Origin of the sequence: Frondihabitans sp. 4ASC-45 (assembly GCF_049472575.1) — a bacterium.
Lineage (GTDB): Bacteria > Actinomycetota > Actinomycetes > Actinomycetales > Microbacteriaceae > Frondihabitans.
The window spans coordinates 230,687-286,625 of record NZ_JBCEBN010000004.1; the positions used below are offsets into that span (position 1 = coordinate 230,687).

Sequence of the window (55,939 nt, forward strand, 5' to 3'; positions counted from 1 at the left end):
CGTTGCTGAATCCCTCGTAGTAGCGCTCGACCTCTTCGGCGCTGAGAGGCACCGGCACGACGTTGATGCCGTCGTTCTCGAAAGGCTCGAACTCGAGGTCGGGCTTGCCGGCCCAGCCGATCCAGGCGCCGTCGTTGACGCGCATGACGGGCTCCAGCGCGGTGACGAGCCCGCCCGGGGAGTGCTCCCACTTCACGTCGCCGTTCTCGTCGATGGTGTGGTCGACGGGAAGGCGGTTCGAGACGACGACGAAACCGTAGGTCTCGCCGGTGGTCGGCTCAGTGGCGGGGTGTTCGGCCTGGTCAGACATGGTGAAGAGGTGCTCCGCTCGATCTCTCGGGGGCTTCGCCCCGGGCGCTCAAAGGCTATCAGCGGGTCGAACCGGTCGGTTCAGCGTCGTTGCGAAGCTGGGCTCGGCGTCGTCGCGGCGCCAATTTGAGAGTGAATGGGGTGGGCCGCCTCACCCGTGACTGCCGCACGGAGGTGCGGCGCGCGGATCGCTCCGAAATTCGCGCAGGATCCGACGGGACGAGCCCCACAGGACGCCGCACGGGCGGGCGCGCAGGATCCGACGGGCCGAGCCCCGCAGGCTACGAGAGCAGGTCGAGGGTCGCGTCGGCGGCTCGGGCCAGCGCCACCCCGTAGCTCCGGCCGTGCCCGGCCGCGTGCACCGCGAGCGGGTGCAGCTGGTGCAGCGGCACCCGCTCCTGCCAGCCCGCACGAAGCGGCGCGGCATCGTCGTACGCCGCGAGGAGGTCGTCGAGGAACGGGCACCCGAAGAGCGCGAGCATCGCCAGATCGGTCTCACGGTGGCCGCCGTGCGCCGCAGGATCGATGAGGACGACGCCGCCGCCGGCCGAGAAGAGCACGTTGCCGGCCCAGAGGTCGCCGTGGAGCCTTGCGGGCGCCTCGCCGTCATCGAACGCTCCGTTTGAGATCGCGTCGCAGGTGTCTCGGATCCTGCGCTCTTCGGTCTCGGTGATGGTTCCGGCTTTGACGGCGATCTCGACGTAGGGCAGGACGCGCTGCTGCGCGTAGAAGACGCCCCAGGTCGGCTTCGGGTCGGTTCGCATCGGGCGGCTGCCGATGAAGGTGGGGCCACTCCAGCCGGTGGGTGGTGCGCCGAAGGCGGCGGCTCCGGCGGCGTGCGTGACGGCGAGTGCGGTGCCGAAGGCGCGCGCCGCGTCGACAGTGGGCCGCGACTCGTGAATCTCTTCGAGGGCGATGCGCCCGGGTGCGACCTCGTCGACGCCCACGACGCGCGCTCCCCCGTCGGCGGTGGCTTCGGCGAGCCACTCGAGCCCCGCCGCCTCGACCTCGAAGAAGCCGTCGGGTGCGTCGGGCCGGGTCTTGACAAAGCTCATCGCTTCAGTCTGCCCCGCGTCAGTGCCCGAACGCCGCCCGGATGGCGGTGAAGACGCAGAGGCCGGGGAGATGCCCGACCCGAGGAGTGCGTCCTGCACATCGTTAATTTGAGAGCGATCGGCGGCGGCGTCCTCACCCGTTACTGCCGTGCAGGGGTGCGTCGACAGGATCGCTCTCAAATTCGCACCGCAGCGCCGGGCTACGATCGCGGAATGCACCGCACCCGCGCCTACCGCGCCGGCGAACTCGTCGGCGAAGACTTCGCCATCGACGACGTCAGCGACTACCTCGAATCCGACGACTGCATGATCTGGGTCGACTTCGTGAATCCGACGAAGGCCGACATCGACAAGGTCGGCGACGAGATGAACCTGCACGAGCTCGCGATCGAGGACGCCCTCGAGCCCAGCCAGCGACCGAAGCTCGACCGGTACGAGAATTTCCTGTTCGCGGTGATGTACAACGTCGCCTTCGATCAGGACTCGGGCACCATGGCGACGCACGAGGTCAAGGCGTTCATCACCAAGCGGGCGATGGTCACGATCCACGACGAGGGATTCGACGCAACGCAGCTGATGAAGACCTGGGACGACAACAAGGATCTCTCGTCGAAAGGCGTGGCCTTTCTCGTCTGGGGGCTCCTCGACCGCATCGTCGACAACCAGTACGACACGGCCGATGCCCTCGACGACGCGATCGACGGGCTCGAGGAGAACCTCTTCGACATCAAGCAGCAGACGATGGAGATCCAGCGCCGGTCGTTCGCCCTGCGCAAGAGCCTCGTGACGCTGCGCCGCGTCGTGAACCCGATGCGCGAGATCCTGAACACCCTGCTGCGGCGCGACGACACCAAGTTCGCCCCCGACATGGGCCCGTACTTCCAAGACGTCTACGACCACGTGCTGCGGGTGATCGAACAGACCGACAGCCTGCGTGACCTCGTGTCGACGATCCTCGACACGAACCTGAGCATCCAGAGCAATCGCATGAACCTGGTGATGAAGAAGGTGACGAGCTGGGCCGCGATCATCGCGGTGCCCACGGCCATCACGGGGTACTTCGGCCAGAACGTGCCGTTCCCCGGTTTCGGGCACGAGGGCGGCGTGATCTTTTCCAGCATCGCTATCGTCGCGGTCTCGCTGACGCTGTATGCCTCGTTCAAGCGGCGAGACTGGCTGTAACAAGCCACGTAGCGTTCACTGATACGCCACATGCACGATCTACCGTGGCGGCATGATCCGCGTCGGCATGAGCACCTCCTGCGCTTTCCCTCTCGGCCTGGCCGAAGCCTTCTCGTTGTCGCGCGAGGTCGGGTTCGACGGCGTCGAGATCATGGTCACGAACGATCCGGCGACGCACCGCGCGTCTCGGATCCTTGAGCTCTCTCGCGAGACGGGGCAACCGGTCCTCTCGATCCATGCACCCGTGCTGCTGCTCACGCACTTCGTCTGGGGCCGCGACCAGCGAGTCAAGCTCGAGCGGTCAGCCGAACTCGCCCGCGAAGTGGGTGCCTCGACGGTCGTCGTGCACCCGCCGTTCCGCTGGCAGCAGGGCTACGCCGAGGAATTCCTCGACGTCGTACGAGCGGTTGCCTGCCGCTACGAAGTCACCGTCGCCGTCGAGAACATGTTCCCGTGGAAGATCGCGGGTCGGTCGATGAAGATGTACGCGCCCGGCTGGGATCCGAGCCTGATGGACTGCGACGCCGCCACCCTCGACTTCTCGCACGCCTCGCTGTCGGGCCGAGACTCGCTCGAGCTGGCCCGGGCCCTCGACGGGCGTCTCCGCCATGTGCACCTCTGCGATGGCTCGCGCGTCTCGGACGACGGCGGCATTTTCGACGAGCACCTCGTACCCGGCCGCGGCAAAGAGCCGGTCGCCGCCGTGCTCCGCGAGTTGGCGGCACGGGACTGGTCGGGATCCATCATCGCCGAGGTGAACACCAAGAAGGCAGGATCCGACACGGTCCGGCTTGCACTGCTCCGCGAGACGCTGGCATTCGCTCGCGTAGCCCTGCAGGAAGGCCGCGCGGCTGCCGCCCCGCGCGTCGAGCTCGCGCGCTAGTCGCGCCTTCTTTTCGCGCACTGGCAAGTGCACGAAAACGGCCCCCGAACCTTGGTTCGGGGGCCGTTTCTGCACTCTCGGCGACTCAGCGCCGTCGTGCCATTCGGGCTACTTGACCGTCACCGACAGCGTGGAGCTGGTGCTGGAGGCGATCTTGGGCGTCGCCGAGAAGACGACGTGCAGCTTGTGCGTGCCCTTCTTCAGCGAGACCGTTGCCGACCCGGTGCCGGACGCGATCGTGACCTTCTTGATCGACGTCGTGCCGTCCTTGATCGTCGCGGTGCCGCCGACCGTGAGGCCGGACGCCTTGACCGAGACGGTGACCTTCTTGGCCGAGTACTTCAGGGTCGTGGTCGAGGGAGCTTTGGTGACCGTAACCGCCGTCCTCTTCGACGCCGAGTCGGATCCTGAGTATTCCGAGTCGTTCGCGAACGACGCCGTGATGGCGTGGCTGCCGATCGCGAAGGTCTTCGGGAGCGTGAGGGTGGCCTTGCCGTTTGTCGCGGTCGCCGTGCCGAGCTTCGTGGTGCCCTCGAAGAAGGTGACCTCGCCGCCCTGCGTGCCGATTCCGCCCGAGATGGTCGCGGTGACAGTCACCGGCGAAGCCGAGCCGTAGGCCTGCGACGACTTCGAGACGCTCACCGTGGTGGTGGTCGTCGGAAGCGCTCCGAGAAGCGTGAAGCTATCGACGAGCGAGCCGATTGCAGCCGGGTCGGCGGTGGCCGTCGGCTGGAGCGTGACGCCGCAGTTCGAGACCTTGCCGTTGACGACGGCCGAGTTCGGAGCGGAGCAGTCACCGGCGCGGACGGTGTCGACCTTGAGCTTCGAATCGGTGACCGACACCTTCGTGTAGGTGCGGACGTGCTCCTGGTTCTCGACCGAGTTGGCCCAGTGGCGCTTGCCGGTGGGGTCGAGCGGGTCGGCTCCGTAGCCACCCTGGGTGGCGTCGGGCGTGGTGAGGTCGTAGTACTTCGAGCCGGAGGCCGAGTTGGCAGTCACGTAGATGACTCCGCCGGGGCCGGCGAAGACCTCGGGGGCTGCGGGCTGCTCGGCCTTGTTCGCCTTCTTGCCGTTCTTGATGGCGTAGCTGCGCGAGTAGCTGTGGTCGTGGCCCTGGAGCACGACGTCGACGCCGAGATCCGAGAAGGCCTTCGTGAAGTCGAAGCGACGCTGCTGGTTGTCGGTGTCGTTCGCGTGGTCGGCCGGCGAGTAGATCGAGTGGTGGTAGACGAGCGCGGTCCACTTCGCGTCGTCGCCATAGCGGTTGATGACGTCGCGGACGTAGCTCACGTGCTGAGCGTCGGAGCCGCCCGAGTACGCGTTCGAGTTGATGTCGATGAACAGGACGCCCTTGTACATGTACCAGTAGTCGCCGCCCGAGGTCGTCGTCGTCGCGCCGCCCGGGTAGAAGTCCGGCACCTTGAGCGAGTTCGGCACCTTGTTGTGCTGCTCGTACGACTTGCCGCCCACGTCGTGGTTGCCGATCGTCGAAGCCCAGGGGTACTGCTTCAGGATGGACGAGCTGTCGGCGAAGGCGCCCCACTCGTACTCGTTGTTGGCGTGCTCGATCTGGTCGCCGCCCGAGACGAGGAGCTCGGCGTTCGGCGTGTTCGTGGTGGCGTAGTTGAGCGTCGCAGCCCAGCCGGCGCCGTCGTCGTCGGTGAAGCCCGAGGAGCCGATCTGCGGGTCGCCGAAGAACAGGAAGTCGAAGTCACCCGAGAAGCTCTTCGTCGTGAACGTGTACGACGTCGACCAGGCGCTGCCGTCCGCCGCGCCGACGCGGTAGGTGTAGCTGGTGTTCGGCTGCAGGTCGGAGATCGTCGCGTGCGCGTTGATGTAGCCCGACTCCGCGGTGATGCCGGGGATCGACTTCGTGTTCGAGTCGGTGGTGCTCGTGTCGACAGCCGTGTTCAGCGCCTTGCTGGCGGCGATGGTCTGCGCGGCGGGAGTGAAGGCGCCGCCGGTCATCTCGCTGGTCTTCTGAATCACGAGCGACTGGTCGACGTTCGTCGGGAAGTACCAGGAGGCGATGCGCTGGCTCTCAGTTGCGCCGACGCCGAGCAGAATGTGGATCGGCGCGCCAGTGGCCGAGATGTTGCTGGTGGGGGTGTTCGTGGCGGCTTCCGCCTGGCTGGTGCCGACGAAGGAGGCGCCGGCGAGCAGCGCTGCCCCGAGGAACACCCCGCCGACACGGAGTGAGGTCGATCTGCGCCGGCTGGCGGCGACTGTGGTGAAGCTCATGCGTATGGTCCGTTTCTCGTGATCAGAGGAGGTCATGCACGAAAGACTTTGCCGAAGCCGCACAAACGATAAGTAAACGCTGAATGGCCTTCTTGCACGGAACGCAGGATCCGGCCCGGCCGACCTCAGCCCGCCGCCACTCTCTCGATGAACCAGATCATCCCCATCACGAACACCCCCGCCGTGACGATGCCGGTCACGACGAGCGACGCCCGGTGTGCCCGCTTGCGGAGCACCGACAGGGGCGGGAAGACGAGGACGATGATCGCCAGCTGGACCGCCTCGATTCCGACGTTGAAGATCAGCAGCGAGATCAGCAGCTGACCCGAGAACGCCTCGTGGATGCCCAGGGCTCCCGCGAAGCCGAGCCCGTGGATGAGGCCGAATCCGAAGACCACCGCGAGTCGGGACCAGCCGGCACGATCGAGGGCGAAGTGCCCTGCCGACGCGGGCACGACGAGCTCGTCGGCGCCGGAACGACGACGCCAGAGCCGCCACAGATACCACCCGGCGACCGCGGCGATCGACAGGGCGATGAGCGGCTCCACGACGATCGACGGCGGACTGACGACGCCGAGAGCGGCGAGGATGAACGTGATGGAGTGCGCGACGGTGAACGCCGACGCGGCCAGGACGACCTCCCGGAGCCGACGCGATCCGGCGATCAGCGCGACGAGGAACAGCAGGTGGTCGATGCCGCCGAGGAGGTGCTCGGCCCCGAGGCGGAAGAACTCACCGAACCGCTGGAACGAGGTCTGCTCGGTCGAGAACGACTTCTGCTGAGCGTCGAGGGTCGCGGATCCTTGTTTCCCGTCGACGGCGTAGACCACGATCGTCTTGGTGCCGGTCACGAACGTCTCGCTGTCGGGAAAGAGCGTCGACGTGACCGTGTGCCCGCTCTGAGTCTTCGACGGGGCGGGGCAGCTGTAGTCGACGACGAGGTTCGCGTAGGGCACCTCGTCCTGGAGGTCGACGGTGACGTTCTTCTGCAGTTCGGCGGTGCACTGCTCGCCGCCGGCCGCCCTCACGCTGAACCGCTTCGACACGTAATCGGCCAGGGCGTCGTGGTTCTGCTCCGCCGCCTCGACCATGCCGGGATAGTCGCCGTCGTCCCAGGCCTTCTGGCCCACGCGATAGAAGGCGTCGTCTTTCTCGCTGGTGCCCACCGACACCAGCATCAGGTCGTACTCGAGGGCGAGCTTCGCCTGCACGCGCTCCGGCTCGGTCGACGAGACATGCGCGTACACGACGGACGAGAATCCGTGGGCCGAGGCAGCCGATGCGCCGACGAACACGGACGCCGCGAGGAGGGCGAGAAGGAGCAGGGCACTGCTGAGACGGGTCACTGGCAAGACGATTGCGCGTGCGGGTGGACGGGAGGGGAACAGTCGGTGACCGGCCCGCAGACAGATCGACGCTCGGCCCTTTCGCGCCCGATCGCCGTGATTGCATTGTGGCGATCACGCACCATCACACGTCGGGAGATCTCGTGAAGAGCCGCGCATTCCTCACCCTGGGGCCGCTCGCCGTCACCGCGGCGCTCCTCCTCAGCGGGTGCGGCAGCGCACTGTCGCCCACCGGGATCGACTCGAACGGGACCGATTCGGCGCCGACCGTCACGAGCTCCGCCTCGGCGCTCGGTGCCGGCTTCTATGACCCCGACAAGCCGCCCGCGCCGGAAGGAACGCTCCGCCCCGAGCCCGGCTCCTGGGACGCCGTGCACCCGCCGGCCGGATACCGGGTCGTCCTCCTGTCGAGCGGAGACGACGCCGCCACACGAACGCTGGTCCGCTCCGTGAAGTCGTGGGCCTCCTCGGCTGATGTGAGGGTGACGCCCGTCGTCGCCTCGTCCGCCGACGACCGGCTCGCTGCCGTCACGAGAGCGGTCGAGAAGAAGGCCGACCTGGTGATCAGCGTCGGCAACGCCATGGTCGATCCGCTCGCCGCCCTCTCGCCGAGTGCCCTGCACCAGCAGTTCCTCGTGCTCGGCGCCGAGATCGCCGAGCCGACCTCGAACGTCACCGCGGCCGACTGGACCGGCGCCGGGTTCCGCGGCGAGGGTCTCGGCACCCCGAGCCACTACGACGCCTCGACGTTCACCGACGAGCGAGCGGGCCGTGCCCTGCGCGCGGGTATCGCCGCCGTGCTGAGCGACCTCAACGGCACTGTCGTGTGGGTGCGCTAGCGGATCCTTCTCTGACGTGACCCGGCGGCGGAACGACGCTGACTAGAGGGCGACCAGCGCCAGGATCGACAGCGGCAGCATCACGACGGTGAGCACGAGGCCAGCGAGGATGAACCTCTTCCACGGCACCTCGACGTCGAGGGCCGACAGACGGCCGTGCCACAGCAGCGTCGCGAGCGAAGCCCACGGCGTCACGATGCAGCCGAGGTTGACGCCGATCAGAATCGCGACGAGCCGCAGCTCGGAGCCGCCGACCGGCTCGAGCGCCAGATAGGCGGGAAGGTTGTTGACGGCGTTAGCCGACAGGGCGGCGCCCCCCGCCAGACGGAGCAGCGACCCGAAGTCGTCGCCGGTGCCCACGAGGTCGCCGAGCAGCCGGGCGAGCCCGAGCGCCTGAGCGGCCGCCACGACGAGAAAGAGACCGGACGCGAACAAGAGCGTTCCCCACGGCACCAGCGTGAGCTTCAACGCGGCCCGACGCCGGATCGCGAACGCCACGACGAGCACGAGCGCGGCACCCGCCGCCGGGATCCAGACCTCGATCCCCGAGACCAGAGCCGGAACGAGCAGCACGACGACCACGGCCGCGACGACGAACAGCGGGCGGTCCGACGCGGGTTCGGAGGACACGGCCGGAAAGCGGCCCGACAACTCGCGACGGTAGCGGATGGCGATCGCGACGACGGGGACGAGGATCCCGACCGCCGCCGCAGGGCCGACCAATGCCGCGTACGAGAGTGGTGGGGGGTTGCCGAGCGCATGCACGGCCAGCAGGTTGGTCAGGTTCGACACCGGCAGCAGCAGCGATCCGCAGTTCGCGATCCAGATGGCTGTGAAGGCGAACGGGAGCGGCGACGCTCCCACTCGGCGGGCGACGAGCACGACGACCGGTGTCAGCAGCACCGCGGTCGTGTCGAGCGACAGAAAGACGGTGCAGAGCACGGAGAGCACGACGACCAGCAGCCAGAGCACCCACACTCGGCCCAGCGAGAAACGGGCCGCGGCGCTGGCGAGCCAGGAGAACAGGCCCGCTTCGGCGGCGAGGTCGGCGACGATCGTCAGACCGATCACGAAGCCGAGGACGGGGGCGACACGGTCGAGGAGTTCGACGAGGGCGGAGGGCGACAGGATTCCCGTGAGCGCGGCGACGATGCCGACCACAGCGAGACCCGCGCCGATGAGGGCTGTCTTCATGAGAATTGAAACCCTAGTGGGTTGCGGTGTCGTGGGCGGACAGCGGCGATCGGGCAGGACGGGGCTGCGTCCGGGTACGCTCGGAAGTCCTCGACTTTAGGAGTACTGCGTGCGCAAGTTTCTTTTCAACGGAGCCATCATCAGCGCGGCATTCAGCGGCTTCAGCGCGCTGAAGGCCACGAAGAGCGGTCCGCGTGACTGGCGCCTCGTGCTGCTCTGGGTCGCCTGGGCCGCATCGACCGCGATCGCGGTCGGCAACGTCGTCGACGCGGCCAACGACGCCGACTGATCCAAGCGAGCGAACCGACGCGGTTCGGCCGAATCGACGTGGCGCGCCAGGTCGGTTCGGCCGGACCGCGTCGTTATGCGGCTAGACCTCGTCGCGATCGATCACGGGAATGGACGTCGTGAAGAGCGCGGCCCGGTCGGCGTCGGCGTTCTCGCCGGTGAAGAGGGCCGACTCCCCCGCGGTCGACTTCGGCTTCGCGCCGCGCGGCGCGACCTCCTGCTCGACCATCTGCACGCGGGTGCGCGGCATCGACTGCGGACTGTGCTCGTGCATCCACGAGATCAGCTCCTCGCGCACCAGGCATCGCAGGTCGAACAGCGACGCCGAATCGACCGCCGACACGAGAATGCGCACGTGCACGAAACCGCCCACGGCGTCCGTCACCTGCAGCACCTTGACACGCTGATCCCACAGCTCGGTGGAGTCGAGGATCCGGTCGAGCTCCTGTCGCATCGATCCCGGCGTCACTCTCCAGTCGAGGTCGAAATCGACCGAGCCGAGCAACTCCGAGTTGCGTCTCGTCCAGCTCTGGAACGGGGTCGTCGTGAAGTACGTCGAGGGCAGCACCATGCGGCGGTCGTCCCAGATGTGCACGACCACGTAGGTGAGGGTGATCTCTTCGATGCGGCCCCACTCGGTCTCGACGACCACGACGTCGTCGACCCGGAGCGCATCACTGAAGGCGAGCTGGATTCCGGCGAAGACGTTCGCGAGCGTCGACTGCGCGGCCAGACCAGCGATCACCGAGACGAGACCGGCGCTCGCCAGGACGCTGGCGCCGACGGCCTCGACGCCCGGGAATCCGAGCAGGATCGCGCCACCCGCGATGATCACGATCAACGCGACCGTCAGACGCCGGATGATCAGCACCTGCGTGCGCAGGCGCCGGGCCACCCGGTTGTCAGGCTGATCGAGGCGATAGCGCGCCAGCCCGAGGTCTTCGAAGAAGATGGCCAAGGATCCGATGAGCCAAGCGACGACGACGATCAACAGGCACCGGAACACTTGGGCCACGATCTCGTGCCCCGGGTAATTCGGTGCCACGTCGTCCATCGACAACGAGAAGGCGATCCACACGAGAGCCACCAGCAGGGTCACTCGGAACGGCCGACGCACCCGTGCGACGAGGCGCGACGCCCACTCCTCCTTCTTGGCGACGAGTTTGAACACGAGGGAGACGATCGCCGACACCACGAAGGCGATTACGACGGCCGCGGCCACGGACAGGACGGGCTGTAACCAGGTCATCGACCCAGCCTACGGAGTACTAGATCGAGCGAGGGCGCAGCCGCAGAGCCTCGAGCGCCAGGCCGCGAGTCGCGTAGGTTCCGACGAGCTGAGCGGATGCCAGATGTACCCCGCGGAGGGCGGCGAAGCCGTTCCACTGGGAGCGAACGTAACCGAGCACCTGGCCGGGCACGGAGACCTGCGCGAGGTCGTCGGAGAGAGCGCGAGTGCTGATGGAGACGGGGCGGCGCGGCCGGTCGAGGGGAGCTAGTGACACGCTCATCAACCTAGTGACGGCGTCTTCGAGAACGCCCGTTTTCTCCAAGACGTTTGCCGGGTTGTCACCCGGTACCCGCTGAGAACCACCCCGCGGATCCTGAAATGCCGACTGGCGGTGAGCCTGGAATACTTGTACCGTGCCGCAATGACGACCCCCACCACGGGGGGCACTGGCTCCCCGAAAAAGGCAGCCGGCCCCGACAGCACGGCGAATGACGAGTTCGTCGCCCAAGACTTCTCGCACGAGCAGGAGGGCTTTCATCAAGGCCTGAAGCCGCGCCAGTTGCAGATGATCGCCATCGGCGGCGCGATCGGCACCGGGCTGTTCCTCGGCGCCGGCGGGCGCCTCGCGACGGCGGGCCCGGCCCTCGCGATCGTGTTCGCCATCTGCGGCGTGTTCGCGTTCTTCATCCTGCGCGCGCTCGGCGAGTTGGTGCTGCATCGCCCGTCATCGGGCTCGTTCATCTCGTACGCCCGCGAGTTCTTCGGTGAGAAGTTCGCCTACGCGGCCGGCTGGATGTACTTCTTGAACTGGGCGATGACCGCCATCGTCGACACCACCGCTGTAGCCCTCTACCTGCAGTACTGGAGTGCCTTCACGTCGGCGCCCCAGTGGCTTCTCGCGCTCATCGCGCTGGCCGTGGTGCTCAGCCTGAATCTCGTGGCCGTCAAGGTCTTCGGCGAGATGGAGTTCTGGTTCGCGCTCATCAAGGTGACGGCCCTCGTGATCTTCTTGATCATCGGCGTCGTCTGGCTCGCCGCAGCGTTCCCTGTCACGCAAGACGGCAACAGCATCGACACCGGTCTCGCCGTGCTCCGCGACAACGGAGGCATCCTCCCGAAGGGTCTGCTCCCGGCCGTCCTGATCATCCAGGGCGTCGTGTTCGCCTACGCGGCGATCGAGCTCGTCGGCACGGCTTCCGGCGAGACGCAGAATCCCGAGAAGGTCGTGCCTCGGGCGATCAACACGGTCATCATCCGCATCGCCGTCTTCTACGTCGGCTCGCTCGTGCTGCTCTCGCTCCTCCTCCCCTACACGTCGTACAAGGCGGGCGAGAGCCCGTTCGTCACCTTCTTCGGCAGCCTCGGCAACCCCCAGGTGGGTGAGATCGCCGGCTCGATCATGAACTTCGTCGTGCTGACCGCGGCCCTGTCGAGCCTCAACGCCGGTCTGTACTCGACCGGTCGCGTGCTGCACTCGATGGGCATGAACGGCTCCGCACCGAAGTTCACGACGGTCATGTCGAAGGGCGGGGTGCCCTACGGCGGAATTCTGCTCACCGCGGCCATCACGCTCCTCGGCGTCGGCCTCAACGCGATCGTGCCCGACCAGGCGTTCGAGATCGTGCTGAACGTCTCGGCCCTCGGCATCGTGACGGCGTGGGCGACGATCATCCTGTGTCAGATGAAGTTCCGCCAGTTCGTCAAGGAGGGCAAGGCGAAAGCGCCCACCTTCCGGATGCCCGGTGCGCCCTACACCTCGTGGATCACCCTGGCGTTCCTCGTCGCAGTGCTGGTGCTGATGGCCATCGACTGGCCGATTGGCACCATCACGGTCGCCTCGCTCGTCATCATCATTCCGCTGCTGATCCTCGGCTGGTTCTTGCAGCGCGACCGGATCCTGCAGATCGCCGCGATCCGCGAGGGCGTCACCGGCCCCTTCCCCATCACCGGACGCGACCCGGGCCAGCAGGCGAAGCGCGACGGCGAGTAGTTCTCTGACCCGCGTCTCCGAATTTGAAGGAGAAACGCCGCTCGGCCGACGACTTCATGCCGATCGGCGGGCCGTCGCCTCGCGTTTTTCCTTCAAATTCGGACGGGGTGGGGCGGCGGGTCAGGTGCGGGCCGCGCGGCGCCCCGACCAGAAGCGCCCGACGGCGGGTGCCAGCAAGAGAAGCAGCAGTGCATAGAGCCCGATGACTGGAAAAACCACGGCGATCAGCATCGACAGCACGAGCAGGCAGGTGAAGACCACGGCCGTCGACACCTGCAACCGGGCGATCGTCTCCGGATTGCCGAGCCCCGGCGTATGCACGAGCAGCCAGTCGAGAACGGCCGCGGCACCGCTCGTCACGATCATGGTGCCGATATACAGCGCCGAGACCGACGGCTCCCCCGACGAATTCGACAGGATGTTCGCCGCGAACGGCAGAAAGACGATCGAGGCGAGCCAGACGAGGTTCACCGTGACAATGCGGTGATCGTAGGCGATCGCGAACTCGAAGACTCGATGGTGCGCCGACCAGAATCGACCGATCACGGCGAAGGTGATCGCGAAACTGGTCAGGGCGGACAGGTGATCATGGAAGAAGGATCCGAGGCTCTCGCTCTTCACCTCGCCCGCCAGATCGACGAGCGGCAAAATGAGCAGCGTGATCGCGATCGCCACGGTGGCGTCGGAGAAATTCACGAGTCGATCGAGGCCGCGTTCGGTTCGCACTTCCATGGTCGAACCCTAGCCCTGGTCGCGGGGCACCCGGTCCTCCTTCAAATTCGAAGGAGAAACAGCGCCCGGCCGACGACTTCATGCCGATCGGGGGCCGCTGCCTCGCGTTTTTCCTTCAAATTCGGGCGGGACGGGCGGGGCGGGCGGGTCAGGCGTCGCGGGGCACCCCGGCAATGATCGAGGCGTAGTCGCCGGCCTTCCACTTCTCGTAGTCCCAGCAGCGCACGAACTTCTCCCCCGCGGCGACTCCGCGCCGGTACAGCACGTCCTTGTCGGCAGCCGACAGATCGAATTGGATCGAGGAGTACCCGGTCGTGTCGACGAAGACGGTACGGGAGGCGAACGAAGGATCCGCGACATAGACGCGATCATGCGCACCGATCAGGGTCCGTGCGACCGACACCGCGAACGCGAAGATCGAACGCGCCTCCCCGGGTTTCTCGGCGCCTGCCGCCTCGCGGGCGGACAGCTTGATGCCGAGGGTCGGCCAGCGCGCGGATCGCCCGTCGTGCCGGTCGAAGATCGCGATCGGGTAGTTGGAGAGGAGCCCTCCGTCGACGACGAGGGCGCGGCCGAGCCGCTTCGGCCGGAAGAAGAAGGGAATCGACGCGGACGCGGTGACGGCATCGGCGACGAGCATCGTGTCGGGGTCGACGCCGAGCTGGTCGCGGACGTCCCACGGCACGCGCAGCATGCGGCCGGCCGAGACGTTGGAGGTGACGACGACGAGCCGGTAGCGGCGATCGGCAGGGAGGGCGCTGTCGGGATCCTCGTCTCTCAGATCGGCCCATGTCGTCACACCCTTCGCCGCGAGCTTCTCCGCGATCCACGTGTGGAGAAATGCGGTCCGGTACAGCCCGCGACGGAACACCAGGCCGAAAGCGGCACCGACGGTGGCGGCTCCGGGAACGACACGCCAGGGCAGCGGCAGATCGCGGAAGCGGCGGAAGTCGAGCTCGTCCATGACGGTCTTGAGCTCCCCGACCGAGTACCCGGCGGCCAAGAGCGCGGCCACGATGGCTCCGGCACTGGAACCGGCGTAGCGCTGGAACACGTAGGGGTCGTCGCCGGACTGGAGGGCCGCGACCGCGCCGACCAGACCGGATCCTTTGACTCCCCCACCTTCGAGGACGAGATCGGCCATGGGCATGGGCTGACGATCGTCGACAGCTAAAGATCTGTCAACTGCTGGTCGAGTGAGAGCCATTTCGACGGGGTCTTCCTGCGAATCGCATGCATGCTGGTGCACTCGGTGCATCGATGCACCTAGTGTGAACGGGTGCCCGACGCTCGCCCCTCATCCGCTGCCCCGGTGACCACCGCACCCGATCGCCGAGCGGCCCTCAAGGCACGACACCGTGCGGCCATTCTCGAGGCTGCCCGGTCGCTCGTCGCGGAACGCTCCGGGCCCTTCTTCAGCGCCGACGAACTGGCCGAACGGGCTGACATCGCCCGGCGCACCGTGTTCAACCACTTCGCGTCGATCGACGAGATCCTCCTGACGCTGTGCGCCGAGATCCTCGACGTGATCATCGACGACTTCGTGTCGGCCGTGGCGACCCGGCCGGTCGGAGCCGACACTCTCCTCGCCCTGTTCGACGAGATCACGGCCAGCCTCGAGTCGACCGACCTGCCGGCGACGATCGCCAGCATCGGCAGCCTGCTCGGCGCGCCCGACGTCGACGATCCGCGCGGCGACACGCTCAGCGACGAGGCGTTCACCCGAGTGGCCGAGAGGCTGCTGGTCGAGGCCTCCCGCCGCCACCCCGGGGTCGACGACCTCGACGTCGAGATCCTGGTCCACTCGCTGATGAGCGGCGTCCTGGTCATCGCGAAACGCTGGGTGCTGCTCTGCGGCGTCCGGCTCGACGACGACTCGCGAAGCCAGTGGCGACACCTGTTGAACCGCCTCACGAGCACACTCCGGTCCGGCTACTCTTCGGGCTCCTGACCTATTCGTCCGTCGTCAGACGGCTCCCCGGGGTTCACCGGCGCACCCCACCTCCTCCACCGCACAGAACTGAAAGGCTCGGGCTCCACAATGGCCGGTCTCCTCTACCGTCTCGGGCGCTTCTCGGCGCGCCGACACTGGGTCGTCATCGTCGCCTGGATCGTGATCATCGGTCTCGCCGGTGTCGGGTTCTCGCTCTTCAAGGGCACGATCTCGTCGTCGATCAGCATTCCCGGCACGGCCACCGAGAAGGTGACGAACCAGCTCGCCGACGAGTTCCCGAAGGCGTCGGGCGGGTCGGGCAGCGTCGTCTTCGAGACCGACGACGGCAAGGCGTTCACGTCGACCGAGAAGTCGGACATCTCGGCGTGGCTGAAAGACGTCGGCGACATGTCGGGAGTCAAGGCGACCACCGATCCGTTCACGACGCAGGCGCAGCTCGACGACGGCAGGCAGAAGATCGTCGATGGTCGTGCGCAGATCGCCGACGCTAAGACGACCCTCGCCGACTCGCAGGATCAGCTCGACGCCGGCACGACCCAGCTCGCGGGCGCCCAGAAGCAGCTCGACTCCGCGATCGCTCAGGCCAAGGCCGCGGGTCAGTACGCGGCCGCGAAGGCCCAGCTCGACCAGCAGCAGTCGGTGCTCGACTCGCAGACCGCGACCCTCGAGGCCAACCAGAAGAAGATCGATGAGGGCACCGCCAAGCTCGAGGCCCAGAGCACCACGCTCGAACTGAACTCGAAGGTGCTCGACCTCTCGTCGAACATCCGCTTCGTCTCGAAAGACGACACCACCGCCGTCGGCTCCGTCCAGTTCACCACCGGAACCTACGAGGTCGACCCCGACCTCAAGACCGCGATCGTCGAGAAGTCCGACAAGGGCATCGACGGCGTGCACGTGTACGTCTCGAGCGACATTGCCGCGGGCGTGCCGAGCATCGTGGGGCCGGGCGAGGTGGTCGGCGTGATCGTGGCGGCGATCGTGCTGCTGATCATGCTGTCGACCATCATCGGCGCCATCCTGCCACTCCTCAGCGCGGTCGTCGGACTGGGCGCATCCGTGCTCGGCGCCATGGCGTTCTCGGGCGTGGTCGAGTTCAACTCGGTCACGACGGTGCTCGGCATCATGCTGGGTCTCGCCGTCGGCATCGACTACTCCCTCTTCATCCTCAACCGGCACCGCAAGCAGCTCAAGCAGGGCATGGAGCTGCACGAGTCGATCGGCCTCGCCAACGGCACCTCGGGTAACGCCGTCGTCTTCGCCGGCTCGACCGTGATCGTGGCGCTCCTCGCGCTCAATGTCACCGGCATTCCGTTCCTCGGCCTGATGGGCACGGTGGGCGCTGCGGCGGTTCTCGTGGCAATCCTCGTGGCGATCACGTTCACGCCGGCGATGCTCTCTCTGGTGGGCATCCGGATCCTGCGCAAGAAAGAGCGCGCGGCCATCGGCAACACCGGCTCGACCCGGATGCCGAACTCGCCGATGAAGACCTGGCGCGCCGTCGTCACCCTCATCGTCGGGGTCGTCGTGCTCGGCGTCGTCGCCCTGCCCGCCATGCAGATGCGGCTCGGCCTGCCCGACGGTTCGTCGGAGGCCACCGATTCCAGCCAGTACAAGGCCTACAAGGCCCTCGAGAAGGAGTTCGGCGCCGGGCAGAACAGCCCGCTGGTCGTCGTGGCGAATCTGCCGGAGAAGGCGACCGGCGACGACCTCCTGAAGCAGGAGATCACGGTCGGCGATGCCATCTCGGCCAAGAGCGACGTGTCGGCAGTCGTGCCGATCGGCGCCTCGAACGACGGCACGCTCGTGGCGTTCCAGGTCGTGCCGAAGGGCGGCCCGTCGAGCGAATCGACCGAGACCCTCGTGCACGCTCTGCGCGACATGTCGCCCGTCACGTCCGACTCCGGTGACATCACCCTCGGTGTCGCGGGCAACGCCAGCGCCAACATCGACGTCTCGGAGAAGCTCGCCACTGCGCTGCCGATCTACCTCGTGCTCGTGGTCGGACTCTCGCTGCTGATCCTGATCCTCGTGTTCCGCTCGATCCTGGTGCCGCTGACCGCGACCGCCGGCTTCGTGCTCTCGCTGCTCGCGACCTTCGGCGCCCTCACCGCGGTCTACCAGTTCGGCTGGGCCAGCGCAGTGTTCGGCGTGCACGACCCCGCCCCGATCCTGAGCTTCCTGCCCGTGATCGAGGTCGGTGTGCTGTTCGGTCTCGCGATGGACTACCAGCTGTTCCTGGTGTCGGGCATGCGCGAGGCGTATGCCCACGGTGCCCCCGCCAAGATCGCCGTTCAGCGCGGCCTCTACGCCGGTCGCGCCGTCGTGACAGCCGCGGCAATCATCATGATCTCGGTGTTCTCCGGCTTCATCTTCTCGGAGTCGTCGACGATCCGCCCGATCGGCTTCGGTCTCGCCTTCGGTGTGCTCCTCGACGCCTTCGTCGTGCGCATGCTGCTGATCCCGGCGGCGATGCACCTGCTCGGCAAGTCGGCCTGGTGGTTCCCGAAGTGGCTCGACCGCATCGTGCCCGACGTCGATGTGGAGGGCGCGAAGCTCGAGCGCTCGCACCCCGATGCCGAGACGGCCGGCGAGGGATCCTCGGCCGCTCCGGGCTCGCGTGCTCACGCTCACGCCGCGCCGGCACCCGTCGACGCGCCGAGCTCGGCGCCGCACGAGCCGCACCCGAACCACCGCGCCTAGCTAGGCCTAGCCGGGCCCTGCTTGCAAATTCGAAGGAAAAGCACCCCGCCGGAACCGGAAACATCAGGATCCGGCGGGGTGCTGCACGCGTTTCTCCTTCAAATTCGAAGGCGGCAGCGACGACGCGGGGCGCGAGCTATTCGAAGTGACGCGTCGCGAGCGGCACGGTGCTGCCCGTCACGGTAATCGACACGGCCCGGATCGACGCCGCGGGAATAGCGGTCGCCGCCGTCAGACCCGTCGCCTTTCCGCCGATCGCCTGCCACGAGGCCACGACGGTCTGGGCGCCGCTGTCGTCGGTCACGAGGAGGTCGTACGACCCCGATCCGCCCTTCCACGCCGTGGCATACGAGCACTCCCAGTCGAGACGTGAGCCCCACTTCGTCGAGGCGAGGGCGATTTCGGCGGTGACTTGGCTTCCGCCCGCGGGCGTCATGGCGGCAGAGGGTTCCGAGGATCCTGATGCCCCCGCCGTGAGGCCTCCCAGCGTGTAGCCGCCGACGACCAGCGCGACGACCGCCGCGGCCGCGACGAGGCTCGCTCCGACACGGCGGCGACGTCGACGGGCCGAGACGCGAGCGGCGAGTGCCTGCACCGTGCAGGTGCCGGCGGCGACGTCGTGGGTCGGCTCGTCGTCGAGCAGCGCCACCGCCTCGTCGACCGAGATCGATCGGAGCAGGCCGGGCAGGCGGGCGAGATCGGCGACGTCGTCGCGCGCCGCGGGGTGCTCGTCGAGGTACGCCTCGTATTCGAGGCTCTCGGCGGGGGTCAGCGCTCCGAGCACGTAGGCGGCGTCCCAGCGCCTCGGATGATCTCCGGGAACCGAGTCGGGGTGATTCGTCATTGGGTCACTCCTCGTTCTTGCAGTGCCAGCCGGAGGGCCCGCAGGCCGTAGTGCAGGCGCGATTTGATCGTTCCCTCGGGAACGCCGGCCTGCGCGGCCAGCTCGGCAATCGGCAGCCCTAGGTGATAGGCGCCGATCACGACGGCCCGATGCTCGCGGCTGAGCGATTTGAGGGCGTCTTGCAGCAACCACTTCGACAGGCTGGCGTCGGTTTCGTCCGGGCTGGCGCGCTCGGGCACGAGCTCCGACTGGATCTCGTGCCGACTCCTGGCGCTGCGCGCTTCGTCGACCGAGAGGTTGCGCGCGACGGTGAACAGCCACCGTCGCGCGGCCAGGTCGTCCGATTCGAGCAGCGAGTGGTTCTTCCAGAGCCGCAGCAGCGACTCCTGCACGATGTCTTCGGCGAGAGCGGGATCGCTGGTGAGCCGGGCGACGTACCGGTGGAGCGCGGGCGCATGCGCGTCGTGGACCGCCTGGAGCAGCGCTCCGCGGTCGCCGCGCGGCGTTCGTTTCTCGGGCATGGTCGCCTCCTGTGTCTCAGTATCCGGTGAAGGCGTCGGTCACGACGCGTTTCACACCCGAGGAGCGCAGGATCCGGCGCACACCGCTCACGAGCCGCGGCGATCCCGCCACGTAGGCGCGCCTCGACCCGGCGTCCGGCACGGTGCTCTGCAGCAGATCGGCGGTGAGGGGCCCGCTCCCGCCGTAGGTCCACCCGGCGGGAAGTGCCGACGGGCTCTCCGGTGCGAGGAGGACGCCGCGGAGCCGACCGCCGAGGGGCAGCTCGTCGAGGTAGGCGGCCTCGTCGGGCGTCGACACCGAGTAGATCACCACGGCGTCGGTGGAGGCAGACCGGGCCTGCACGTCGCGTAGATGACTGACGAACGGGGTGATGCCGATGCCTCCGGCGACGAGCAGGAGCGGAACCGACTCGTCGCGCGGCAGGAGGAAGTCGCCGCCCACGAGGGTTCCGGTGACTCGCTCGCCGGGCTCGAGGGCGAGCAGCCGGGTCTTGAAGCTGCTCGAACGATCAGCGGTCTTGATGCCGAAGCGGACGACGTCGCGCTCGGAGGGCGGCGACACGATGCTGAAGGTGCGTCGCTGACCCCGGGTGTCGGCACCGGAGTGCGGCAGGCCGAGCTCCAGGTACTGGCCGGCCTGGAAACGGATCGGCTTCCTGGGGCGGAATGACAGCTCCCAGCTCGACGGCGACAGTCGACGCCGCTCGACGAACTCCAGCCGCACACCGCGGCGCTGCCCGACGGCGAACGCCAGGATGTTCCCGATGACGAGGGCGAGCTCGTAGGTGCCGTAGAGCGGACCGAAGTGGAACGGAACGGCGAAGAGCACGCCGACGACCACGGCCAGCGCGAGCTGCTGCCAGCGACGGGGCGGCAGGGTCAGGGGCTCGGTCAGCATGAATCCGGCGAAGAACACGATCGGCGACGAGAGCACGGCAGCCGAGAGGGCCGCCGACAACGAACTGCCGAAGGACAATCCGGCGAGGGTCACGCCGACCGTTGCGACCACGACGAAGACGGCTCCGAGCGGCAGCTTGCGGGTGCGGTGGAGAATGACGAGGGCGGCCACGAGAACGACCGGGAGCAGAGCCGGAGCACCGACCCACCACCCGGGGAAGGCCGCTGGCAGCGCGACGCTGATCACAACGGCGGCGAAAGCGGCCGGGTTGACCACGTGGCGTCCGCGAACGGCCAGCAAGTACTTCGACGCCGAGGCGATCACGCCGGCGAGGGCGACCGCTCCCACGCTGAGGGTGGTCAGCGACGGCTGGAAGAGCAGCAGCAGTATGAGCGCCGTGACGAGCGACGACTCGGTGTGCGATCGGACGCGGAAGACCAGCGCGAACAGCCGATTGCTGACGAGCGTCGCGACGACGACCGCCGCGCCGTTCGCCAAAATCGCGAGGGGCTCGTAGGCGATGAGCCCGGCGACGCTCGTCACGAGGGCAGCCGCGACCACGACCAGCAGTGCGAGGAGCACGAGCCGGTACATGGTGACGCGGGCGGTGACGGAGTCGAGCCAGGTCGAGAGGCTCCTGGGCGATCGGCCGAGCGACGCCCGGGCCGCGGAGGGCGAGGTGGCGGTCATGCGAAGAGCACCGCCTCGAACACGGGAGAGGCCTCGACGACCGGGCCGCGGAGGATCCTGAGCCCCTCGAACCGATCACCGACCCCCGCGGCTCGCAGCTCGTCGACTCCGCCGAAGAAGAGCGCCGTCGCCAGGCCGTCGGCCTCGAGCGCCGTCGGCGCCAGCGCCCAGGTGGCGAGAACGTCACGGGTGGGTTCGCCGGTGCGCGCGTCGAGGATGTGGTGGAGACCGTCACCCCAGGTGCGGCGGTTCGGCGCCGAAGCGGCCAGTGCGGCGTTGTCGAGTTCGATGACGCCGATGGCGAGCGACGGGTCGTCGGGGTGCTCCAGGGCGACCCGGGCCGGCGTGGCACCACGGTGCAGCAGGTCTCCCCCGGCATCGACGACGTACTCGTCGACCCCGAAAGACCGAAGGATCCCGGCCACCAGATCGACGAGGTAGCCCTTGCCTGCCGCCCCGATGTCGAGCATCACGGGCTCGCGGGTGGTGAGCACGCGGCCGTCCCAGGTCGCCGCGTCGCTCCAGGCGGGAACGCCCACCGGGTCGGCCGACGCGACCAGCGAGTAGGCGGCGTCGTAGCCGAGACCCTCGAGGCGGCGCCCCACCAGGGGGTTGACGCTGCCGTCGGTCGCGCGGTCGAGCCGGGCGTAGAGGTCGAGCAAGGGCGCAGCATCGGCCGGAAGGACGTACTGCCCCGGAGTGCGGGCGATCGCGCTCACCAGCGAGTCGGCACGGAAACGCGACCAGTCGCGGTCGAACCGCTCGATGCGCTCGGCGACCGCGCGGCGCACGTCGGCGGGAAGCGCGCGGTCGGTCGTGATGTGCCACACGGTGCCGATCGCCTCGAAGCGATGCTGGCCGGACGCGTCGAGAACGGCCGGTGCGTCGAGCTCTGCGAGCACGGCCGGTGCCTCCAGCACGTCCGGTGCCTCCAGCACGTCCGGTGCCTCGAGCGCGGCCGGTGCCTCCAGCACGTCAGGCCTTGGCATCGGTCTTGATCTTGCCGAGGGCGTCGGCGAAACCCTGGCTGGTGAGCGACGAGCCCGCCACGTTGGTGACGTTGAGGTCGTCGATCTTCTTGCCGACGACGGCGTCGCCGATGCCGCCGATGAACTTGTTCTGGTACTGCGTCGCCGTGGGATCGGCCTTGACGGTCTTCACGGTGACAGCCTTGACCGCGTCGCTCGCGATCACGAGGTTCACACTGATGACCTCTTTGCCACCGGGCGACGAGTAGGTGCCCTGCTCGGTGTACGAACCGTCCTTGTAGGCGCCGGATGTGGTGGCCGTGCCGCTCGTAGCGCCAGAACCGGCCGCGGGCGTGGTGGTGGTGGTGGCGGCCGGGGCGGATCCTGCGGTTCCTGATCCGGCGTCGGCGGTGCCGGTGCTGGCGCATCCGGCGAGCACGCCGATCGCCGAGAGGCCGGTCATGGTCAGAAGTGCTGCTCGGGTACGGGGGGCCATCGGGGTCTCTTCTCGTCTGGGGCGGAACTGCTGTCACCCGTACGACGAGGTAGAGCACCGGAAGGTTCACACGAGGCGGAATTTGTTTTTGATTCCGATTCCGATTCCGATTCTGAATTCGAAGGAGAAACCTGCGGCCGGCAACGTGGGCATCAGGATCCGGCGGGGTGCGGCGCGAGTTTCTCCTTCGAATTTGCAGAGGGCACCGCCGTGTTACGCGGTGAGTCAGCGCGATTGGGCCTCGCCGGGAGCAGCGGGCAGGGTTGAGGCCTCGGATCAGCACGAGACCATTCCCCGCTCACACCGGGCTCCGCCGCCCCGCCCCGCATCGAAAGAGGCCCCCATGTCTGCACCCCAGCTCCCCGCCCGCGAGCGAAACCGCCGACCGCTCGTGATCGGCATCATCGCGGCGATCGTTGTGATCGTCGTCGTGATCGTGCTCATCGTCGTGAACCGCTCGAACGCCGACGACAGTGCCTCGGGCGCCACACCGAAGACCGTCTCGATCGGTGTCGCCGATGCCTCCGAGCCGTACTGGAAGACCTACTCGACCCTCGCCAAAGACAAGTACAACGTCACGATCAAGCTGGTGAACTTCTCCGACTACAGCCAGCCCAACCCGGCACTCAGCCAGGGGCAGACCGACCTCAACGAGTTCCAGCACATCCAGTACCTGGCCAACTACAACGTGACCACCGGGAGCGACCTGCAGCCGATCGGCGCCACAGCCGTCTACCCGCTGCCGCTGTACTCGACGAAGTACTCCACGCCGTCCGAGCTCCCCGAAGGCGCCAAGGTCGCGATCCCGAACGACGCCGTGAACGAGGCGCGTGGCCTCCTGGTACTCCAGGCCGCCGACCTGATCACGTTGAAAGACGGAGGCAACGCCTTCTCGACCGTGACCGACATCGAGACGAAGAAGGTCGACGTCACGGCCCTCGACGCTTCGCAGACCGCCAACGCCCTCAAGAGCAACTCCGTCGCCGCCGCCATCGTCAACCAGAACTTCGCCACTCAGGCCGGGTTCCAGAAAGACGAGGCGATCTTCAAGGACGACCCGTCGTCGACGAGCGCAGCTCCCTACGTCAACGTCTTCGTCGCCCAGAACAAAGACAAGAACAACTCCCTCTACCTCGACCTCGCGAAGCTCTACCACACGGCCAGCGTCGAGAAGGGGGTCCAGGAGGCCAACAACGACACCGCGGTGTTCCGCGACACCTCCGCCGCCGACCTGCAGAAGGAGCTCGCCACAGTCGAGTCCGACGCGAAAGCAGCAGCGAAGTAGTGACGTCTGCGCTTTCGACTCCGCTCGTCCGGCTCGAGGGTGTCAGCAAGGTCTACGACACCCCGGCCGGGCGGCGCACTGCGGTCGATGACGTCTCGCTCACGGTCAACGAGGGCGAGATCGTCGGCGTGATCGGCTACTCCGGCGCCGGCAAGTCGACGCTGGTGCGGTTGATCAACGCGCTCGAGCTCCCCACGAGCGGGCGGGTGTTCGTTGGCGACAGCGAGCTGACCGCCCTGCCCGAGCGGTCGCTCCGCGCGGTGCGCCAGGGCATCGGCATGATCTTCCAGCAGTTCAACCTGTTCCGCTCTCGCACGGTCGCCGGCAACGTGGCATACCCGCTGCGCGTGGCGGGCCTCGGCAAGGCGGAGCGCGATGCCCGCACCGCCGAGCTCCTCGACTTCGTCGGGCTGCTCGACCGTGCCCACAGCTACCCCGAACAGCTCTCGGGCGGCCAGAAGCAACGCGTCGGCATCGCACGGGCTCTCGCCACCAACCCCCGACTGCTCCTCGCCGACGAGGCGACCAGCGCCCTCGACCCCGAGACCACCGCCGACGTGCTTGCGCTGCTGAAGAGGGTCAATCGCGATCTCGGCGTGACGATCATCGTCATCACCCACGAGATGGACGCGATCCGCGCCATCGCCGACCGCGTCGCCGTGATGGACTCAGGCCGCATCGTCGAGAGCGGACCGGTCTACGACGTGTTCTCGAAGCCGACGACGCCGGCGGCCGCCCGCTTCGTCCGGTCGGTGCTGCAGGACCGCCCCTCACCCGAGACGCTGACGCGCCTTCGGCAGAACCACGACGGCAGGATCGCGACGGTGCAGGTCGCCGAGATCCCCGGATTCATCGGGGTGGTCACCTCCGCGTTCACGGGCCAGGACGTCGCCGCCGACCTCATCTTCGGTGGCATCAGCGAATTGCAGCAACGTCCGGTCGGCGCCCTGACCTATGAGCTCAGCGGTGACGACGCCCGGATCGACGCGGCCCTCGCCGACCTCACCGCGCGCGGCATCGACTGGATCGAGGAGAACTGATGGACTTCTTCCTCAGCAACACCGACGTCTTCATCACGGCGATCGGCCAGACCCTGTTCATGGTGGTCGTGTCGATCGTGGTTGCCGGGATCCTCGGTCTCGCCCTCGGTATCGGCCTCTACGTATTCCGCCCCGGAAACCTCCTGTCGAACCGCGCGGTCTTCACCGTGCTCAACGTCGTCGTGAACATCGTGCGGCCGATCCCCTTCGTGATCTTCATCGCCGCGATCCAGCCGCTCACGACCCAGGTCGTCGGCACCACGATCGGGCCGAACGCCGCCGCCTTCGCACTGTCGCTTGCCGCCGCCTTCGCCGTGTCGCGGATCGTCGAGCAGAGCCTCGTCGGCATCGACCCCGGCGTGATCGAGGCCGCCCGCGCGGTCGGCGCCGGGCCGGTGCGGATCATCTTCACCGTGCTGATCCCGGAGGGGCTCGGGCCGCTGATCCTCGGCTACACGTTCATCTTCGTGGGCATCGTCGACATGAGCGCGCAGGCCGGGATCCTCGGCGGCGGCGGGCTCGGCGACTTCGCCGTGGCCTACGGTTCGCAGCGCTACAACTGGCCGGTCGTGTACATCACGGTGGCGGTGATCGTCGTGATCGTGCAGCTCGGGCAGTTCGCCGGGAACGCGCTGGCACGGAAGGCGCTGCGCCGCTGACTTCGGGCTGCTTCCCTTCGGGCTGCTTCCCCTCGGGCTGCTCCCGAATTTGAAGGAGATCCGTGCTGCAGACCCCGGCGAATCCTGATGTTTGTGTTCCCGGGCTCGGGTTTCTCCTTCGAATTTGCACGCGCGGGCGGCGGCCAGCTCTCGGGCGGCACCCAGGCGAGCGACTACCGTCGACCGCCGAGCCACTCGAAAGGACACCCACGTGACCACCATCGCCATCATCGGAGCCGGCCCGGGGCTCGGAGCAGCGGTCGCCCGCCGCTTCGGCCGCGAAGGCTTCTCCATCGCCCTCATCTCGCGCAACCAGAACCGTCTCGACGACCTCGCCGCCACGCTGACGTCGGAGGGACTCACCGCGCAGGGATTCGCTGCCAACGTGCGCGACACCGCATCCCTTCAGGCGGCGCTCGTCAATGCCACCGAGCAGCTCGGGCCGATCGAGGTGCTCCAGTACAGCCCGCTTCCGGCCAAGGAGTACATGCGCCCCACACTCGAGACGGTCGCCGACGATCTGGTCGGGCCGATCGAGTTCTCGGTCTACGGGCCGGTGACGGCGGCTCGGCAGGTGTTGCCTGGCATGCGTGCGCTCAAGGGTGGCACGATGATCTTCGTGAACGGCGCCAGCGCAGTGCGTCCGCGCGACGCCGTCACCGGCACATCGGTCGCGTTCGCCGCCGAGAGCGCCTACGTCGAGCTGTTGCATGAGGCTGTCGCTCCCGAGAACATCCACGTCGCTCAGCTGATCATCCCCCGCGGGATCGGTGGCGGCGAGCCCTCGCACGAGCCGGCCACGATCGCCGACACGATCTGGGGGCTGCACTCCGAGCGCGGGGAGTTCCGCACCTACGTCGCTCCCCTCGACTGACGCTTCGGGCGGGGCGCTGCCGAATTCGAAGGAGAAACCTTGGGGCGACCCCCGCCGATCGGCATGAAGTGGCAGGCCGAGGCGCGTTTTTCCTTCAAATTTGCACGGGCCGGGCGATAAGAGGGCACCGCCGCTCAGTGCCGATGCGGCAGCTCCCACGCGGGCAGCGGATCGTCGAACCGCGCCCAGAGCATCGGGCCGCCGAGCAGCTCGTCCGGCGTGAGCAGACAGCGTCCGAGTTCGTCGGTCAGCGCAGCGGCGTCCAGGTCGCGCCCGTAGAAGACGAGTTCCTGGCCGAGCGGCGCGTCCGAATCCCAACTGTCGATCGAAGTCGGATCGAGCGAAAACACGTCACCGGCCGAAGCCCAGGATCCGACGGCGAACGGCCTTGAGGCCATTAGCGCAAGTCCGCGCGAGCGCAGGATCGATCGGGGTCGCTGCCCGAATTCCGCGGCGACCGCCTCGGCCAACCGCCCGGGGTGGAACGGCAGGGGCTCGCGAAAGACGACCGCGTCGATGCCGGTTGAGGCCCGCCCGAGCAGGTTGCCGTCGGAGAGCTCGCGTTGCCAGCCGAGGTTCTGCGCCAGTAGCGCTGCCGCCCCCGGCACGACGGTCGCGGCTGGACGCCGAGCCTGGGTCGCGCGTTCAACCGGGACGATGCGGGCCACGACGTTGAGTCGCCGCAGCAGGCCGAGCGTCTCGTTGAGGAGCGACGGCGAGACACCGCCCGTATCGGTGACCACCAGCAGGGTCGCGTATTCGATCTGCGCTGCCAGGCGCTCGGCGGTGTCGTAATCGGGGCGTGCCGGATCCTCGTCCCTCTCCGCGAAAAGCCAGGCGCGAACGTCGAGGAGCGAGACCACCGTGACGATGTCGCGCACGAGCACCGGAGCCTCGTCCGGTTCGCGCGCGTCGCAGACGGCTCCGACGACGAGGCCGACCTCGAGGGGATCCGCCCGCGACGGGAGGTGGACGACGATGTCACCGCAGAGCCCGTGGTCGACCTGGCTGAGCAGGTCGTCGATCAGGTCAGCGGCAAAAGCCGCGCTGTCGGCGGGGATGTCGGCGACAGGGCTTTCGTCGGGGAGGTCCGACCCGATCTCGGCGACACTGTCGGCGACGTCGACGCTCGCCCCGGTGAATGCCCGAGCAAGGTCGCCCGCCGCCCGAGGTCGCAAAGAGCTCAGGAGAGTGAGATGAAGAGGGCGAACTGTGCGCATAAAAGCCACCTTAGGTGATAATGGTTATCAATTAGCCATTTCACCGAAGGGAACACCATGAAGGTCCGCAACTCGCTCGCCTCGCTCAAAAAGCTGCCCGGAGCGCAGGTCGTCCGCCGTCGCGGACGGACGTTCGTCATCAACAAGCTGAACCCGCGCGGCAAAGGACGTCAGGGCTAGGAGCAGACTCGGTGTGGGGCGGCATCACGGCCGCCCGAGGAGCACACCGGGAGGCACCGTGTCCGAATACAGCTATCAGGGCCCAGCAGACATCGACCGCGCGATCGGATTCTTCGTCGCACTCGACGACGCCCAGCGCAATGCCCTCGAGGTACTGCAGATCGACCAGGTGCTCGAGGAGCTCCAGGGCGAATACACGAAGGCAACAGCTGACTCGTCGTACCGGCCGAGCGACGACTTTCTCGCCCGGCTCAGCGGCTACCTCGAGCGAGCCGACGACTGGGACACCTCGGTCGCCTAGGGCTTAACCACGTCGATCCAAGGAATTCCCGTTCGATCCATCGCCTGCGATGAGGGGAACGGGAATCCTTGGATCAATTCGCGTTGGGCGGGTCTACTTCGCCAGGAACGCCAACACGTGCTCGTTCCACTCGTCTTTGTGGCTCACGGTGACGCCGTGGGGAGCGCCCTCGATAACGACGAGCTCGCTGTTCGCGACAGCCTCGTGAGTGCGCTTGCCGCTCACCTCGAACGGGACGATGGCGTCGGAGTCGCCGTGGATGACGAGCGTCGGCACGTCGATCTTGGTGAGGTCGTCTCGGAAGTCGGTCGTGGCGAACGCGACGGTGCAGTCGAGGGTGCCCTTCGGCGAGGCCAGCTCGGCGATCGCCAGGTTGTAGGCGACCTGCTCGTCGCTCACGAGCGGCTTGTTGATGAGCGACGGCTTGCCGGCCGTGAAGAACATCTTGACGAACTCGTTGAGGAACTTGGGTCGGTCGCCCACGATGCCGTCATGGAACCACGCGGCGAGATCGTCGTCGACGCCACCCTCGGGGTTGTCGCTCGCCTTGTAGAGGTACGGCGGCACGGCGCTCGCGAAGACGAGCTTGGCGATGCGCTCGGTGCCGTAGAGGCTGACGAAGCGGGCCAGTTCACCGCCGCCCATCGAGAAGCCGATGAGGGTGACGTCCTGCAGGTCGAGCTCGTCGAGCACAGCCTTGAGGTCGGCGGCAAAGGTGTCGTAGTCGTAGCCGTTCCATGGCTGCGACGACTGGCCGAATCCGCGGCGGTCGTAGGTGATGACGCGGTGGCCGGCCTCGACGAGGGCGGGAACCTGCCCCTCCCACGAGCGACCGCTCAGCGGCCAGCCGTGGATGAGGACGACGGGCTTGCCCTGGCCGTAGTCCTCGTAGTGGAGTTCGACGGCGGAGCCGGAAGACTGGGGAACGGTGACGAAAGGCATGGAATGCTCCTTCTCATGTCGGGAATGGTGCTTCTGACGGTACGCCGCGCGGGATCCTGCCCTCGGATGCGATGCGCAGGGTTGTCCCCCGGCCCGGCTTGAAGGTGCGCCTTCCGGAGCGGAGCGGCTCCGAGCCGGGGGGCCGACCGGGGCCAAGCCGAGCACAGCAGAACACCCCGCCCGCGCCCTACCCCCAGCCGCCGAGATACGCCTCGACGTCGACCGCGGCAGGGTCGAGCGCCGTGACGCCGGGCAGCACGACCGACGCCCGCTCGAACAGGTCGTCTCGCCCCCAGCGAGACGCCCGGGCAGCGGCCCGCGTCGACCGCACGACGCAGAGCGGCTCGCCGTCGTCGGCATCCACGACCTCCAGCGATCCGAGCGACTCGGCGCCGAGCCGGACGACGGCCTCGGCGAGCGCGGAGCCCCTGACCCGGAGGGGGCGGAGGACGTCGACGAGGATCCTGCACTTCGCACTCGACGCATCGCCCCCGGGCAACCCCGCCAGCGGCAACGCCTCGGCCAGCGAGTCGAGCGTGACGAACCACGCGGCATCCCACCCGGTGACCTCCTCAGGCGCAGTGACGCCATCGGGCACGGAGACGAGCACATCGGCGAACCGTCCGCGCAGCCCGCGAGGCCCCGACCCCGGCACCGGGATCAGCTCGGCGAGCCGCACTGACTCCTCGTTCTTGCGCGCGAGCGCCGCCTCGGGGCGCCCCGACCACTCGGGTCCGTCGTGCCAGGCGATCGCCGTCGGCACGTGGGCGAGAACGGCGCCGGCGAGCCAGGCGCGGTAGGCCCACTCCCAGTCCTCTCCCCCATAGCGGTCGAATGATTCGTCGAAGCCGCCGCTGGCGTCGAACAGCTCGGCGCTGCAGGCGACGACCGCGCCGATCACGAACCGGTACGAGCGGTCGTCGGCGTCGAGCAGGTTGCGGCTGCGGGCGTAGGCGTCGTCGAGCCAGCGCGGGGCGGGCAGCGCGGTCAGCGGCGCAACGACTTCGATGCGTGCGTCGGCGTCGACCTCGTCGAACACGGCATGCAGGCGGCGTCCGACCGTCACGACGTCGGGTGCGAGCGCCGGAAGCCTCGTCAACTCGGTCAGATACGACGGCTCGGGCGCGGTATCGGCATCGAGAAAGCACAGGATCCGGCCCGACGCCCGAGCCACCCCCGCATTCCGGGCGGCTGCGAGCCGGAACCCGCGGTCCTCCTGCACGATGAGGATGACTCCGTCCGGCACAGTCGGCGGCGTGATGGACCCGTCGTCGACCACGATGATCTCGAGCCGCTCGGGCGGGTGGTCCTGTCGCTTCAGCGCGAGGAGCGTTCGGTCGAGCTGGCTCTGCTGCTCGTAATGGGCGATGATCACCGAGACGAGGGGTGGCTCGTCCGGTCGCACGCCGTCGAGACGGTCCCACTCGTTCCGCGGAAGAGCGATGCCCCGGGGCCTGGAAGCGGCGGAGGGTGTCACCACGCGATGCTCTCCCACCAGGTGAGGTACGAGGCGGCGGCATCATCGAGCGTCGGCCCGATGGGGTGGCCCGGGTGGAGGAACGTGGACGCCGGATCCTGATGTCTCGCCCGTATCGCGTCGGCCAGGTCATCGAGGGCGGTCAGATGCAGGGTTCCGGGGCGCAGTGCGGCCATCTCGCGGGTGTAGCGGGTGTCGACCACTGTTGGTCTCCGCCCCTGCTCTGCCCAATCGAGGAGCGAGCGGGACGCCGAGTAGTGCCGGTGCGCGACCAGGGGGATGCCCGCGGTGAGACAACGAGCACGGTACTCGGCGGGTTCGAGGTAGCCGGTGACCGTGAAGTCGACGCCGAGTTCGGTGGCTCGGGCCGCGAACCGGTCGGCTTCGACCTCGTGGCCTGGCGAGATTCCACCGAGGGCCGTGACAGATGCCGACGCGCCGGTGCGCGCCGACACGAGGGCCGCCGCCTCGATCGCGTCGTCATGCCCTTTGCCCGGGTAGACGTAGCCGGCGAGGAGCACTTCGAGGGCGCCCGGTGTCGGCGGGACTGGAGGGGTAGGAGGCGACAGGGGGTGACGGGTACCCAGCGGGATCACGGCCACCCGGAGGTCGGCACCGAGATGCTCGTGCACGAGCAACTCTTCGTGGTGGCTGTTGACCACCACGCCGGCCGCTGCGTCGGCAATCGCCCGATAGGCCGTCGACCTCCGAGCCACGTTGCGCTCGCCGTCGGAGGCCTGAGGAACATCGTGGAGTGTGACCGTGACCCGCCCTGCCCCGAGGAGGCGCACTACGCGGGCGGTCGCCTCCTCTAGCGAGGCGCCGTAGAGACCGTCGGTGATGTGCAGGTGAACGCGGCCGTAGCGACGGATGAGCGCCTCGGCGTCGTCGGCCGAGTCGACATGGTGGACGTCTCCACCCGTCTGAAGTCGAGCCACCGCCTCCGCCGTTTCTCGGGCGTATTCCGTGACCCCGTGGTGGAGTGGGCCGACAAGGATCTGGGCGGGAGGTGAAGTAGACACTCGGGCGAACCTTGCACGGCCACTGGCCCTTCGTCAATGGGGTAGACACAGAAAGATCCGAATTCACATTCGCTGCGTAGCCTGCACAGAGTGCCCACCGGGGGTGCCGACTCGACCCCTACGGAGCCTCTATGACGCAGACCCTCTGCGTCGCTTCCGTACCCGCAGGTCATCCTTACATCGCTCGTGCTCTGGCAGCCCCGATCGGTGCCCCAGTGCAGGTTCGGGTTCTACCTGATCCACAGCCCGTGGGTGCACCGGCGGGCCAGTGGTGGCCGCCCGCGATCGTGGCTTCCGGGTGGATCGACTCGCACCGCGCCGACGCCGACCTGCTGCACCTCCACTTCGGCCTGGAGTCGTTCACCGTCGACGAACTCGTCGCCGCAGTGGATGCCGCTCACGACGCGGGCTGGCCGGTCGTCTACACCGTGCACGACCTCGAGAATCCCCAGCTGGTCGACCAGGCACCCCACGTCCGACAGCTCGACGCGCTACTCCCCCGCGTCGATGCCGTGGTGACCCTCACTCCCGGCGCCGCGAGCGAGATCGCCGAGCGTTGGGGCCGGACGGCCCTCGTGCTCCCCCACCCGCGCCTCCTGCCCAACGACGTCGAACCGCCCCGCGGTCTCGCGCACGACCTTCCCGTGATCGGAGTCCATCTGAAAGACCTGCGCCCGAGCGTCGATGGGGCGGCCACCGTGCGAATCCTCCTCGGCGCGCTCGATCTTCTCCGAGACCGGGGTGTCAACGCCACGGGTGAAGTCCGCCTGCACCGGCGTGTGCGCGACGACGAGCAGCGGGAGCAGATCCGTTTTCTCTGCGCGGAGCGCTCCGACGTCGTGCTGATCGAACACAACCGCCTCGACGACGAGGCTCTCGCGGAGGCCCTCGCGCACCTCGACGTGTGTGTGCTGCCGTATCACTCGGGCACCCACTCGGGCTGGCTCGAACTCTGCTGGGATCTCGGCGTCGCCGTCGCCGTGCCCGACGTCGGGTACCTCCGCGAGCAGCACGACGACGAAGCGACGATCGCGGGCTTCTCGCGGGAGGGCCTCGACGGCGATCGCGTCGAATCGCTGGCCGGCGCAATCGCGCGTCTCCTCGACTCGGCTCCCGAGCCCGGCAGCGAGGCGCGTCACGATCTGGCCGTTCGTCGCCTTGAAGAGCGCACCACGACCGACGAGATGACGGCGCGCGCCCACGCCGACCTCTACTCCGATCTTCTGGCCGAGCGGTCGTGACGGTGGCTCTGCGCATCGTCATGATCGCTCCCCTGCGCTTTCCGATCCACGCTCCCTTCGCGGGAGGCCTGGAATCGGCCGTCTGGAACGAGATCCGACTACTTCGTGCCCGTGGGCACCGGGTCGAACTGATCGCAACCGAAGGATCCGACTACCTCGAGGGCGGCCCGCGCGCGTTCGTGCTGCCCGCGGTCGACTGGCACGGCGACCCCGCAGCGGCTGACGACACCTACCCGCCGGGGTACCTCGGCCGCGCCCTGCCCGCTCTCGACCGCGCTCTCGCGGTGGTGGCCGAGCGCGCCGCGGCCGGCGACATCGACATCGTCGTCAACCACTGCCTGCACGGCCTTCCCCTCGCCCGCGCCGGAGAGATCGGCGTGCCGATGGTGTCCACTCTCCACACGCCCATCGTGCCGGAGCTCGTCGCCTCGCACGCCACCGGTCGGGGGCGCGGCAGCCGGTTCCTCGCGGTGAGCGGACACACGTCTCGCACCTGGTCGGTCGAGGGCGTCCACTCGGCGGTCTTGCACAACGGCGTCGACACCGACGTCTGGCCCCGGGGCGACGGCGGAGAAGGCCTGGTCTGGTTCGGCCGGATCAACCACGAGAAGGCACCCCACCTCGCGCTCCAGGCCGCCCATCTGATGGGACGACCGCTGACGATCGCCGGCCGGATCGGCGATCAGACGTACTTCGACGAAGAGGTCGCTCCCCTCCTCGACGGCGACCGGCAGTACGTGGGACCGCTCGGCACGACCGAGCTCGCGAGCCTCGTTCGTCGGAGTGCGTGCGCTCTGACGACGCCGCTGTGGGACGAGCCCTTCGGCCTGGTCACCCCGGAGGCACTCCTCTCGGGAACCCCCGTCGCCGCATTCGCGATCGGCGGCATCACCGAGCTCGCCGTCGGGTCGATCGGACTCACGACGGTTCCGGTCGGCGACGTCGCCGCTCTCGCCGCAGCCGCGACCGCACTCATCGCCCAGAGCGACGCCGACCCCGCGTTCCGGGCGACGGTGAGTCACGCCGCCGCCTTGCGCTTCTCGCTCTCCAGCCGCATCGTGGCCCTCGAGCAGATCTTCGCCGAAGCTATCGCCGACGAAGCCCTCACAGAGAACGGTCGGACGGACTACGGCAGCGACGACGACGAATCCGACAGCGGTGCTCTCGAGCGAGCATCCGCCGCATGAGCCGTCCGACCATCGGCTGGTACGTGCACCATCACGGCCACGGGCACATCACTCGGTTCCTCGCCATCCGCCCTCAGCTCGACGCCGACGTGGTCTGCTTCAGCACTCTCGAAGCACCGAGCCCCCTTCCCGATCGGACCATCTGGATCCAGCTCGACCGTGACGACCTGGCCGAGACCGACTCCGGCGGCAGCCTCTCCGAACCGGCAGATGCCGACCCCACCGCTGCGGGTCTGCTGCACTGGGCTCCGCTCGGCCATCGCGGGCACCGCTCGCGGCTGGCCCGCATCGCGGCGGAGATCGTGAAGCACCCCGTCGCCGCCTTCGTCGTCGATGTCTCAGCCGAGGTGACCCTGTTCGTGCGCCTGCTGGGAATCCCCGTGGTGCTCGTCGGGCAGCCCGGGCGTCGCACCGACGACGCGCACAAGATGGCGTTCCGGGCGGCCAGTCGGATCCTCGCCCCCTGGCCCGCGGGCGTCGTCACCCAGCCGGACTTCGGCGACGGCGTCGACGTCGTCCACACGGGCGGAATCTCTCGCTACGACGGCCGCCAGCCCCTGTCCGACGACACACGATCGGGAGTGCTGGTGATGCTCGGGTCGGGCGGCGGCGACGTCAGCGACGACGACCTGCGAGCCCTCGACGAGGCCCTGCCCGAGGAGACGATCACCGTGCTCGGGCCCGGGCGCGACTGGCAGGACGACCCGTGGCAGGCGCTTTCGTCGGCCGAGATCGTCATCTCGTGGGCCGGTCAGAACTCGATCGCCGACCTGGCCGCGGCCGGCGCGCGCGGCATCGTGATTCCGCAGCAGCGGCCCTTCGACGAACAGGTCGAGATGGCGACCGCCCTCGAACACGCCGGACTCGCAGTCGTCGAGCGCGGCTGGCCCGAAGCGTGGCAGTGGCCGTCGGTGCTCGATCGGGCGCGAGCGCAGGATCCCACGTGGTCGGCCTGGCAGACGACCGGTGCGGCCGAGCGCGCCGCGGCAGCGATCCTCGACCTGGCAGAGGAGTGGTCGCGGTGACGGCCTCGACGACTGATTCGGCGGTGCCCTCCCCGCCACCCGCGACCGCCGTGGTGACGCTGGCCTCGGCAGCCCGGCGGGCCCACGTCGACAACCAGCTGGCGGTGGTCGGTCGGTCGAGCGGGGTGCGCCGGATCCTCGTCTGGCTCGGCGACGACTCCCCCACCGGCATCGACGCCGACGTCGTGCTGTCGGTGCCGCCCGGGCCCGATGGCCTGCGCCTGGCGGCCGCCCGCAACGCCGGCGCCGATCGGGCCGTGGCAGACGGTGCCGGGCTCGTCGTGTTCCTCGATGCCGACTGCGTGCCGGATCCTTCGCTCTTTTCCGCCTATGCCGCCGCCTCGGCCGCGCAGCCGGAAGCCGTGCTGTGCGGGCCGGTGACGTACCTTCCGCCCGGCGTCGACTCCCTCGACCCGGCCGCCCTCGACCGGCACCGGTCGCCCCACGCGGCACGCCCGGCGCCGCCCAGGGGCCAGGTCGTGCTCGCCCCGGCCGACGACTACCGCCTGTTCTGGTCGCTGTCGTTCGCGCTGACGGCAACCGCGTGGAGTACCGGGCCGCGGTTCGACGAGACGTTCGAGGGGTACGGCGGCGAAGACACCGACTTCGCCTACCGACTGCGATCGGCCGGGGTGCCGCTGGCCTGGGTGGGCGGCGCCGACGCCTACCACCAGCATCACCCGACCACCTCGCCTCCGGTCGCACACCTCGACGACATCCTGCGGAACGGTGCCCTGTTCGCGCGCACCTGGGGCGAATGGCCGATGCTCGGCTGGCTGGAGGCCTTCGAGCGTGACGGGCTCGTGCGGCGCGATGTCTCGGGCTGGGTCCGCGTCTGAATCCCCGGCCCGCTCACCGAATGCGGCGCAGACACGTCCGACGGCGCACGATGGAAGCATGACGGACCAGCACCGCAACGACCGCCCCTTCCTTCGTGAGATCGTGCTAATCCGGCACGGCGAGAGCCTGGCTAACGTGGCTGCGGCCCGAGCCGACGCCGACGGATCCGAGACGATCGATGCTCCCGCCCGCGACGCGGACGTCGAGCTGAGCGAGACCGGCGAGGGCCAGGCCACGACGCTCGCTGCGCCGCTGCGTGCTCTCGTCGACGATTCCACAGAGGTGTGGTCGTCAACGTACCGCCGAGCGCGCCAGACGATCGAGATCGGTCTCGCCCAGGCGGAGATCGAGGATCACCCCGTTCGCCTCGACGAGCGGCTCCGCGATCGTGAGCTCGGGATCCTCGACCTCCTGACGCGCCTGGGGGTCGCGCGCCGGTTCCCCGACGAACAGAGACGCCGCGACTGGCTCGGCAAGTTCTCGTATCGAGCACCGGGTGGTGAGTCATGGGCCGACGTCGCGCTGCGACTCCGGTCGTTCCTCCGCGACGTCGAAGCGGTGGACGACATCGCCGAGACTCCCCCTGGGCGCCTGGTGATCGCGACCCACGACGCCATCGTCACGCTCTTCGTGTACGTCTGCACCGGCCTCACCGAGGCCGAGCTCCTGGACTTCGCCTCTCACCACCTCGTGGCCAACGCCTCCGTGACGACTCTGACCAGGGCGACCCGAGGGGGATCCTGGTCGCTCGCCTCGTTCTCGGACGTCACCCACCTCGAGACGGTCGGCGAGACCGTCACAGCGCACCCCGGAGACCGCAATGACACCTGAGCCGAACACCTCGCCCCCCGACGCTTCCATCGTGCCGATCACACCCGCACTGCTGCGCACCTGGCCTCTGCCGGAGCCCGGCGACGGCAAATACGGCCGCGGGCAGGTCGTCGTGGTCGGCGGTGCGCGTCGTTCGCCCGGCGCCGCCATGCTGGCGTCGCTCGCGGCCCTCCGAGTCGGGGCCGGACGCCTGACGATCGCCCTCGGCGACTCAGTGGCCGACCATGTCGCCGTCGCGATCCCGGAGTGTGGTGTCGTCGGCCTGCGCGAGACAGCCGAGGGCCATATAGCCGGTGACAGCCTCGATCGGGCCTCCGACGACATGGCCGGTGCCGACGCCGTCCTCGTCGGGCCGGGCCTCGACGATGCCGATGAGGCGGCCGACCTCGTCAGCGACCTCGCGAATCACGTCAGCGCCGACACAGTGCTGGTGTTGGACGCCTATGCGCTCGGCGTCCTCGAACGCGACGACGTCTCGGTTCAGGCCTTCGCCAGCCGACTCGTGCTCACGCCGAACTCGAGCGAGGCCGAGCGCCTGCTCGGACGCGAGGTCGTGGATCCAGATCACGACATCCCCGAAATCGCTCGCCGGTTCGAGGCGGTCGTCTCGTGCGGCGGCCTCGTGGCGAGCCCCGACGGCCGGGTATGGCGCTCCGGCACGGGAAGCTCGGGTCTCGGCACGTCCGGGAGCGGTGACGTGCTCGGGGGCGCCATCCTCGGGCTGTGTGCCCGAGGAGCCTCGGTCGAGCAGGCGGCTGTCTGGGCCACACAGGCGCACGGAGCGGCGGGAGACCGGCTCGCCGTGCAGGTCGGACCGCTCGGGTACCTCGCTAGTGAGCTGCTGGCCGAGCTGCCGCGGGTCCTGGTCGAGGTCGGCGCCTAGAGGCCATGACTGCGGCCGACGAGGCGGTGAGGCGCGCCGCCGATGACTTGTACGCCGTCGCCCCGGCGGACTTCGTTGCCGCCCGGAAGCGGATAGCCGCCCATCAAGAGGATCGAGCTATCCGTGCGCGCATCGCCGCACTGCCCAAACCCGTCGTGGCGGCCTCCCTTATCAACGCATTCGTCCGGTCGACGCCCGGCGCGCTCGACGGGGTGAACGACGTTGGGGCGCGACTGCGCGGCGCCGAAGAGAGCGGTGATGCGGTGAGCCTCCGTGCACTCGCGTCCGCGCGCCGCACGGCAATTGCGAACGTCGTTCGTGCGGCGATGGAGAACGCAGGATCCGACGTGCCCGGTTCCACCCGGGACGCCGTCCAGGCTTCGTTCCAGGCGGTAGTCCTCTCACCCGCTGCGGCAGCGGCAATCGCGAGCGGGATGCTGATCAAGCCCCTTGCCCCCGGTGACGACCCCGGTGCCGTGACCGCGCTCCCGGTCGACGCGAGCGCAGCAGATCCGACACACGCGCAGGCGGTCTCTGCCTCCGGTACGAAGCCGTCCGCTGCGAAAGCGGACTCCCCCGCGAGCAGACACGCCCGGGCGACCGCGATCGCCGCCGTCCACAAGGCCGAAGGTGAAGTCGTCAAAGCCCAGTCGAGACTCGCGGATGCAGAGGACGCCGTATCCGGCGTTCGCGCGGAGCGCGATCAGGTGCGCCAGCGGCTCTCAGACCTCAGGGACGAGATCTCCGACCTCGAAGAACGCGAATCCGAGCTGGGCGCCGAGCTGTCGCAGGCGCAGCGCTCCCGGCGCAATGCCGCCGGAGCAGAGCGCGCCGCCCGCACCCGCGCGTCGGCCCTCCGACGTAAGGCGACCTAAGCCCCGCGGCGGCTAGGGAGTCGCCGCGCTGAGCTCGAGGTTGATGTCGTCGGGATCCTGCAGCGACAGCACCACCTGGTTGAACGTCGGCAGGTCGGTGACCTCGCCGTGCTCGATGCCGGCCTCCGAGAGTCGCTCGGCCGCCCGGTGCAGATCGTCGACGCTCGCCACCCGGAAACTCACGTGGTCGAGCCCCACCCGGTTCGGATCGAAGGTATCGCCCGGCTTCGCCACCGGACGCAGGCCGAGCGTCTGCCCCTGGAAGGTGAACGAGCAGCCGCCGTAGGTGCGCCACGGGTCGTCGTGAATGGTCGGGTCGTCGATCTGGTCGCTGAAGTCGCTGCCCGGCGCCATGCCGAACAGCTGCTCGTAGAAGGCCTTGCTGCGGTGGATGTCGGTGACGGTGAGGCGAACATGGGCGAACCCGCTCGGCGTGACAATGGCGTCGTTCATACCCTCCAGCTAAGCGCGACGCACCCTCGGATGGCCACGGCGCCCCTGGCAGACGAGGGTTTTCTGGACATTCGGGGGTGCGTCGAGCGCGTCACCATGTACCCCTAGGGGCGCGCGCGGAGAACGGCCAGACCGAGGGCCTCGAGAAAGGCGCCCCACTCGGTGGGCGTCGTGCGGCTGCTCCGCCGGATCGATGTCTCCGAGAACAGACTCGGCCGAGAACGCGGGCGCGCACCTATGAGATGGAGGTCGAACGTGTCGCCGTTCTTCGACACGAGCACCTCGGAAACGGTGCTGAGAGCGATGTGCTGGAGGGGCGGTCGGTCGAGCTTTGACCGATACAGGAGTGTGTCGCCGACGAGCTCGACGTACCCCGTCACGCCGCGGACGACGAGAGTTGCGGCGGGTGCGGCCGGGGCTGAACTGGGCGCAGCGGATTCGGGCGATGCGGGAGCCGGTGACGACGAGGATCCGGCCCGCGTCCGATCGGTCCAGCGCGTGCCGTCCCACCACCGCTCGACCTCGGGGTCGGCGTCGGGGTACCAGCCCGCCGGTGCACCCGGCGGAGGAAGGTCGCTCACGGGTCTCGCCCCTTTCCGGCGACGCCGCCGTTACCTGATTGAGACACAGATGTTTGTGTTCAGGTGACGATACCGCTTACGATTGCCCACAGCTTGTGAGCGCTCACAACGACCGAATCGCCACCTTGACATTGGAGTCTTGCCATGACGACACTCGTCTTCACCTGAGACTCCTCGCGCTTCGCTCGCTCCGGTCCGGCCACCAGGCAGACCCGCGATCACACGCATCTCCACCTTCACCCGGGTCGCGCACCCCTGCGCTGCCCCATCTCGCAGTCACAGATCACCACCTCCCGAACAACACCACACAACACAAAAGGAACAACATGAAGACAAAGAAGTTCTTCGTCGGCGTCGCAGCCATCGGACTCGCTTTCTCCCTCGCCGCCTGCTCCGGTGGTCGCGGCGGCTCCGGTAGCACCGGTGGCGACGACAACAAGGGCGCCCTCGTCGGCGTCGCGATGCCCACCAAGGTCTCGGAGCGCTGGATCAAAGACGGCAACGCCGTCAAGAGCGACCTCGAGAAAAAGGGCTACAAGGTCGACCTCGAGTACGCCGACAACAAGATCCCCACCCAGGCGCAGCAGGTCAGCAACATGATCACCAAGGGCGCCAAGGTGCTCATCGTGGCCTCGATCGACGGTGGCTCGCTCAGCGACCAGCTCGACGCGGCGGCGAAGGCCGGCATCAAGGTCATCTCGTACGACCGCCTCCTCACGGGCAACAAGAACGTCGACTACTACGTCTCGTTCGACAACTACAAGGTCGGCGTCGACCAGGCCACCAGCCTTCTGACCGGACTCGGCGTCCTCGACGCCGACGGCAAGAAGACCGGCGACAAGAAGGGCCTCAACATCGAGCTCTTCGCCGGTAGCCCCGACGACAACAACGCCACGTTCTTCTTCAACGGCGCGATGGACACCCTCAAGCCCTACATCGCCGATGGCACGCTCATCGTCGGATCGGGCCAGACCGGCTTCACTCAGGCCGCAACCCTGCAGTGGGACCCGGCAACCGCCAAGTCGCGCATGCAGAACCTGATCGCGAAGTCGTACTCCGGCGGAAAGAACGTCGACGGCGTCCTCTCGCCCTACGACGGCATCTCGATCGGCATCATCTCGGCGCTCCAGGGCGCCGGCTACGGCACGTCGTCGAAGCCGCTCCCGGTCATCACCGGCCAGGACGCCGAGGCCGCTTCGGTCAAGTCGATCGTCGCGGGTGAGCAGTACTCCACCATCTACAAAGACACGCGCCAGCTGGCGACCGAGTCCGTCACGATGGCCGACGACCTGCTGACCGGCAAGACCCCCGAGGTCAACGACACGAAGACGTACGACAACAAGGTCAAGGTCGTTCCGACCTTCCTGTTCCAGCCCACCGTCGTCACCAAGGACAACTACAAGAAGGTCCTGATCGACAGCGGTTACTACACCGAGGCCGACCTCAAGTAGGTCGCCCCGGGGCGAGGCGGGCCGCGCACTCCGCGGCCCGCCTCGCTCTTCTGCCCCACATCCCCACTCAGAACCCGAGCAAGGAGCCCCTGTGGCGAACACCATCCTCGAGATGCGTGAGATCACCAAGACCTTCCCCGGCGTCAAAGCCCTCCAAGACGTCACTCTGGAGGTCGAACGCGGCCAGGTCCACGCGATCTGCGGTGAAAACGGCGCCGGCAAGTCGACGCTGATGAAGGTGCTCTCCGGCGTCTACCCCGCCGGAAGCTTCGACGGCCAGATCCTCCTCGACGGCAAGCCCGTCGACTTCAAGAACATCAACGACTCCGAAGACGCGGGCGTCGTCATCATCCACCAGGAGCTGGCCCTCAGCCCGTTCCTGTCGATCGCCGAGAACATCTTCCTCGGCAACGAGCGATCGAAACGCGGCTTCATCGACTGGAACGACACCAACCTCGAGGCGGCGAAGCTGCTCGCCCGGGTCGGTCTGCGCGACAACCCCATCACGAAGATCGTCGACATCGGAGTCGGCAAGCAGCAGCTGGTCGAGATCGCGAAGGCGCTCTCCAAGAAGGTCAAGATCCTGATCCTCGACGAGCCGACCGCCGCTCTGAACGACGACGACTCTGCTCACCTGCTCGACCTCATCAAGAGCCTGCAGGGCCAGGGCATCACGTCGATCATCATCAGCCACAAGCTCAACGAGATCAAGGCGATCGCCGACAAGGTCACGATCATCCGCGATGGCAAGACCATCGAGACGCTCGACATGCACGGCGACGAGGTTTCGGAAGACCGGATCATCAAAGCGATGGTCGGCCGCGACCTCGAGAGCCGCTACCCCGACCACACGCCGAACATCGGCGAAGAGCTGCTGCGGATCGAGGACTGGACGGTTCACCACCCCCTCGACGCCACCCGCGAGGTCGTGCACCATGCCAACCTCAACGTGCGCGCCGGTGAAATCGTCGGTATCGCCGGCCTGATGGGCGCCGGTCGCACCGAGCTCGCGATGAGCGTGTTCGGCCACAGCTACGGCACCAACATCTCGGGCACCGTCTACAAGCGGGGCACGCCGATCAAAACGAACACCGTCTCGAATGCGATCAAGAACGGTCTGGCATACGCCACCGAAGACCGCAAACGCTACGGTCTCAACCTGATCGACGACATCAAGCGGAACATCTCTGGTGCGGCGCTGAACAAGCTCGAGCACCTCGGCTTCGTCGATGCCTCGAAAGAGACGACCGTTGCCGACAAGTACCGCAAAGACATGAACATCAAGGCTCCGAACGTCTCGGTGCTCACCGGCAAGCTGTCGGGCGGCAACCAGCAGAAGGTCGTCCTCTCGAAGTGGATGTACTCGGATCCTGAGGTCCTCATCCTCGACGAGCCCACCCGCGGCATCGACGTCGGCGCGAAGTACGAGATCTACACGATCATCAACCGCCTCGCCGATCAGGGGAAGGGCGTCATCGTCATCTCCTCCGAGCTGCCCGAGCTCCTCGGAATCTGCGACCGCATCTACACGCTCTCGGAAGGGCGCATCACGGCGGACGTCCCCCGTGACCAGGCGACCCCCGAGTACCTCCTTAAATACATGACTCAAGAACGAGAGGCCCCGGTCAATGAGCGCGACATCTGACCTCAAATCCCCCCGCCAAGACCTGGTCCCCGGCAAGCAGCCCGGTCCGATCGGCTCAGCCGTCAGCTACCTGACCGGCCAGCTCCGTCAGATCGGCCTGTTCATCGCGCTGATCGTGATCGTGCTGTTCTTCCAGGTCGCGACCAACGGCATCACCCTCCGTCCGATCAACGTGTCGAACCTGGTGATCCAGAACAGCTACATCCTGATCCTCGCGATCGGCATGGTGATGATCATCATCGCCGGCCACATCGACCTCTCGGTCGGTTCGGTCGTCGCGTTCATCGGCGCCATGTCCGGTGTCATGATCACCCAGTGGGGTCTGCCCTGGTGGGCCGCGATCATCCTCTGCCTCATCCTGGGAGCCCTCGTCGGCGCCTGGCAGGGGTTCTGGGTGGCGTACTTCGGCATACCGGCGTTCATCGTCACCCTGGCCGGAATGCTCGCGTTCCGTGGAGCGGCGCAGATCGCCCTGCAGAACCAGCAGATCTCGCCCTTCCCGTCGCAGTTCCGCGCCCTCGGCTCGGGATTCCTCCCGTCGATCGGCGAAAGCGGCTACGAGCCGCTGACCCTCATCATCGGCGCGGTGGCCGCGATCGCGATCATCCTGTCTGGTCTCCGCGGTCGTGCCGTGCGTCGCAAGTACGAGCTCGAAGACGAACCGTTCCTGTGGTTCATCGTCAAGATGGCCTTCACCGTGGCGCTCGTCGTCTACGTTGCCTTCCTGCTCGCCAGCTACTCGGGAACCCCGATCGTCCTCGTCGTGCTCGGCGCGCTCGTGATCATCTACGCCTCGGTCATGCGCAACTCGGTCTTCGGCCGCCACACCTATGCGATCGGTGGCAACCTCCAGGCCGCTGCCCTCTCGGGTGTCAAGACGAAGCGCGTCACGTTCCTCCTGTTCGTCAACATGGGTGTCATCTCGGCTCTCGCCGGCCTGGTCTTCACCGGACAGCTGAACCTCGCCAGCCCGTCGGCCGGTACCGGATTCGAGCTCGACGCCATCGCGGCCGTCTTCATCGGTGGCGCTGCCGTCACAGGTGGTATCGGTACCGTGCCGGGCGCCATCGTCGGTGGTCTGATCATCGGAATCCTGAACAACGGAATGTCGATTCTCGGCGTCGGAACCGAGTACCAGTCGCTCATCAAGGGGCTCGTGCTCTTGGCCGCAGTCGCGTTCGACGTCTTCAACAAGCGCCGCGCCGCCTCGTCCATCAAGTAGCGAAGCGCACCACCCCCGTCAATCGGCCCCGAACGCTCGTCGTTCGGGGCCGATCGCCTTTCCTCGGACGACCCGACCCGAGATTCACCCGACACCCGTCGGCCAGCCCGATGTGAGCGATCACATGTCACCCGAAGGACACCCCGTGAAGGCACTCAAGACGCGACAGGCGACGATCTTCGACGTGGCGCGACTGGCCGGGGTCTCGCACCAGACCGTCTCGCGCGTGCTGAACAACCTGCCGAACGTCCGCCCGACAACCCGCGAGAAGGTCGAGGTCGCCATCCGGCAGCTGAGCTACACCCCCTCTCCCGCGGCGCGGGCCCTGGTCACCCGACGCTCCGCCACCATCGCGGTCTTGAACACGGGAGCAGCCGACTTCGGACCGGCGAGCATCGCGATCGGCCTGTGCGAGGCCGCGGGGCCCGCGAACTACACCGTGACGATGTCGAACTCGGGTGGGTCGGATCCTGAGTCCATTCGCTCCGTGATCGTGCAGTTCGTGCGACAGAACGTCGAAGCCATCGTCGTGATCGCTGCCCGCACCGCGAGTCTCGAGGCGCTCTCGGGCATCGACCTCGACATCCCCCTGCTGACGATCGAGTCGGCCGGTCGGCCCGGGTTCCACAGCGTCTCGCTTGACCAGTACCGCGGTGCCCGCCTGGCGGTACGGCACCTGATCGACCTCGGCCACACGCGCATCGAGCACGTGGCCGGGCCCTCCGACTCCCTCGACGCTCTCGAGCGACTGCGCGGCTGGCGGGACGAGCTCGGTGAGGCCGGCATCGCGGCCCCCCGCCCCCTGCAGGGGTCCTGGACACCCGACTCAGGATCCGACGCGGCCACAGAACTGCTCGCCCGGTCCGATCGCGGCACGGCCGTGTTCGTCGCCAACGACCAGATGGCACTCGGCTTCATGCACACGCTCGAGCGCGCCGGCATCCGCGTGCCCGACGACATCAGCGTGATCGGCTACGACGACATCCCCGAGGCCGCGTACTTCACTCCCCCGTTGACCACGATGAAGCAGGACTTCGACGCGCTGGGTCGCCAGATCATGGGGCATCTGCTCGAAGTGCTGCGGGATCCTTCCGCTCCGTCGCCCACCCGCTTCGTGCCGTCGCTCGTCGTGCGGGAGTCGGTGCGGGCGGTTCGGTAGCGTGCGGCTGGCTGCGCGCGGGCTCGTTGGCGAGGTGACGCGAATCGGCCGGCGTCGCGCGCCGCGGCGCTGTTACCTTGGCCGATTCCCGCGAGGTCGGCGGGCCCTATCAGGTCAGGTCTCGAGCCCGGAAGCAATCGACGCGACGGGAACCACCCAAATATCGCCGACCCCCTCGCCCACGGAGACCGAGCTGACAACGGCCCCGGGCACGAGACCGAGCTGCTGCGCCCGGACGAGCTCCGATGGGTCGGCGTCAGAGACGCGCACGACCCGGTACTCCCCGGGAGGCGCCACCGCAAGGCGCACTGCGTCACCCGGCACGGCCGTCGCCCCCTCCCGCGACGGAATCGGGTCGCCGTGCGGGTCGGCGACGGGCCGCCCGAGGAAGTCGTCGATCCGATCGATCAGCGTCGTCGACACGGCGTGCTCGAGCCGCTCCGCCTCGTCGTGCACCTCGCTCCAGCCGTAGCCGAGGCTGGTGACGAGAAACGTCTCGATCAGCCGGTGTCGCCGAACCATGTCGAGCGCGAAGCTCGTTCCGCGAGGCGTGAGACTGACCGGACGATAGGGCTCGTAGTCGACGAGGCCCTGGGTTGCGAGCCGGCGCATCGTGTCGGTGACGTTGGCGGGAGTCGTACCGAACCGCTCGGCGAGGCCCTTTGCCGTGATCGGCGGATCGCCCCACTCCGTCGCCGCCCAGATCGCCTTGACGTAATCCTGGGCGACGGAGCTGATCGAATCGGTGTCCACGGCTGTCGACTCTACGGCCCGGCCACTGTCAACACGACGAGCACCACGTTGAGCAGGCCGATCGAAGCAGTAACGACCCAGGCGACGACGGTCAGGATCCGGTGGTTTGCAAACACCCCCATGATCGAGTGGTCGCTGGTGTACTTCACCAGCGGCACCAGCGCGAACGGGATGCCGATGCTCAGCAAAACCTGGCTGAGAACGAGCGCCCGGGTCGGTTCGAATCCTGTCGACAGGATCACCAGCGCCGGGATGAGGGTGACGACTCGGCGCACCAGGAGGGGGATGCGGAGGTGCAGCAGCCCCGCCATGATCGTGGAGCCGGCGTAGCACCCGACCGACGTCGAGGCGAGGCCGGACGCGAGGAGCCCGACACCGAAGATCACCCCGACGGCCGGGCCGAGGGCCGCCACCACGGCGGCGTGGGCCCCCTCGATCGTGTCGGTGCCGTCGACACCACGAAGGCTCGAGGCGGCGAGCAGCAGCATGGCGACGTTGACCGTGCCGGCGAGCACAAGAGCGAGCACGACGTCGACGCGCGTCGCTTTGAGGAGCCGTCGGATCCTGGGCTCTTCGAGGGTGGCGCCGTGCCGGTCGCGAGCGAGCCCCGAGTGCAGGTAGATGGCGTGGGGCATCACCGTCGCCCCCAGCATGCTGGCGGCCAGCAGCACCGTCTGCGTGCCCTCGAAGCGCGGCACGATGCCCGCGGCCGCGTCGCCCCACGAGACCGGGCTGACGACGACCCCGGCGAGAAACCCGATCGCGATGATGGCCAGGAGCGCGATGATCACGAACTCGAAGGGTCGCTGCCCGCGATGCGATTGGATCGACAGCAGCACCATCGAGATGACGCCGACGATCAGCCCACCGAGGGGTAGCGGAACGCCGAAGAGGATCTGCAGCGCGATGGCGCCGCCGATCACCTCGGCGAGGTCGGTGCCCGCGGCGATCACCTCGGCCTGCGCCCAGAAGAGAAGTCGGCGCCGTCGGGGCAGCCGCTCCCCCAGCAGCTCGGGCAGGCTGCGGCCGGTGACGAGACCGAGCTTCGCCGACAGGTACTGAATGATCACGGCCATCACGTTCGCGGCGACGAGCACCCAGACGAGCAGGTAGCCATACGAGGCGCCGGCGGTGAGGTTCGCGGCGACGTTGCCGGGGTCGACGTAGGCGATCGCAGCGACGAACGCGGGGCCGAGCAGCCACAGCAGTCGGGCCTCGGGGCGCGCACCGGGTCTCGGGCCGCGCTCGCGCGCCAGGGTCGTCGTCTCGAAGTCGCTCACAAAGTTAAGCTAGCTTAAACTGTCGGCGTCCGCCCATGTCGGCGCCGCCGAAATTGTCAGTGCGAGACGCGCGACAGGAACTCCTTCAGAGCGGGGTGCCGCGGCGAGTCAAGCAGCTCGGCGGGCGGGCCCTCCTCGACGACCTCGCCGAGATGCAAGAACACGATGCGGTCGGCGACCTTCCGGGCGAACGACATCTCGTGCGTCGTCATCAGAATGGTCGAGCCCTGCTCTTTGAGCTCGGTCACCAGGTCGAGCACCTCGCCGACGAGCAGCGGGTCGAGAGCGCTCGTCACCTCGTCGAGCAGCAGCAACTCGGGGTTCGTGGCGATGGCCCGGACGATCGCGACCCGCTGCTGCTGGCCACCCGAGAGGCGGTCCGGATACGACGAAGCGAAGGATCCGAGACCGACCCGCTCCAGCAACCGCCTGGCCTCCGTCTCGGCCGCGCCCTTCGCCACGCCGTGCACCTTGCGCGCCGCGAGCGTGACATTGGCCAGCACGGTGAGGTGCGGAAAGAGGTTGAACTGCTGAAAGACGACGCCGATGCGCGACCTCGTGCGGTCGACGTCGATGCGGGGGTCGCTGATGTCGGCCCCCTGGAGCAGGATCTGGCCGTCATCGATGGATTCGAGCAGATTCGCGGTCTTGAGGAGCGTGGATTTGCCGGATCCTGAGGCTCCGATCACGACGATCACCTCGTGCGCGTGCAGCGTCAGATCGATGCCGCGGAGCACGGCGACGCCGCCGAACGACTTGCGGATGCCGCGAAGCTCCAGGACGGGGGCGTGTGCGCTGGATCTTGATGTCTGGTCGTCGCGGCTCTGGTTCTGGTGACTCTGGGTGTCGGGGCTCATACGGCACCGCCGATCTGCTCGCGGCGCTGTTGACGTCTCGCAAGGCCGTCAGTCAGGCGGATCAACGGCAGGCTGATCAGCACGAACAGGAGCCCCGCGACGAAGTACGGCGTGAAGTTGAAGGTCTCGGCCTGAGCGATGTTGGCTGCGCGGACCGCGTCGACCGCCCCGAGGATCGACACCAGACCGACGTCTTTCTGCATCGAGACGAAGTCGTTCATGAGCGCGGGCGTGACCTTGCGAAGCCCCTGCGGCAGCACGACCAGGCGGAGCGTCTGCGCATGCGAGAGCCCCAGCGACCGGGCCGCGAGGCGCTGCGACGGGTGGACCGCCTCCATGCCGGCACGGAGCACCTCGGCCACGTACGACGAGTAGGTGACGATGATCGCGACCGTGCCCCACACCTCGGCCGGGAGCCGCGGGAAGATGCCGAGCCCCGGGATCCCGTAGCCGACGAGGTAGAGCACGATGATCAGCGGCAGGCCGCGAAAGAGGTCGGTGTAGCCGGTCGCCACGACCCGCAGCGGGAAGAACACCGGGCTGCGGAGACCGCGGATCACGGCGAGGAGCGTGGCGAAGATCGCGACGCCGATGCTCGCGAAGAAGAGGATCCGCACGTTGAGCCACAGGCCCTGCAGGATGCTCGGGAACGTGTCGACCGCCACGCCCGGATCGAAGAACGACTGCTGCACCGTCGCCCAGCCCGGAGTGTTGACGACGCCGACCCAGACGAGCGCCACGACGACCACGGTCGACACGATGCTCACCAGGATCGACTGGCGCCCGCGCCGCGACCGGTAGAGACGCCGCTCGACCTCGATCTGAGACGGAGGCGCCGCTACGACGGCGGCGCCATCGCCGGCTGTCACTTGAGGATCGGCACGTCGACCTCGGTCGACAGCCACTTCTTCGTCAGGGCCTCCAGCGTGCCGTCACTCTTCAGCGTGTCGACCGCGGTCTTCACCTTGTTAGTGAGCGCCGATCCCTTGGGCAGGACGATGCCGAACTTGTCGCCATTGCCGTCGTCGGCGAACTGGCCGATGATCTTGCCGTCGTCGAGCTGGGCCGACGACATGTAGAACGCGGTGGGGAGGTCGGTGACGACAGCATCGATCTGACCCGACTTCAGTGCCAGCACGGCGTCGTCGTTCGAGTTGAACACCTGCGGGGTCGTGCCGAGCTCGTCTTTGGCGACGGTGAGGCTCGTCGTGCCGGTCGCGACGCCGACCTTGAGGCCCTTCAGTCCGGCGATGTCGGTCACGCCCGCGGCGGCGGACTTGCTCGTCGTGACGACGGCCTGCGTGGTCGTGTAATAGGCCGGAGAGAAGTCGACGGCCTTCTCGCGCTGAGCGGTGATCGAGAACTGCTGGATGTTGAGATCCCAGTCTTTCGCGCCGGGCGCGATGGCCGAGTCGAAGGTGCTGCGCGTCCACACCACGTCGGACTTTTTGTAGCCGAGCTCGTCGGCGACCGCGTAGGCGACGGCAGACTCGAAGCCCTTGCCCGACTCGGGCTTGTTGTCGTCGATCCAGGGCGAGTAGGCGGGCTGGCCGGTCGCGATCGTCAGCTTGCCGTCGGTGACGGTGTCGCTGCTGCCGTTGCCGCCATTGCCGCCGCCGCCGCTCGAGCAGGCGGTGAGGGCAACGGCCGCGAGGAGCGCTGCGGCACCGGCGAGGGCCGCGGTGCGACGGCTGACGCGGCGCGAGGTGCGGGGGCTGGAACGGGGGCTGAGTCGGGTCACGGGAGGGCCTTCGGTCAGGGGGTGAAGTCTGGATAGTACCGTCCCGCAAGCCACGCGTGTGACGGTCGCGTCATAGAGCGTCTCGGGTGGCGGGTGCCGGACGTGTGCCGCGAGATGGCCTTATCAACGGCATCTGCCGGTGCTCCCCGCAGATTCGGCCATCTCGCGGGGGCCGGCCCCGCCGTGGTGCCACTCCCCGCGACCGGGCACGCCTCGACCCTTGCCATACTGATGCCATGCCCGAGCCGGATGCCGCCGCACCACACGACGAGACCGACACCCGCACCGACGCCACCCGAAAGACCGACGCCGACCTCGCCTCGTCCGCGGTCCGTCGGTTCGCGCGGGCAACGAACCAGGTCATCGCCGGAAAGACCTTCAGGATCCGCGGAACCGCCCCCGCACTCGACCGACTCCTGCGCGATCTCGGCGCCCGACCGGCCGCCGAAGGGCACGACGCCGATCTCGACTGGTTCGCGGCCGTCGACCACGACGTCGAGCCGACAATCGCCCTGCCGAGCCGGGGCGACGCGACGGGCCGCATCGACTGGGCTCGACGCCACATGACGGTGTCGGGCCGGCTGGCAGCCGCGCTCACCCACGACGGGATCGTGCGCGGAGTGCGGATCGCCATCGCGATGGTGCTCGAACCGAAGACCGCCGTTCTCGCACTCCTGCTGCGCGACGCCGGCGCAGAGGTGGTCGTGTATGCGCACGCCGATGAGACCGACGACGAGGTCGCCGAGGCCCTCCGCGCGGAGGGGCTCGAAGTGTTCGCCGACTCCCGCGCCACGCTCGCCGGGCAGCGCGCCCTTGCGGTAGACCTGCTCGATCGACGACCCGCCTTCCTTCTCGACGACGGGTCGCATGTGATCCGACTCGCTCACGAGATCGGGCATCCGGCGCTCGACACGATGGTCGGAGCAGCAGAAGAGACGACGAGCGGATTGCGGCCGTTGCGGATCCTCGCCCGGCGAAACGAACTCGCGATTCCCGTGATCGCGGTGAACGATGCGCGAACGAAGACGTACTTCGACAACCGCTACGGCACGGGCCAGTCGTGCGTGTTCGCGATCCTCGATCTGCTCGACACACTGCCCGAGACGCCGGTTCGAGCAGGATCCCGCGCCACCGTAGTCGGATTCGGCCCCGTGGGCGAGGGCGTCGCCCAGGTGCTCGCGGCACTGGGCCTCACCGTGACCGTGGCCGAGACCGATCCGGTGCGGGCGCTCCAGGCCGTGTACGCGGGGTACGACGTCGCAGAGCTCGCGGTCGCTGCCAGCGAGTCTGACCTGATCGTCTCGGCGACCGGCGTGCGCGAGACGCTCTCGCTCGAGGTGCTGCGAGCCGCCCGCGAGGGCGCCGTGGTCGCTGTCGCGGGCGGCGTCGACCAGGAGGTCGCGCTCGACGCGGCCGCCGAGGCCGGGGCCACTCGCGAGCCTGTCGTGCCCAAAATAGGACGGCTGACGATGTCGGGGGGCCCGACCCTCCTCCTGCTCGACGACGGCGGCTGCATCAACATCACCGCTGCCGAGGGCAACCCGATCGAGATCATGGATCTGTCGTTCGCGGTGCAGCTCGAGGCTGTCCGCATGCTCGTCGACGATGGCTCGACGCTCGAACCCGGGGTGCATGCTCTTGGCCCGAAGGCGGATCGGGTGATCGCGACCGAGGCCCTGGCAGCTTGGGGCATCGCGGCTCCGGGGGCGGTTGCCGAGGCCAGGGCGCCCCGCGGCGGCGATTCGGACGGCGATTCTGCGGATCCTCGGACCACCCGCTTTGGGCCTCTCAGCTCGGAGACGCGCTCGTGACCGCCCCCGCCCGCGACTTCTCGCCCGTGGTCGTGCACTCGGCACGCATTGTCGTGCCGATGACTGCGCCGCCGATCCTCGACGGGGCGGTCGCCGTGCAGAGCGGTCGAATCCTCCACGTCGGTGAGCGCTCCTGGGTGCTCGACCGGCTCGACGCCAGCGGGCTTCGGTCGAGCGAGAGGCATTGGCCCGGTGCGATCCTGCCCGGTCTCGTGAACGCACACTCGCACCTGCAGTACACCGGAATGGCGAGCGTCGGCGAGGGCTCGTACGACGGCTTCGACGACTGGGCGAAGTCGTTCGGAGCCGTCTACTCAGGCCCGCACGACTGGGCCGCCGAGGCCGCTCGCGGCGCCGAGCTGTCGATTGTCGCGGGCGTCACGAGCGTCTCCGACGTGGTCACCGACATGGAGGCGGCTTCGGCGCTCGGCGACGCCGGGCTCGGCGGCATCGCCTACTGGGAGGTGATGGACTGGGAGAACGAGGCCTGGTCCGAGCGCGGGCGCGACCAGATCTTGGACGAGCTGACGAGGATCCCGGCGGACCCGGGCGTGGGCCTCTCGCCGCACGCGCCGTATTCGCTCGACGTCGAACCGCTCCTGGAGCTGCCCGACATCGTCCGGCAGCGCGGGCTCTGTCTGCACCTGCACCTCGGCGAGTCGGCGTTCGAGGGCGAACGCGGAATGGAGCCGGGTGGCTCGTCGACCGGCGACTCGGCTGCGGGTGGGCACGACGCCTGGCATTTCGTCGGCGTGCCGAGCTTCCGGGCACTCCGTGAGCTGGGGTTCGGTGCCAGCGCCACGGCTTTCGTCGACCGGCTCGGCGTGCTCGGCCCCGACTGCCACGTGGCACACGGCGTCTACATGACCGCCGACGACCGCGCTCTGCTCCGGGCCCGCGGCACCACGGTCGCCCTCTGCCCCCGATCGAACGCGGTCATCGGCCTCGATCCTCCCCCCGTCGCCGACTACCTGCTCGAGGGCAGTGCCATCGCCGTGGGCACCGACTCGCTGTCGTCGTCGCCTTCGCTCGACCCGCTGGCCGATGTGACCGCGTTGCACCTGATCGCCCGGTCGCAGGGCTACGCCCGGCACGACCTGCACGAGCGCCTGCTCACTGCGGCGACTCTCGGCGGCGCCCACGCGATGGGGCTCGACGTCGGGCCCGACCGCGTCGGCCATCTCGCCGTGGGAGCCCGGGCCGACCTCGCCGTGTTCGACGTCGATGCGCGCACCGTTCCCGACGCCTACGCCGAACTCGTCGAGGACGGCGCCGGTCGATGCGTCGCCACGATCATCCGCGGCGTCGTCCGCCACCAGAAGGAGCCCACATGAATGCCGTTCCCCCCGTGCCCCCATTCGAAGGTGCAGTCGCCCGGCGTTCGGTCGAGGGCGTCGTCCTCGAGTGGCTCGCTGTCCCGCCGCGAGCCTCGGACCTCGACCTCGAGCCCCACCCCGAGGGCGGCTGGTACCGGCGTACCTGGACTTCCGACGCCGCGACCTCGACCCCCGTCGGCGAACGGCCCGCAGCCACGCTGATCCTGTTCCTGCTGCCGCCCGGCGAGGCATCTGCGTGGCACCGGGTGACGTCGGACGAGATCTGGCTGTGGCACGGGCCGGATGCCGTGCTGCTCGAACTCGGCGGCGATGGTGAGGCCCCGGGGGCGTCGACCGGGATCCTTCTCGATGGCTCATCGCCGCAGGGGTTCGTGCCTGCGGGAGTCTGGCAGCGGACCGTGCCCTCGGACGGCGAGGCACTTGTGTCGTGCGTCGTGTCGCCGGGCTTCTCGTTCGCCGACTTCACGCTGGCCGACTGACTCCCGGGCTTTCCGCTGGGTGCCCGGGCGTTCCGCTGGGTGCCCGGGCGTTCCGCTGGGTGCCCGGGCGTTCCGCTGGGTGCCCGGGCGTTCCGCTGGGTGCCCGGTGGGAGTCTGCTCGACCGGGCAGCGAGAACGGCGTAGGTTTCTCTGTGCAAAGAATTTTATTCTTTGCGACGACCGTCGGGCGCCCCTGCCCGTGAAGCTAGTGCCCCGCTCGATCGTCAGGGCCGTACCTCGTGTTGAGAGGTGCGGCCCTTCTCATCGCCCGAAGCGTGTCGCCTCGGTGATGCGGTCACCCGTCGATAACGGGTGCGATCGAGACGTCCGCGAACCCGGTGCCCTGCCGTGAAGCTACCCACGGGCCCGCGGAACGTCGTTGCCGACCAGACTTGGCGGACTCGCCCACCGTACGAGACAACGGAATCCGATTTCTACCCCTGTACACCGTGCAGCTCACGCGGTACTTTAATCCCAGGTCAAGTCCGCTTTTCGCTAGTTGAGATAGCTAGTTGCCTTAGCTAGTTACTCTAACCAGGTGCGCTCTTGGCCGAGCGCAGTCACTGGTCGGTGACGTCGATTGCCGCGGTCATCTCGCGAAGGAACTCCGTCACGGCCCGGGCAGCATCGGCGTCGAGGTTTTCGGCCGCCGAGATCATTCGCGCGTGCATTCCCGCCATCGTGGCGCGCACTTCGTCATCCGAGCCGCCCGTGGCGGTGATCAGCACGCCGCGCCGATCGGTCGGGTGGGCGTGACGTTGCAGGTGGCCGCTCTTCACTAATCGGTTGATCAGCACCGATGTCGACGCGGTGGTGATCGCGAGATGCTCCGAGAGCGTCTTCGCCGAGACCGTCTCGCCAGCCCGCTGCGCCCGGAGGAGGAAGCGAATCGCAGCGAGATCGGTCTCACCCATCTTCATCGACGTGCGGGTGCGCTCGCGCATCTCTTTCTCGGCCTGACGGTAACGCCGGAGAGCGTTGAGCACCTCGGTGGCACGTTCTTCGGCGGTGACGTCGTACCAGAAGCCGGACGCGTCGAAGGTGCCCGAGGCCGCTGATGGCGTGGAATTCTCCATGGCCACACAGTAATTGCTAGACGCTGCAGGAACCGAAGAATCGGGGTCTCACCGGGCGCGATTATCCGAATTACGCACCTTTGTCGCTGTAGCTAGACTGGCTAGATACCTCCGGCCATACTCATCTCAGGCGCCGGTTCACGGCGGCGCCGGCCCCGGTTCACGGCGGGGTCCAGTTCGAGTAGTTCCCCTCAGGCAGTGCAGGCTGTCAGAAATGAGATGAACAGATGTCCCTTCTCCGACCCCCCACCACACAGGTCTCGCCCTTCTCCGAGATCCGCCAGATCGAGCGCAACAAGACCCTCGCGGTCATCGCGGCTTCCACCGTCGTTGCGACGAGCTGCCTCATCACGGCCGTCCTCGTGGCACTGGGCGTGCTCGCATGAGCATGTACCGTCGCGCCGAGAACGTCCCGCCCGTTCGCATCTCCGGTTACCCCAAGCGCCACCGCGGCTTTCTGAACGACGTGCGCCTCGCCACCGTCGATGCGATGCCGGTGCGCCAGCCCCGCCCGAAGCAGCCCGTCGAGGTCTGCTACGCCGACTTCTTCGCCCCAGCGGCGGAGGAGCTCGCAACCGCCTGACCTCTTCGACCCCTCCTCCTCTTTCTGGCCCGGGCGTCGAAACTCCACAAATGGCCCATGTCGCGCAAGCGCCATGGGCCATTTTTGGAGTCTCGGCACCTCCGGCCACGTCGCAGCGGCAAAGAGGAGGGAGAGCTGAGGCGGAAGGGAGCCGGAGCTACTTCTCTTCGTGCTTCAGGGCGAGACCCAGGGCGAAGAAGGTCGGCGCCCAGTGGCCGATGAAGATGCCCCAGCGGTCGGACTGCGCCTTGTCAGACGCGTCTTTACCCTGCGACGCGAGCCACGCGACGAGAGCGATCACGATCGAGGCGAAACCCCCCCAGTAGGCGTGCTCGCTCTTGATGCCGACGTCGGAGAGAAATTTGATGGGGTTCATGGCAGCTCCTAGGAGTGAAGTGGTCGAGATAGGTTCACTCCACTCCTCGGAGCCAGCCACGGTCCAAGAAAAGTCTCCGGCCCGAGAGAAGAGCTCGAGACACGGCCCCGAGGACAAGGATCCGCCCTCCCGCCCGTAACGCGAAGTCATGCGTACGCTCGGCGTATGCCCGCCACCCCGCCCAACGCCGATCGACACGGCGCCGATCCACGTGGGGCCGAACCGGTCTCGACCAAGGCACCCGATCTCGCCGGCCCCGCCGTCATCTCGCAGTTCTGGGGCGACCTCGCCTTTCTGCATTGGCGCGTCGACCCCGCTCTCGTCGAGCCGCATCTGCCGCACGGAGTACGCCCCGACGTCTTCGACGGCTCGAGCTGGGTCGGGCTGATTCCCTTCGAGTTGTCGCGCTCGGCGTTCGGCCCGTTGCCGCCGGTGCCCTACTTCGGCCGTTTCGCCGAGACCAACGTCCGCCTCTACGGCGTCGGCCCCGACGGCCGTCGGAGCGTCGTCTTCCGCACCCTTGAGGCTGCAAAGCTCGTTCCCGTGCTGACGGCGCGCCTCGGTCTTGGCCTGCCCTACACCTGGGCCGACATGAGCATCGTTCGTGGCGGCGGCACCATCACCTACGACAGCCGGCGGCGCTGGCCCCGGGCCACGACGGGCAAGCCTCTCCCGCGCACGCACGTGAAGATCCGCCCAGGATCCGAGACGGTCACGGGCGACCCGCTGGCCGACTTCTTGACGGCGCGCTGGGGTATGCACGTCGGCCGTGCTGGCCGGACGCGCTTCTGGCCCAACAACCATCCGGCCTGGGAGCTCCGCTCCGCCGAGCTGCTGGAGCTCGACGACGAGTTGCTGGCCGCGACCGGGTTCGAGGGTCTGGCCTCGC

Annotated in this window: 57 protein-coding genes (2 of these 57 cut by a window edge); 30 read left to right on the top strand and 27 right to left on the bottom strand. The window is 68.1% G+C overall.

Translation table 11 applies throughout. From position 1 onward, the window contains the following. Together VH571_RS08790 and VH571_RS08795 are read right to left on the bottom strand one after the other, a co-directional pair. Positions 1 to 310, bottom strand: partial view of an alpha,alpha-trehalose-phosphate synthase (UDP-forming) gene (locus VH571_RS08790; protein ID WP_423264200.1) — the 5' portion only. It extends 1,259 nt beyond the left edge of the window; only the first 310 of its 1,569 coding nucleotides appear in the window; the start codon lies at positions 308 to 310; its stop codon lies beyond the left edge, outside the window. A gap of 280 nt (positions 311 to 590) precedes the next feature. Next, positions 591 to 1,364: a fructosamine kinase family protein gene (locus tag VH571_RS08795; protein WP_423264201.1), complete on the bottom strand. Its 774-nt coding sequence runs from the start codon at positions 1,362 to 1,364 to the stop codon at positions 591 to 593. A gap of 213 nt (positions 1,365 to 1,577) precedes the next feature. Here VH571_RS08795 and VH571_RS08800 point away from each other — a divergent pair, with 213 nt between their 5' ends. Continuing rightward, entirely contained in the window at positions 1,578 to 2,546 is a 969-nt protein-coding gene (locus VH571_RS08800) for a magnesium transporter CorA family protein (protein WP_055958937.1), read from the top strand. A gap of 52 nt (positions 2,547 to 2,598) precedes the next feature. After that, positions 2,599 to 3,429 (top strand): sugar phosphate isomerase/epimerase family protein, encoded by an 831-nt coding sequence (locus VH571_RS08805; protein ID WP_423264202.1) that lies wholly within the window; start codon positions 2,599 to 2,601, stop codon positions 3,427 to 3,429. 108 nt (positions 3,430 to 3,537) lie between these two features. On the opposite strand, the gene VH571_RS08810 is transcribed toward VH571_RS08805, so the two are convergent. Both VH571_RS08810 and VH571_RS08815 read right to left on the bottom strand, forming a co-directional pair. After that, positions 3,538 to 5,670 (bottom strand): Ig-like domain repeat protein, encoded by a 2,133-nt coding sequence (locus VH571_RS08810; protein WP_423264203.1) that lies wholly within the window; start codon positions 5,668 to 5,670, stop codon positions 3,538 to 3,540. Positions 5,671 to 5,795: 125 nt separating this feature from the next. Beyond that, complete coding sequence (locus VH571_RS08815; protein ID WP_423264205.1) at positions 5,796 to 7,016, bottom strand: HupE/UreJ family protein; 1,221 nt, start codon at positions 7,014 to 7,016, stop codon at positions 5,796 to 5,798. Between the two features lie 143 nt (positions 7,017 to 7,159). Here VH571_RS08815 and VH571_RS08820 point away from each other — a divergent pair, with 143 nt between their 5' ends. Further along, the gene (locus VH571_RS08820) at positions 7,160 to 7,855 is read left to right on the top strand and encodes a hypothetical protein (protein ID WP_123944551.1); all 696 of its coding nucleotides are present in this window, start codon (positions 7,160 to 7,162) and stop codon (positions 7,853 to 7,855) included. A 42-nt stretch (positions 7,856 to 7,897) separates the two neighbouring features. Here VH571_RS08820 and VH571_RS08825 read toward each other — a convergent pair whose 3' ends face one another. Next, on the bottom strand, positions 7,898 to 9,106 hold the full coding sequence (locus VH571_RS08825) for an SLC13 family permease (protein ID WP_423264290.1): 1,209 nt from the start codon (positions 9,104 to 9,106) through the stop codon (positions 7,898 to 7,900). 52 nt (positions 9,107 to 9,158) lie between these two features. Here VH571_RS08825 and VH571_RS08830 point away from each other — a divergent pair, with 52 nt between their 5' ends. Beyond that, complete coding sequence (locus tag VH571_RS08830) at positions 9,159 to 9,338, top strand: hypothetical protein (protein ID WP_055958951.1); 180 nt, start codon at positions 9,159 to 9,161, stop codon at positions 9,336 to 9,338. Positions 9,339 to 9,419: 81 nt separating this feature from the next. On the opposite strand, the gene VH571_RS08835 is transcribed toward VH571_RS08830, so the two are convergent. Together VH571_RS08835 and VH571_RS08840 are read right to left on the bottom strand one after the other, a co-directional pair. Next, a complete protein-coding gene (locus VH571_RS08835; RefSeq protein WP_423264206.1) occupies positions 9,420 to 10,586 on the bottom strand; it encodes a mechanosensitive ion channel family protein in 1,167 nt (388 codons plus the stop codon). 19 nt (positions 10,587 to 10,605) lie between these two features. Next, positions 10,606 to 10,842, bottom strand: coding sequence for a hypothetical protein (locus VH571_RS08840; RefSeq protein ID WP_123944545.1), 237 nt, complete (start codon positions 10,840 to 10,842; stop codon positions 10,606 to 10,608). Between the two features lie 147 nt (positions 10,843 to 10,989). Here VH571_RS08840 and VH571_RS08845 point away from each other — a divergent pair, with 147 nt between their 5' ends. After that, complete coding sequence (locus VH571_RS08845) at positions 10,990 to 12,558, top strand: amino acid permease (RefSeq protein WP_084815919.1); 1,569 nt, start codon at positions 10,990 to 10,992, stop codon at positions 12,556 to 12,558. Positions 12,559 to 12,678: 120 nt separating this feature from the next. Here the strand turns inward: VH571_RS08845 and VH571_RS08850 are convergent, their stop codons facing one another. Both VH571_RS08850 and VH571_RS08855 read right to left on the bottom strand, forming a co-directional pair. Further along, positions 12,679 to 13,290: a TMEM175 family protein gene (locus VH571_RS08850; RefSeq protein WP_423264207.1), complete on the bottom strand. Its 612-nt coding sequence runs from the start codon at positions 13,288 to 13,290 to the stop codon at positions 12,679 to 12,681. 148 nt (positions 13,291 to 13,438) lie between these two features. Continuing rightward, positions 13,439 to 14,434: a patatin-like phospholipase family protein gene (locus VH571_RS08855; RefSeq protein ID WP_423264208.1), complete on the bottom strand. Its 996-nt coding sequence runs from the start codon at positions 14,432 to 14,434 to the stop codon at positions 13,439 to 13,441. Between the two features lie 168 nt (positions 14,435 to 14,602). Between VH571_RS08855 and VH571_RS08860 the strand changes: the two genes are divergently transcribed. Next, a complete protein-coding gene (locus tag VH571_RS08860; protein WP_423264209.1) occupies positions 14,603 to 15,241 on the top strand; it encodes a TetR/AcrR family transcriptional regulator in 639 nt (212 codons plus the stop codon). Between the two features lie 90 nt (positions 15,242 to 15,331). Continuing rightward, the gene (locus VH571_RS08865; protein WP_423264210.1) at positions 15,332 to 17,947 is read left to right on the top strand and encodes an MMPL family transporter; all 2,616 of its coding nucleotides are present in this window, start codon (positions 15,332 to 15,334) and stop codon (positions 17,945 to 17,947) included. A 136-nt stretch (positions 17,948 to 18,083) separates the two neighbouring features. On the opposite strand, the gene VH571_RS08870 is transcribed toward VH571_RS08865, so the two are convergent. From VH571_RS08870 to VH571_RS08890, 5 genes are read right to left on the bottom strand one after another with little or no spacing between them, the layout of a single operon-like run. Then, positions 18,084 to 18,791, bottom strand: coding sequence for an anti-sigma factor family protein (locus VH571_RS08870; protein WP_423264211.1), 708 nt, complete (start codon positions 18,789 to 18,791; stop codon positions 18,084 to 18,086). Then, positions 18,788 to 19,312 carry a sigma-70 family RNA polymerase sigma factor gene (locus VH571_RS08875; protein ID WP_423264212.1) on the bottom strand — a complete coding sequence of 175 codons (525 nt, stop codon included), beginning with the start codon at positions 19,310 to 19,312 and terminating at the stop codon, positions 18,788 to 18,790. Before VH571_RS08875 ends, VH571_RS08870 begins: the two co-directional genes overlap by 4 nt. Positions 19,313 to 19,328: 16 nt before the next feature. Further along, complete coding sequence (locus VH571_RS08880) at positions 19,329 to 20,900, bottom strand: FAD-dependent oxidoreductase (protein ID WP_423264213.1); 1,572 nt, start codon at positions 20,898 to 20,900, stop codon at positions 19,329 to 19,331. After that, on the bottom strand, positions 20,897 to 21,889 hold the full coding sequence (locus VH571_RS08885; protein WP_423264214.1) for an FAD:protein FMN transferase: 993 nt from the start codon (positions 21,887 to 21,889) through the stop codon (positions 20,897 to 20,899). The genes VH571_RS08880 and VH571_RS08885 overlap by 4 nt, the downstream gene beginning before the upstream one ends. Further along, complete coding sequence (locus tag VH571_RS08890; RefSeq protein WP_423264215.1) at positions 21,876 to 22,364, bottom strand: hypothetical protein; 489 nt, start codon at positions 22,362 to 22,364, stop codon at positions 21,876 to 21,878. The genes VH571_RS08885 and VH571_RS08890 overlap by 14 nt, the downstream gene beginning before the upstream one ends. A 343-nt stretch (positions 22,365 to 22,707) precedes the next feature. On the opposite strand from VH571_RS08890, the gene VH571_RS08895 reads away from it, so the two are divergent. The 4 genes from VH571_RS08895 to VH571_RS08910 all read left to right on the top strand — a co-directional run bounded on the left by VH571_RS08895 (position 22,708) and on the right by VH571_RS08910 (position 26,222). After that, on the top strand, positions 22,708 to 23,649 hold the full coding sequence (locus VH571_RS08895) for a MetQ/NlpA family ABC transporter substrate-binding protein (RefSeq protein WP_423264216.1): 942 nt from the start codon (positions 22,708 to 22,710) through the stop codon (positions 23,647 to 23,649). Next, positions 23,649 to 24,689 (top strand): methionine ABC transporter ATP-binding protein, encoded by a 1,041-nt coding sequence (locus VH571_RS08900; protein ID WP_423264217.1) that lies wholly within the window; start codon positions 23,649 to 23,651, stop codon positions 24,687 to 24,689. Before VH571_RS08895 ends, VH571_RS08900 begins: the two co-directional genes overlap by 1 nt. Continuing rightward, positions 24,689 to 25,348: a methionine ABC transporter permease gene (locus VH571_RS08905; RefSeq protein WP_123944521.1), complete on the top strand. Its 660-nt coding sequence runs from the start codon at positions 24,689 to 24,691 to the stop codon at positions 25,346 to 25,348. The genes VH571_RS08900 and VH571_RS08905 overlap by 1 nt, the downstream gene beginning before the upstream one ends. Before the next feature lie 211 nt (positions 25,349 to 25,559). Next, positions 25,560 to 26,222 (top strand): SDR family NAD(P)-dependent oxidoreductase, encoded by a 663-nt coding sequence (locus VH571_RS08910; protein WP_423264220.1) that lies wholly within the window; start codon positions 25,560 to 25,562, stop codon positions 26,220 to 26,222. Between the two features lie 134 nt (positions 26,223 to 26,356). Here VH571_RS08910 and VH571_RS08915 read toward each other — a convergent pair whose 3' ends face one another. Continuing rightward, positions 26,357 to 27,442, bottom strand: coding sequence for a GTP-binding protein (locus VH571_RS08915; protein WP_423264221.1), 1,086 nt, complete (start codon positions 27,440 to 27,442; stop codon positions 26,357 to 26,359). A gap of 57 nt (positions 27,443 to 27,499) precedes the next feature. Here VH571_RS08915 and VH571_RS08920 point away from each other — a divergent pair, with 57 nt between their 5' ends. Both VH571_RS08920 and VH571_RS08925 read left to right on the top strand, forming a co-directional pair. After that, positions 27,500 to 27,622 (top strand): ribosomal protein bL36, encoded by a 123-nt coding sequence (locus VH571_RS08920; RefSeq protein ID WP_055958990.1) that lies wholly within the window; start codon positions 27,500 to 27,502, stop codon positions 27,620 to 27,622. A 58-nt stretch (positions 27,623 to 27,680) separates the two neighbouring features. Next, positions 27,681 to 27,923, top strand: a complete 243-nt coding sequence (locus VH571_RS08925; RefSeq protein WP_423264222.1) for a hypothetical protein — start codon at positions 27,681 to 27,683, stop codon at positions 27,921 to 27,923. A gap of 93 nt (positions 27,924 to 28,016) precedes the next feature. Here VH571_RS08925 and VH571_RS08930 read toward each other — a convergent pair whose 3' ends face one another. The 3 genes from VH571_RS08930 to VH571_RS08940 form a co-directional block, all read right to left on the bottom strand. Next, a complete protein-coding gene (locus VH571_RS08930; RefSeq protein ID WP_055958996.1) occupies positions 28,017 to 28,865 on the bottom strand; it encodes an alpha/beta fold hydrolase in 849 nt (282 codons plus the stop codon). 187 nt (positions 28,866 to 29,052) lie between these two features. Next, positions 29,053 to 30,345 carry a glycosyltransferase family 2 protein gene (locus tag VH571_RS08935; RefSeq protein WP_423264223.1) on the bottom strand — a complete coding sequence of 431 codons (1,293 nt, stop codon included), beginning with the start codon at positions 30,343 to 30,345 and terminating at the stop codon, positions 29,053 to 29,055. Then, positions 30,339 to 31,364 (bottom strand): hypothetical protein, encoded by a 1,026-nt coding sequence (locus VH571_RS08940; RefSeq protein ID WP_423264224.1) that lies wholly within the window; start codon positions 31,362 to 31,364, stop codon positions 30,339 to 30,341. The genes VH571_RS08935 and VH571_RS08940 overlap by 7 nt, the downstream gene beginning before the upstream one ends. A 131-nt stretch (positions 31,365 to 31,495) precedes the next feature. Between VH571_RS08940 and VH571_RS08945 the strand changes: the two genes are divergently transcribed. From VH571_RS08945 to VH571_RS08975, 7 genes are read left to right on the top strand one after another with little or no spacing between them, the layout of a single operon-like run. Beyond that, positions 31,496 to 32,605 carry a hypothetical protein gene (locus VH571_RS08945; RefSeq protein ID WP_423264225.1) on the top strand — a complete coding sequence of 370 codons (1,110 nt, stop codon included), beginning with the start codon at positions 31,496 to 31,498 and terminating at the stop codon, positions 32,603 to 32,605. Between the two features lie 2 nt (positions 32,606 to 32,607). Next, positions 32,608 to 33,792 (top strand): glycosyltransferase, encoded by a 1,185-nt coding sequence (locus VH571_RS08950; protein WP_423264227.1) that lies wholly within the window; start codon positions 32,608 to 32,610, stop codon positions 33,790 to 33,792. Then, positions 33,789 to 34,817: a glycosyltransferase gene (locus VH571_RS08955; RefSeq protein ID WP_423264229.1), complete on the top strand. Its 1,029-nt coding sequence runs from the start codon at positions 33,789 to 33,791 to the stop codon at positions 34,815 to 34,817. Before VH571_RS08950 ends, VH571_RS08955 begins: the two co-directional genes overlap by 4 nt. A 23-nt stretch (positions 34,818 to 34,840) precedes the next feature. Then, the gene (locus VH571_RS08960; protein WP_423264230.1) at positions 34,841 to 35,656 is read left to right on the top strand and encodes a glycosyltransferase family 2 protein; all 816 of its coding nucleotides are present in this window, start codon (positions 34,841 to 34,843) and stop codon (positions 35,654 to 35,656) included. A 58-nt stretch (positions 35,657 to 35,714) separates the two neighbouring features. After that, positions 35,715 to 36,488: a histidine phosphatase family protein gene (locus tag VH571_RS08965; RefSeq protein WP_423264231.1), complete on the top strand. Its 774-nt coding sequence runs from the start codon at positions 35,715 to 35,717 to the stop codon at positions 36,486 to 36,488. After that, positions 36,478 to 37,371, top strand: a complete 894-nt coding sequence (locus tag VH571_RS08970; protein ID WP_423264232.1) for an NAD(P)H-hydrate dehydratase — start codon at positions 36,478 to 36,480, stop codon at positions 37,369 to 37,371. Before VH571_RS08965 ends, VH571_RS08970 begins: the two co-directional genes overlap by 11 nt. Positions 37,372 to 37,376: 5 nt before the next feature. Next, positions 37,377 to 38,246, top strand: a complete 870-nt coding sequence (locus tag VH571_RS08975) for a hypothetical protein (RefSeq protein ID WP_423264233.1) — start codon at positions 37,377 to 37,379, stop codon at positions 38,244 to 38,246. 12 nt (positions 38,247 to 38,258) lie between these two features. Here VH571_RS08975 and VH571_RS08980 read toward each other — a convergent pair whose 3' ends face one another. Both VH571_RS08980 and VH571_RS08985 read right to left on the bottom strand, forming a co-directional pair. After that, a complete protein-coding gene (locus tag VH571_RS08980; RefSeq protein ID WP_423264234.1) occupies positions 38,259 to 38,699 on the bottom strand; it encodes a VOC family protein in 441 nt (146 codons plus the stop codon). Between the two features lie 104 nt (positions 38,700 to 38,803). Continuing rightward, positions 38,804 to 39,280, bottom strand: coding sequence for a DUF2510 domain-containing protein (locus VH571_RS08985; protein WP_423264235.1), 477 nt, complete (start codon positions 39,278 to 39,280; stop codon positions 38,804 to 38,806). A gap of 326 nt (positions 39,281 to 39,606) precedes the next feature. On the opposite strand from VH571_RS08985, the gene chvE reads away from it, so the two are divergent. The 4 genes from chvE (at position 39,607) to VH571_RS09005 (ending at position 44,757) form a co-directional block, all read left to right on the top strand. Continuing rightward, positions 39,607 to 40,731 carry a multiple monosaccharide ABC transporter substrate-binding protein gene (gene chvE, locus VH571_RS08990; protein WP_123944497.1) on the top strand — a complete coding sequence of 375 codons (1,125 nt, stop codon included), beginning with the start codon at positions 39,607 to 39,609 and terminating at the stop codon, positions 40,729 to 40,731. 91 nt (positions 40,732 to 40,822) lie between these two features. Further along, entirely contained in the window at positions 40,823 to 42,376 is a 1,554-nt protein-coding gene (gene mmsA, locus VH571_RS08995) for a multiple monosaccharide ABC transporter ATP-binding protein (protein ID WP_423264236.1), read from the top strand. Beyond that, a complete protein-coding gene (gene mmsB, locus VH571_RS09000; protein ID WP_123944493.1) occupies positions 42,360 to 43,598 on the top strand; it encodes a multiple monosaccharide ABC transporter permease in 1,239 nt (412 codons plus the stop codon). The genes mmsA and mmsB overlap by 17 nt, the downstream gene beginning before the upstream one ends. A 145-nt stretch (positions 43,599 to 43,743) precedes the next feature. Beyond that, a complete protein-coding gene (locus VH571_RS09005; RefSeq protein ID WP_423264238.1) occupies positions 43,744 to 44,757 on the top strand; it encodes a LacI family DNA-binding transcriptional regulator in 1,014 nt (337 codons plus the stop codon). A gap of 114 nt (positions 44,758 to 44,871) precedes the next feature. On the opposite strand, the gene VH571_RS09010 is transcribed toward VH571_RS09005, so the two are convergent. The 5 genes from VH571_RS09010 to VH571_RS09030 are packed head-to-tail and all read right to left on the bottom strand — an operon-like array spanning position 44,872 to position 49,388. Beyond that, positions 44,872 to 45,510 carry a metal-dependent transcriptional regulator gene (locus tag VH571_RS09010; RefSeq protein WP_423264239.1) on the bottom strand — a complete coding sequence of 213 codons (639 nt, stop codon included), beginning with the start codon at positions 45,508 to 45,510 and terminating at the stop codon, positions 44,872 to 44,874. 11 nt (positions 45,511 to 45,521) lie between these two features. Next, positions 45,522 to 46,790, bottom strand: coding sequence for an Nramp family divalent metal transporter (locus VH571_RS09015; protein ID WP_423264241.1), 1,269 nt, complete (start codon positions 46,788 to 46,790; stop codon positions 45,522 to 45,524). Between the two features lie 56 nt (positions 46,791 to 46,846). Continuing rightward, positions 46,847 to 47,647, bottom strand: a complete 801-nt coding sequence (locus VH571_RS09020) for an amino acid ABC transporter ATP-binding protein (RefSeq protein WP_423264242.1) — start codon at positions 47,645 to 47,647, stop codon at positions 46,847 to 46,849. Next, positions 47,644 to 48,516 carry an amino acid ABC transporter permease gene (locus VH571_RS09025; protein ID WP_055959028.1) on the bottom strand — a complete coding sequence of 291 codons (873 nt, stop codon included), beginning with the start codon at positions 48,514 to 48,516 and terminating at the stop codon, positions 47,644 to 47,646. The genes VH571_RS09020 and VH571_RS09025 overlap by 4 nt, the downstream gene beginning before the upstream one ends. Continuing rightward, a complete protein-coding gene (locus VH571_RS09030) occupies positions 48,513 to 49,388 on the bottom strand; it encodes an ABC transporter substrate-binding protein (protein WP_423264244.1) in 876 nt (291 codons plus the stop codon). The genes VH571_RS09025 and VH571_RS09030 overlap by 4 nt, the downstream gene beginning before the upstream one ends. A 236-nt stretch (positions 49,389 to 49,624) precedes the next feature. On the opposite strand from VH571_RS09030, the gene VH571_RS09035 reads away from it, so the two are divergent. From VH571_RS09035 to VH571_RS09045, 3 genes are read left to right on the top strand one after another with little or no spacing between them, the layout of a single operon-like run. Next, a complete protein-coding gene (locus VH571_RS09035; RefSeq protein WP_423264245.1) occupies positions 49,625 to 51,199 on the top strand; it encodes an adenosylhomocysteinase in 1,575 nt (524 codons plus the stop codon). Next, positions 51,196 to 52,533, top strand: a complete 1,338-nt coding sequence (locus tag VH571_RS09040; protein WP_423264246.1) for an amidohydrolase family protein — start codon at positions 51,196 to 51,198, stop codon at positions 52,531 to 52,533. The genes VH571_RS09035 and VH571_RS09040 overlap by 4 nt, the downstream gene beginning before the upstream one ends. Further along, a complete protein-coding gene (locus VH571_RS09045) occupies positions 52,530 to 53,015 on the top strand; it encodes a cupin domain-containing protein (RefSeq protein ID WP_423264248.1) in 486 nt (161 codons plus the stop codon). Before VH571_RS09040 ends, VH571_RS09045 begins: the two co-directional genes overlap by 4 nt. Before the next feature lie 560 nt (positions 53,016 to 53,575). Here the strand turns inward: VH571_RS09045 and VH571_RS09050 are convergent. Continuing rightward, positions 53,576 to 54,091, bottom strand: coding sequence for a MarR family winged helix-turn-helix transcriptional regulator (locus VH571_RS09050; RefSeq protein ID WP_055959036.1), 516 nt, complete (start codon positions 54,089 to 54,091; stop codon positions 53,576 to 53,578). A 227-nt stretch (positions 54,092 to 54,318) separates the two neighbouring features. Here VH571_RS09050 and VH571_RS09055 point away from each other — a divergent pair, with 227 nt between their 5' ends. Both VH571_RS09055 and VH571_RS09060 read left to right on the top strand, forming a co-directional pair. Then, positions 54,319 to 54,477 (top strand): hypothetical protein, encoded by a 159-nt coding sequence (locus tag VH571_RS09055; RefSeq protein WP_157510008.1) that lies wholly within the window; start codon positions 54,319 to 54,321, stop codon positions 54,475 to 54,477. Beyond that, on the top strand, positions 54,474 to 54,674 hold the full coding sequence (locus VH571_RS09060) for a hypothetical protein (RefSeq protein WP_123944480.1): 201 nt from the start codon (positions 54,474 to 54,476) through the stop codon (positions 54,672 to 54,674). Before VH571_RS09055 ends, VH571_RS09060 begins: the two co-directional genes overlap by 4 nt. Before the next feature lie 157 nt (positions 54,675 to 54,831). Here the strand turns inward: VH571_RS09060 and VH571_RS09065 are convergent, their stop codons facing one another. Next, complete coding sequence (locus VH571_RS09065) at positions 54,832 to 55,050, bottom strand: hypothetical protein (protein WP_055959041.1); 219 nt, start codon at positions 55,048 to 55,050, stop codon at positions 54,832 to 54,834. A 165-nt stretch (positions 55,051 to 55,215) separates the two neighbouring features. Here VH571_RS09065 and VH571_RS09070 point away from each other — a divergent pair, with 165 nt between their 5' ends. After that, positions 55,216 to 55,939, top strand: the 5' portion of a protein-coding gene (locus VH571_RS09070; RefSeq protein WP_423264249.1) for a YqjF family protein. Its footprint extends 65 nt past the window's final position; the window shows 724 of its 789 coding nt (coding positions 1–724); its start codon is at positions 55,216 to 55,218; its stop codon lies beyond the right edge, outside the window.

Bases quoted from the DNA above. Each gene is read 5' to 3' on its own strand.
- VH571_RS08890 (WP_423264215.1), bottom strand. From the start codon at position 22,364: ATGGCCCCCCGTACCCGAGCAGCACTTCTGACCATGACCGGCCTCTCG.
- VH571_RS09050 (WP_055959036.1), bottom strand. From the start codon at position 54,091: ATGGAGAATTCCACGCCATCAGCGGCCTCGGGCACCTTCGACGCGTCC.
- VH571_RS09045 (WP_423264248.1), top strand. From the start codon at position 52,530: ATGAATGCCGTTCCCCCCGTGCCCCCATTCGAAGGTGCAGTCGCCCGG.
- VH571_RS08970 (WP_423264232.1), top strand. From the start codon at position 36,478: ATGACACCTGAGCCGAACACCTCGCCCCCCGACGCTTCCATCGTGCCG.
- chvE (WP_123944497.1), top strand. From the start codon at position 39,607: ATGAAGACAAAGAAGTTCTTCGTCGGCGTCGCAGCCATCGGACTCGCT.
- VH571_RS08805 (WP_423264202.1), top strand. From the start codon at position 2,599: ATGATCCGCGTCGGCATGAGCACCTCCTGCGCTTTCCCTCTCGGCCTG.
- VH571_RS08810 (WP_423264203.1), bottom strand. From the start codon at position 5,670: ATGAGCTTCACCACAGTCGCCGCCAGCCGGCGCAGATCGACCTCACTC.
- VH571_RS08980 (WP_423264234.1), bottom strand. From the start codon at position 38,699: ATGAACGACGCCATTGTCACGCCGAGCGGGTTCGCCCATGTTCGCCTC.
- VH571_RS08845 (WP_084815919.1), top strand. From the start codon at position 10,990: ATGACGACCCCCACCACGGGGGGCACTGGCTCCCCGAAAAAGGCAGCC.
- VH571_RS08915 (WP_423264221.1), bottom strand. From the start codon at position 27,442: ATGCGCACAGTTCGCCCTCTTCATCTCACTCTCCTGAGCTCTTTGCGA.
- VH571_RS08850 (WP_423264207.1), bottom strand. From the start codon at position 13,290: ATGGAAGTGCGAACCGAACGCGGCCTCGATCGACTCGTGAATTTCTCC.
- VH571_RS08835 (WP_423264206.1), bottom strand. From the start codon at position 10,586: ATGACCTGGTTACAGCCCGTCCTGTCCGTGGCCGCGGCCGTCGTAATC.
- VH571_RS08920 (WP_055958990.1), top strand. From the start codon at position 27,500: ATGAAGGTCCGCAACTCGCTCGCCTCGCTCAAAAAGCTGCCCGGAGCG.
- VH571_RS08795 (WP_423264201.1), bottom strand. From the start codon at position 1,364: ATGAGCTTTGTCAAGACCCGGCCCGACGCACCCGACGGCTTCTTCGAG.
- VH571_RS08945 (WP_423264225.1), top strand. From the start codon at position 31,496: ATGACGCAGACCCTCTGCGTCGCTTCCGTACCCGCAGGTCATCCTTAC.
- VH571_RS08855 (WP_423264208.1), bottom strand. From the start codon at position 14,434: ATGGCCGATCTCGTCCTCGAAGGTGGGGGAGTCAAAGGATCCGGTCTG.
- VH571_RS08880 (WP_423264213.1), bottom strand. From the start codon at position 20,900: ATGACCGCCACCTCGCCCTCCGCGGCCCGGGCGTCGCTCGGCCGATCG.
- VH571_RS09065 (WP_055959041.1), bottom strand. From the start codon at position 55,050: ATGAACCCCATCAAATTTCTCTCCGACGTCGGCATCAAGAGCGAGCAC.
- VH571_RS08865 (WP_423264210.1), top strand. From the start codon at position 15,332: ATGGCCGGTCTCCTCTACCGTCTCGGGCGCTTCTCGGCGCGCCGACAC.
- VH571_RS08955 (WP_423264229.1), top strand. From the start codon at position 33,789: ATGAGCCGTCCGACCATCGGCTGGTACGTGCACCATCACGGCCACGGG.
- VH571_RS08930 (WP_055958996.1), bottom strand. From the start codon at position 28,865: ATGCCTTTCGTCACCGTTCCCCAGTCTTCCGGCTCCGCCGTCGAACTC.
- VH571_RS09020 (WP_423264242.1), bottom strand. From the start codon at position 47,647: ATGAGCCCCGACACCCAGAGTCACCAGAACCAGAGCCGCGACGACCAG.
- VH571_RS08965 (WP_423264231.1), top strand. From the start codon at position 35,715: ATGACGGACCAGCACCGCAACGACCGCCCCTTCCTTCGTGAGATCGTG.
- mmsB (WP_123944493.1), top strand. From the start codon at position 42,360: ATGAGCGCGACATCTGACCTCAAATCCCCCCGCCAAGACCTGGTCCCC.
- VH571_RS08975 (WP_423264233.1), top strand. From the start codon at position 37,377: ATGACTGCGGCCGACGAGGCGGTGAGGCGCGCCGCCGATGACTTGTAC.
- VH571_RS08800 (WP_055958937.1), top strand. From the start codon at position 1,578: ATGCACCGCACCCGCGCCTACCGCGCCGGCGAACTCGTCGGCGAAGAC.
- VH571_RS09060 (WP_123944480.1), top strand. From the start codon at position 54,474: ATGAGCATGTACCGTCGCGCCGAGAACGTCCCGCCCGTTCGCATCTCC.
- VH571_RS08905 (WP_123944521.1), top strand. From the start codon at position 24,689: ATGGACTTCTTCCTCAGCAACACCGACGTCTTCATCACGGCGATCGGC.
- VH571_RS08875 (WP_423264212.1), bottom strand. From the start codon at position 19,312: ATGCCCGAGAAACGAACGCCGCGCGGCGACCGCGGAGCGCTGCTCCAG.
- VH571_RS08870 (WP_423264211.1), bottom strand. From the start codon at position 18,791: ATGACGAATCACCCCGACTCGGTTCCCGGAGATCATCCGAGGCGCTGG.
- VH571_RS08885 (WP_423264214.1), bottom strand. From the start codon at position 21,889: ATGCCAAGGCCTGACGTGCTGGAGGCACCGGCCGCGCTCGAGGCACCG.
- VH571_RS09055 (WP_157510008.1), top strand. From the start codon at position 54,319: ATGTCCCTTCTCCGACCCCCCACCACACAGGTCTCGCCCTTCTCCGAG.
- VH571_RS08895 (WP_423264216.1), top strand. From the start codon at position 22,708: ATGTCTGCACCCCAGCTCCCCGCCCGCGAGCGAAACCGCCGACCGCTC.
- VH571_RS09035 (WP_423264245.1), top strand. From the start codon at position 49,625: ATGCCCGAGCCGGATGCCGCCGCACCACACGACGAGACCGACACCCGC.